This window comes from Tatumella sp. UBA2305 (assembly GCF_002345795.1).
In the GTDB taxonomy this organism is placed as follows: Bacteria; Pseudomonadota; Gammaproteobacteria; order Enterobacterales; family Enterobacteriaceae; genus Tatumella; species Tatumella morbirosei.
On sequence record NZ_DDVT01000020.1, the window covers coordinates 237,005 to 294,675 of the forward strand.

General features: G+C 49.3%; 54 protein-coding genes, 1 other RNA gene and 1 other annotated feature (1 of these 56 cut by a window edge). Of the genes, 27 read left to right on the forward strand and 28 right to left on the reverse strand.

Annotated features, from left to right (window positions below; genetic code table 11):
- Positions 1–41: 41 nt before the first annotated feature.
- The 8 genes from B3Z23_RS13590 to B3Z23_RS13625 all read right to left on the reverse strand — a co-directional run bounded on the left by B3Z23_RS13590 (position 42) and on the right by B3Z23_RS13625 (position 8,797).
- On the reverse strand, positions 42–1,418 hold the full coding sequence (locus tag B3Z23_RS13590) for an MFS transporter (RefSeq protein WP_294910982.1): 1,377 nt from the start codon (positions 1,416–1,418) through the stop codon (positions 42–44).
- 130 nt (positions 1,419–1,548) lie between these two features.
- Positions 1,549–2,439 carry a heme o synthase gene (gene cyoE / locus B3Z23_RS13595; protein WP_038018652.1) on the reverse strand — a complete coding sequence of 297 codons (891 nt, stop codon included), beginning with the start codon at positions 2,437–2,439 and terminating at the stop codon, positions 1,549–1,551.
- A gap of 14 nt (positions 2,440–2,453) precedes the next feature.
- A complete protein-coding gene (locus tag B3Z23_RS13600; protein WP_294910985.1) occupies positions 2,454–2,783 on the reverse strand; it encodes a cytochrome o ubiquinol oxidase subunit IV in 330 nt (109 codons plus the stop codon).
- On the reverse strand, positions 2,783–3,397 hold the full coding sequence (locus tag B3Z23_RS13605) for a cytochrome o ubiquinol oxidase subunit III (protein ID WP_038018657.1): 615 nt from the start codon (positions 3,395–3,397) through the stop codon (positions 2,783–2,785). Before B3Z23_RS13605 ends, B3Z23_RS13600 begins: the two co-directional genes overlap by 1 nt.
- Entirely contained in the window at positions 3,397–5,379 is a 1,983-nt protein-coding gene (gene cyoB / locus B3Z23_RS13610; protein WP_294910988.1) for a cytochrome o ubiquinol oxidase subunit I, read from the reverse strand. The genes B3Z23_RS13605 and cyoB overlap by 1 nt, the downstream gene beginning before the upstream one ends.
- Before the next feature lie 4 nt (positions 5,380–5,383).
- A complete protein-coding gene (cyoA, locus tag B3Z23_RS13615) occupies positions 5,384–6,310 on the reverse strand; it encodes a cytochrome o ubiquinol oxidase subunit II (RefSeq protein WP_294910990.1) in 927 nt (308 codons plus the stop codon).
- Between the two features lie 393 nt (positions 6,311–6,703).
- Positions 6,704–8,173, reverse strand: a complete 1,470-nt coding sequence (gene ampG / locus B3Z23_RS13620) for a muropeptide MFS transporter AmpG (protein ID WP_294910992.1) — start codon at positions 8,171–8,173, stop codon at positions 6,704–6,706.
- Between the two features lie 45 nt (positions 8,174–8,218).
- Complete coding sequence (locus B3Z23_RS13625; protein WP_294910994.1) at positions 8,219–8,797, reverse strand: lipoprotein; 579 nt, start codon at positions 8,795–8,797, stop codon at positions 8,219–8,221.
- 274 nt (positions 8,798–9,071) lie between these two features.
- On the opposite strand from B3Z23_RS13625, the gene bolA reads away from it, so the two are divergent.
- From bolA to B3Z23_RS13670, 9 genes are all read left to right on the forward strand, one after another.
- Entirely contained in the window at positions 9,072–9,386 is a 315-nt protein-coding gene (bolA, locus tag B3Z23_RS13630) for a transcriptional regulator BolA (protein WP_294910997.1), read from the forward strand.
- A gap of 302 nt (positions 9,387–9,688) precedes the next feature.
- Positions 9,689–10,993: a trigger factor gene (tig, locus tag B3Z23_RS13635; protein ID WP_294911000.1), complete on the forward strand. Its 1,305-nt coding sequence runs from the start codon at positions 9,689–9,691 to the stop codon at positions 10,991–10,993.
- 342 nt (positions 10,994–11,335) lie between these two features.
- Positions 11,336–11,971: an ATP-dependent Clp endopeptidase proteolytic subunit ClpP gene (gene clpP, locus B3Z23_RS13640; protein WP_038018682.1), complete on the forward strand. Its 636-nt coding sequence runs from the start codon at positions 11,336–11,338 to the stop codon at positions 11,969–11,971.
- Positions 11,972–12,098: 127 nt separating this feature from the next.
- Positions 12,099–13,370 carry an ATP-dependent protease ATP-binding subunit ClpX gene (gene clpX, locus B3Z23_RS13645; protein ID WP_038018684.1) on the forward strand — a complete coding sequence of 424 codons (1,272 nt, stop codon included), beginning with the start codon at positions 12,099–12,101 and terminating at the stop codon, positions 13,368–13,370.
- A 194-nt stretch (positions 13,371–13,564) separates the two neighbouring features.
- Entirely contained in the window at positions 13,565–15,919 is a 2,355-nt protein-coding gene (gene lon / locus B3Z23_RS13650; RefSeq protein ID WP_294911007.1) for an endopeptidase La, read from the forward strand.
- 189 nt (positions 15,920–16,108) lie between these two features.
- Complete coding sequence (hupB, locus tag B3Z23_RS13655; protein WP_087487643.1) at positions 16,109–16,381, forward strand: nucleoid-associated protein HU-beta; 273 nt, start codon at positions 16,109–16,111, stop codon at positions 16,379–16,381.
- A gap of 239 nt (positions 16,382–16,620) precedes the next feature.
- Entirely contained in the window at positions 16,621–18,492 is a 1,872-nt protein-coding gene (ppiD, locus tag B3Z23_RS13660; RefSeq protein WP_294911011.1) for a peptidylprolyl isomerase, read from the forward strand.
- Positions 18,493–18,629: 137 nt separating this feature from the next.
- On the forward strand, positions 18,630–18,962 hold the full coding sequence (locus B3Z23_RS13665) for a ComEA family DNA-binding protein (RefSeq protein ID WP_294911014.1): 333 nt from the start codon (positions 18,630–18,632) through the stop codon (positions 18,960–18,962).
- Between the two features lie 97 nt (positions 18,963–19,059).
- Positions 19,060–19,464 carry an acyl-CoA thioesterase gene (locus B3Z23_RS13670; RefSeq protein WP_294911015.1) on the forward strand — a complete coding sequence of 135 codons (405 nt, stop codon included), beginning with the start codon at positions 19,060–19,062 and terminating at the stop codon, positions 19,462–19,464.
- A 46-nt stretch (positions 19,465–19,510) separates the two neighbouring features.
- Here B3Z23_RS13670 and queC read toward each other — a convergent pair whose 3' ends face one another.
- On the reverse strand, positions 19,511–20,206 hold the full coding sequence (queC, locus tag B3Z23_RS13675) for a 7-cyano-7-deazaguanine synthase QueC (RefSeq protein ID WP_294911018.1): 696 nt from the start codon (positions 20,204–20,206) through the stop codon (positions 19,511–19,513).
- Positions 20,207–20,304: 98 nt separating this feature from the next.
- Positions 20,305–21,342, reverse strand: a complete 1,038-nt coding sequence (locus tag B3Z23_RS13680; protein WP_294911022.1) for a PLP-dependent cysteine synthase family protein — start codon at positions 21,340–21,342, stop codon at positions 20,305–20,307.
- Between the two features lie 118 nt (positions 21,343–21,460).
- On the opposite strand from B3Z23_RS13680, the gene B3Z23_RS13685 reads away from it, so the two are divergent.
- From B3Z23_RS13685 to amtB, 5 genes are all read left to right on the forward strand, one after another.
- Positions 21,461–21,922 carry an Lrp/AsnC family transcriptional regulator gene (locus tag B3Z23_RS13685; protein WP_294911025.1) on the forward strand — a complete coding sequence of 154 codons (462 nt, stop codon included), beginning with the start codon at positions 21,461–21,463 and terminating at the stop codon, positions 21,920–21,922.
- Positions 21,923–21,945: 23 nt separating this feature from the next.
- Positions 21,946–23,721, forward strand: coding sequence for a SmdA family multidrug ABC transporter permease/ATP-binding protein (locus tag B3Z23_RS13690; protein WP_294911027.1), 1,776 nt, complete (start codon positions 21,946–21,948; stop codon positions 23,719–23,721).
- On the forward strand, positions 23,722–25,512 hold the full coding sequence (locus tag B3Z23_RS13695) for a SmdB family multidrug efflux ABC transporter permease/ATP-binding protein (protein ID WP_294911030.1): 1,791 nt from the start codon (positions 23,722–23,724) through the stop codon (positions 25,510–25,512). It abuts the gene before it with no gap.
- A gap of 237 nt (positions 25,513–25,749) precedes the next feature.
- Positions 25,750–26,088, forward strand: coding sequence for a P-II family nitrogen regulator (gene glnK / locus B3Z23_RS13700; RefSeq protein WP_038018716.1), 339 nt, complete (start codon positions 25,750–25,752; stop codon positions 26,086–26,088).
- A gap of 32 nt (positions 26,089–26,120) precedes the next feature.
- Complete coding sequence (gene amtB, locus B3Z23_RS13705; protein ID WP_038018720.1) at positions 26,121–27,407, forward strand: ammonium transporter AmtB; 1,287 nt, start codon at positions 26,121–26,123, stop codon at positions 27,405–27,407.
- 281 nt (positions 27,408–27,688) lie between these two features.
- Here amtB and tesB read toward each other — a convergent pair whose 3' ends face one another.
- Complete coding sequence (gene tesB, locus B3Z23_RS13710) at positions 27,689–28,552, reverse strand: acyl-CoA thioesterase II (RefSeq protein ID WP_294911035.1); 864 nt, start codon at positions 28,550–28,552, stop codon at positions 27,689–27,691.
- Positions 28,553–28,743: 191 nt separating this feature from the next.
- Between tesB and B3Z23_RS13715 the strand changes: the two genes are divergently transcribed.
- The gene (locus B3Z23_RS13715) at positions 28,744–29,238 is read left to right on the forward strand and encodes a YbaY family lipoprotein (RefSeq protein WP_294911037.1); all 495 of its coding nucleotides are present in this window, start codon (positions 28,744–28,746) and stop codon (positions 29,236–29,238) included.
- 23 nt (positions 29,239–29,261) lie between these two features.
- Here B3Z23_RS13715 and B3Z23_RS13720 read toward each other — a convergent pair whose 3' ends face one another.
- Complete coding sequence (locus B3Z23_RS13720) at positions 29,262–29,579, reverse strand: MGMT family protein (RefSeq protein ID WP_294911039.1); 318 nt, start codon at positions 29,577–29,579, stop codon at positions 29,262–29,264.
- Positions 29,580–29,734: 155 nt separating this feature from the next.
- On the opposite strand from B3Z23_RS13720, the gene ffs reads away from it, so the two are divergent.
- Positions 29,735–29,831, forward strand: an RNA gene (gene ffs / locus B3Z23_RS13725) — signal recognition particle sRNA small type.
- Between the two features lie 362 nt (positions 29,832–30,193).
- On the opposite strand, the gene B3Z23_RS13730 is transcribed toward ffs, so the two are convergent.
- The 6 genes from B3Z23_RS13730 to B3Z23_RS13755 form a co-directional block, all read right to left on the reverse strand.
- The gene (locus B3Z23_RS13730) at positions 30,194–30,412 is read right to left on the reverse strand and encodes an HHA domain-containing protein (protein ID WP_038018732.1); all 219 of its coding nucleotides are present in this window, start codon (positions 30,410–30,412) and stop codon (positions 30,194–30,196) included.
- Between the two features lie 17 nt (positions 30,413–30,429).
- The gene (gene tomB / locus B3Z23_RS13735; RefSeq protein ID WP_294911043.1) at positions 30,430–30,810 is read right to left on the reverse strand and encodes an Hha toxicity modulator TomB; all 381 of its coding nucleotides are present in this window, start codon (positions 30,808–30,810) and stop codon (positions 30,430–30,432) included.
- 1,010 nt (positions 30,811–31,820) lie between these two features.
- Positions 31,821–31,961, reverse strand: coding sequence for a type B 50S ribosomal protein L36 (gene ykgO / locus B3Z23_RS13740; RefSeq protein WP_087487659.1), 141 nt, complete (start codon positions 31,959–31,961; stop codon positions 31,821–31,823).
- A 2-nt stretch (positions 31,962–31,963) separates the two neighbouring features.
- A complete protein-coding gene (locus B3Z23_RS13745) occupies positions 31,964–32,227 on the reverse strand; it encodes a type B 50S ribosomal protein L31 (RefSeq protein ID WP_294911046.1) in 264 nt (87 codons plus the stop codon).
- Positions 32,228–32,394: 167 nt separating this feature from the next.
- Positions 32,395–35,541 carry an efflux RND transporter permease subunit gene (locus B3Z23_RS13750; RefSeq protein ID WP_294911048.1) on the reverse strand — a complete coding sequence of 1,049 codons (3,147 nt, stop codon included), beginning with the start codon at positions 35,539–35,541 and terminating at the stop codon, positions 32,395–32,397.
- 40 nt (positions 35,542–35,581) lie between these two features.
- Positions 35,582–36,760 carry an efflux RND transporter periplasmic adaptor subunit gene (locus B3Z23_RS13755; protein ID WP_294911050.1) on the reverse strand — a complete coding sequence of 393 codons (1,179 nt, stop codon included), beginning with the start codon at positions 36,758–36,760 and terminating at the stop codon, positions 35,582–35,584.
- A gap of 172 nt (positions 36,761–36,932) precedes the next feature.
- Between B3Z23_RS13755 and acrR the strand changes: the two genes are divergently transcribed.
- Positions 36,933–37,565 (forward strand): multidrug efflux transporter transcriptional repressor AcrR, encoded by a 633-nt coding sequence (gene acrR / locus B3Z23_RS13760; RefSeq protein ID WP_294911053.1) that lies wholly within the window; start codon positions 36,933–36,935, stop codon positions 37,563–37,565.
- A 19-nt stretch (positions 37,566–37,584) separates the two neighbouring features.
- Here the strand turns inward: acrR and rsmS are convergent, their stop codons facing one another.
- Entirely contained in the window at positions 37,585–37,755 is a 171-nt protein-coding gene (gene rsmS / locus B3Z23_RS13765) for a pleiotropic regulatory protein RsmS (protein WP_072055949.1), read from the reverse strand.
- Between the two features lie 168 nt (positions 37,756–37,923).
- Entirely contained in the window at positions 37,924–38,454 is a 531-nt protein-coding gene (priC, locus tag B3Z23_RS13770) for a primosomal replication protein PriC (RefSeq protein ID WP_294911057.1), read from the reverse strand.
- Between the two features lie 311 nt (positions 38,455–38,765).
- Here priC and apt point away from each other — a divergent pair, with 311 nt between their 5' ends.
- The 8 genes from apt (at position 38,766) to B3Z23_RS13810 (ending at position 47,778) form a co-directional block, all read left to right on the forward strand.
- Positions 38,766–39,317 carry an adenine phosphoribosyltransferase gene (apt, locus tag B3Z23_RS13775; RefSeq protein ID WP_087487664.1) on the forward strand — a complete coding sequence of 184 codons (552 nt, stop codon included), beginning with the start codon at positions 38,766–38,768 and terminating at the stop codon, positions 39,315–39,317.
- A gap of 187 nt (positions 39,318–39,504) precedes the next feature.
- Positions 39,505–41,445 (forward strand): DNA polymerase III subunit gamma/tau, encoded by a 1,941-nt coding sequence (gene dnaX / locus B3Z23_RS13780; RefSeq protein ID WP_294911060.1) that lies wholly within the window; start codon positions 39,505–39,507, stop codon positions 41,443–41,445.
- Positions 40,781–40,842, forward strand: a sequence feature (DnaX frameshifting element). It overlaps the preceding gene by 62 nt.
- 54 nt (positions 41,446–41,499) lie before the next feature.
- Entirely contained in the window at positions 41,500–41,829 is a 330-nt protein-coding gene (locus B3Z23_RS13785; protein ID WP_038018760.1) for a YbaB/EbfC family nucleoid-associated protein, read from the forward strand.
- A complete protein-coding gene (gene recR, locus B3Z23_RS13790) occupies positions 41,829–42,434 on the forward strand; it encodes a recombination mediator RecR (RefSeq protein ID WP_294911064.1) in 606 nt (201 codons plus the stop codon). Before B3Z23_RS13785 ends, recR begins: the two co-directional genes overlap by 1 nt.
- 105 nt (positions 42,435–42,539) lie before the next feature.
- Positions 42,540–44,408, forward strand: a complete 1,869-nt coding sequence (gene htpG, locus B3Z23_RS13795) for a molecular chaperone HtpG (protein WP_211259072.1) — start codon at positions 42,540–42,542, stop codon at positions 44,406–44,408.
- Between the two features lie 277 nt (positions 44,409–44,685).
- Positions 44,686–45,330 carry an adenylate kinase gene (adk, locus tag B3Z23_RS13800; RefSeq protein WP_294911069.1) on the forward strand — a complete coding sequence of 215 codons (645 nt, stop codon included), beginning with the start codon at positions 44,686–44,688 and terminating at the stop codon, positions 45,328–45,330.
- A 122-nt stretch (positions 45,331–45,452) separates the two neighbouring features.
- The gene (gene hemH / locus B3Z23_RS13805) at positions 45,453–46,412 is read left to right on the forward strand and encodes a ferrochelatase (RefSeq protein WP_294911071.1); all 960 of its coding nucleotides are present in this window, start codon (positions 45,453–45,455) and stop codon (positions 46,410–46,412) included.
- A gap of 64 nt (positions 46,413–46,476) precedes the next feature.
- Entirely contained in the window at positions 46,477–47,778 is a 1,302-nt protein-coding gene (locus B3Z23_RS13810; protein ID WP_294911074.1) for an inosine/guanosine kinase, read from the forward strand.
- Between the two features lie 37 nt (positions 47,779–47,815).
- On the opposite strand, the gene ybaL is transcribed toward B3Z23_RS13810, so the two are convergent.
- Together ybaL and B3Z23_RS13820 are read right to left on the reverse strand one after the other, a co-directional pair.
- On the reverse strand, positions 47,816–49,504 hold the full coding sequence (gene ybaL / locus B3Z23_RS13815) for a YbaL family putative K(+) efflux transporter (RefSeq protein ID WP_294911077.1): 1,689 nt from the start codon (positions 49,502–49,504) through the stop codon (positions 47,816–47,818).
- A 438-nt stretch (positions 49,505–49,942) separates the two neighbouring features.
- Positions 49,943–50,419: a PACE efflux transporter gene (locus tag B3Z23_RS13820; protein ID WP_349677222.1), complete on the reverse strand. Its 477-nt coding sequence runs from the start codon at positions 50,417–50,419 to the stop codon at positions 49,943–49,945.
- Between the two features lie 55 nt (positions 50,420–50,474).
- Here B3Z23_RS13820 and B3Z23_RS13825 point away from each other — a divergent pair, with 55 nt between their 5' ends.
- Positions 50,475–51,341 carry a LysR family transcriptional regulator gene (locus tag B3Z23_RS13825; RefSeq protein ID WP_294911080.1) on the forward strand — a complete coding sequence of 289 codons (867 nt, stop codon included), beginning with the start codon at positions 50,475–50,477 and terminating at the stop codon, positions 51,339–51,341.
- Here B3Z23_RS13825 and ybaK read toward each other — a convergent pair.
- The 3 genes from ybaK to B3Z23_RS13840 are packed head-to-tail and all read right to left on the reverse strand — an operon-like array spanning position 51,338 to position 55,267.
- Positions 51,338–51,817: a Cys-tRNA(Pro)/Cys-tRNA(Cys) deacylase YbaK gene (ybaK, locus tag B3Z23_RS13830; protein ID WP_294911082.1), complete on the reverse strand. Its 480-nt coding sequence runs from the start codon at positions 51,815–51,817 to the stop codon at positions 51,338–51,340. The genes B3Z23_RS13825 and ybaK overlap by 4 nt on opposite strands.
- Positions 51,818–51,874: 57 nt before the next feature.
- The gene (locus tag B3Z23_RS13835; protein ID WP_294911085.1) at positions 51,875–52,681 is read right to left on the reverse strand and encodes a TraB/GumN family protein; all 807 of its coding nucleotides are present in this window, start codon (positions 52,679–52,681) and stop codon (positions 51,875–51,877) included.
- Positions 52,682–52,717: 36 nt separating this feature from the next.
- Entirely contained in the window at positions 52,718–55,267 is a 2,550-nt protein-coding gene (locus B3Z23_RS13840; RefSeq protein ID WP_294911087.1) for a copper-translocating P-type ATPase, read from the reverse strand.
- 151 nt (positions 55,268–55,418) lie between these two features.
- Between B3Z23_RS13840 and cueR the strand changes: the two genes are divergently transcribed.
- A complete protein-coding gene (gene cueR / locus B3Z23_RS13845) occupies positions 55,419–55,820 on the forward strand; it encodes a Cu(I)-responsive transcriptional regulator (protein WP_294911089.1) in 402 nt (133 codons plus the stop codon).
- A 233-nt stretch (positions 55,821–56,053) separates the two neighbouring features.
- Here cueR and B3Z23_RS13850 read toward each other — a convergent pair whose 3' ends face one another.
- The 3 genes from B3Z23_RS13850 to B3Z23_RS13860 all read right to left on the reverse strand — a co-directional run.
- Positions 56,054–56,614, reverse strand: coding sequence for a hypothetical protein (locus B3Z23_RS13850; RefSeq protein WP_294911092.1), 561 nt, complete (start codon positions 56,612–56,614; stop codon positions 56,054–56,056).
- 134 nt (positions 56,615–56,748) lie between these two features.
- The gene (locus B3Z23_RS13855; protein ID WP_294911094.1) at positions 56,749–57,066 is read right to left on the reverse strand and encodes a hypothetical protein; all 318 of its coding nucleotides are present in this window, start codon (positions 57,064–57,066) and stop codon (positions 56,749–56,751) included.
- Positions 57,067–57,338: 272 nt separating this feature from the next.
- Positions 57,339–57,671, reverse strand: partial view of a co-chaperone YbbN gene (locus tag B3Z23_RS13860; RefSeq protein WP_294911097.1) — the 3' end only. Its footprint extends 525 nt past the window's final position; only the last 333 of its 858 coding nucleotides appear in the window; the start codon falls outside the window, past its right edge; its stop codon occupies positions 57,339–57,341.

Consider the following 57,671-nt stretch of genomic DNA (forward strand, 5'->3'; position numbering starts at 1 on the left):
TCTATGAAGGCGGATTTTTACTTAGTCGGCAGGGCAGGGGATTAACTGTGTGAAGGCTGATATTCTGCCACGATAGTTTCCAGGGCTTCCCGGTTGGTCACCTTACTGTCAATTTTAACATAAATGCTTTTTTCCGCCGGGACCATCATGACTGAAGATACACCCGCCAGCGTTGCCAGCCGTTGTTCCAGCCCGTCGGCGTGTTGCAAATCACCCGAGACTAACCGCAGGCTGCTGACATAAGGGGGTTCTTTCATCGTCAGACTCACCAGCAGCCACACGACGGCTAACAGGGTTCCTGCCAGAAATACGGTCTGAGCATCAATATGGCCGAAAATCCAGCCGCCCAGGCTGCCACCAATCGCGACACCGATAAACTGGCTGGTAGAATACACACCCATGGCGGTGCCTTTATAACCGGCCGGGGATTCTTTACTGATCAGTGATGGCAGGATAGCTTCCATCAGGTTAAAGGCGAAAAAGAATATCTGAACACCCACCACCAGTGTCCAGAAATGAGTTCCGGCACCCCACAGGATAATTTCGGCAATTACCAGCAATGCCACACAACTGACGAATACCAGCTTCATCTTGCGCTTCACTTCGGCAATGATGATAAACGGCATCACTGCGGCAAAGGCAATTAACATAGTCGCCAGATACACTTTCCAGTGTTGCGATGCGGGAAAACCGGCATTTTCGAACTGGCCAGGCAAGGCAACGAAACTGGACATCAACAAGATATGCAGACACAGGATGCCGAAATTCAGCTTAAGTAGCCGTGAGTTCCCCAGCACCTTGCGAAAACTGCCCTTGACCATTCCGGACTCGCGATTTAGTACATGGTCAGTGGCTGAAGGAACGATCAGCAGGGTAATCACTATTCCCACTCCGGCGAGGATAGCAATCATCCAGAACAAGGCATGCAGCCCCAGGACATGAGTAACGATCGGGCCCAGTACCATGGCAATCGCAAAGGTCACCCCGAAGCTGATGCCGATGAAGGCCATGGCCTTAGTGCGGTTCTGTTCACGGGTTAAATCAGAAAGCAGGGCCATAACCGCTGCGGCAATCGCCCCGGAACCCTGTAAGGCACGGCCAAGAATAATGCCCCAGATTGAAGTGGTGGTGGCAGCAATGACACTGCCTAAGACAAACAGCAGCAGTCCACCGACAATCAGTGGCTTTCGCCCAATACGATCAGAAAGTAAACCGAAAGGAATTTGAAAAATTGCCTGGGCTAAACCGTAAATACCTATGGCCAAACCTATTAAAGTTTCTGAAGCTCCCTGAAGCGCCATACCGTAGGTTGTCAGCACCGGGAGAACCATAAACATGCCCAACATGCGCAGGGAAAACACTGTCCCAAGGCCCCAGGTTGCTCTCAACTCCAGGGGCGTCATTTTATTGTCGTTCATTAAGACCTCTTTTCATTTTCTGACGCTATAGTACGGGGCAGAGCAGGGCGGGTAAAATAATTGTTTTTAACCAGTGGTAACAAAAAAAGAAAAGGCGCGAAATCGCGCCTTTTTTAGCTAAACAGCAGAGTTACCAAACGTAGGTCAGGAGGTCTTTGGACGCCGGAGTCATAAAATCGACCGACATCATGACACTCAGTGCCGTGATGGCGACGATTGAAAAGACAAACAGCTTACGTGCCCAGACACGGTCGTCATTCGAGCTTTTATATCCTGAAAGCGCCATGCCCAGCCACCAGACACTCACAGCAGCAGCAACCACCAGATATTTATAGCCTGCGTAACCACCAAGTGACAGCATCAGGGTGGCTACCATAAACGCCACGATATACACGGTGATATGATTTTTAGCCACCGAAATGCCTTTCACTACCGGTAGTACCGGGATATTCGCTGCCTGATAATCCTTGAAACGGTAGATAGCAATCGCATACGAGTGCGGCATCTGCCACAGGCTAAAGATGGCTAACAGAATCAGTGCACCAGCATCAAATTCGTTGCTGACAGCACAGTAACCGATCACCGGAGGTGCAGCACCCGACAGGCTACCGATTAAGGTACCGTACACTGAATTACGCTTCATATAGAGGCTATAGATGCCGACGTATACGATGAAGCCAATCACTGACAACCACATAGCCAGTGGGTTGGCTCCAAAGTACAGCAACGCAAAGCCAGCAATACCCAATAATGTTGCATAAACCAGGCTAGTTTTCGCGGAAATGAGCCCTTTCACAAGGACCCGGTTCTTCGTTCTCTCCATTTTCCGGTCAATATCGCGGTCGATCACGTTGTTAAACACACAACCTGATGCAACCACCAGTGATACACCGACCAGTGAGGCGAGAAATAGGGTGAAATTAATGCTGCCTTTGGAGGCCAGCAGAAAACCACCTATCACAGAAATTAAATTCCCGAAAATAATTCCTGGTTTTGTGACTTGCAGGTATCGCTTAATCATTACGTATAACTCTGTTAGTGGGGCATCATGTTGTAGTTAAGGTTCCACATGATCCACAGTGAGCCAACGACAACAATCAGAATGATGACTGCTGAGAATACGATGGCCACCAGGTTCCAGCCCCCCTCTGACTTACGGTCCAGGTGCAGGAAGTAGACCAGGTGAACAATCACCTGAACCACTGCACAGATAACGACCACCGCCAGGATTGTGCTTTTTGCAGCGCTTCCTTCCATCACCATCCAGAAAGGAATACCTGTCAGGATAATGGAAAGAATAAAGCCGATAACATACGACTTCACACTACCGTGAGATGCACCATGTTCGGTTGCAGAATGACTCATTACATGGCCCCCATCAGATAAACAATGGTAAATACACAAATCCATACGACATCAAGGAAGTGCCAGAACAGGCTCAGACACATGATACGGGTACGGTTTGTCGCCGTCAGACCACGGGTTCCGACCTGGAACATCAGGACCAGCATCCAAATCAGCCCGCAGGTCACGTGCAGACCGTGGGTTCCGACTAAGGTAAAGAATGCTGACAGGAAGCCACTACGCTGTGGCCCCCAGCCTTCACTGATCAGGTGATGGAACTCATTGATTTCCATGCCGATGAAGCCGAGACCAAACAGGAAGGTTAACAGCAGCCAGCCAATAACAGCGCCTTTGTTGTTTCTGTTCATGCAGATCACGGAGAAACCATAAGTAATCGAGCTCAGCAGCAGTAACGCTGTTTCACCCAATACATAAGGCAGTTCAAAAAAGTCTTTACCTGAAGGGCCACCCGCAGTGCTGTGAACCATGACTGCATAGGTCGCAAACAGCGTTGCAAAGATAATGCAGTCACTCATCAGGTAGATCCAGAAGCCAAAGACCTTATTGGCTCCTGCATCGTGATGCCCATGCTCTGCATGGGCGCCGTGCTGTTTAGTCAGAGTTTCAGAAGACATTATTTCACACCTGCTTTGCTAAGTTCTTCAAAGTGCTTGTTTTCGATTCGCTCAATTTCTTCAACAGAGACATAGTAGTCCACGTCTTCGTCAAAGCTTTTGGCAATCCACAACACAATCATACCCAGGAAGGACAGGCCAGCCAGCCACCAGATCCACCAGATCATAGCGAAACCGAATATCGTCGCAAACAATGCAATTATCACCGGAATACCACTGTTTTTCGGCATATGAATTTCTTCATAATGCGTTGGTCTCTGGTATGCCTCACCACGTTCTTTCATTTCCCAGAAGGAATCACGTTCGTGAACGTCAGGGATAACTGCAAAGTTATAGAACGGAGGAGGGGAAGAACATGCCCAGTCCAGTGTACGCCCACCCCAAACATCGCCTGTCAGGTCACGGTTCTGATCACGGTCACGGACTGATACCCAGAACATGGTTAACTGACAGATAATCCCGATAGCAATCAGGCCAGCACCACAGGCAGCAACGACCAGCAGTGGATGGAACTGAGGATCGATATTCTGGCTCAGACGACGGGTCATCCCCATGAAGCCCAGCGCATACAGTGGCATAAAGGCAACGAAGAAACCGATAATCCAAAACCAGAAGGCACGTTTGCCCCATTTTTCGTTCAGGGTGAAACCAAAGGCTTTCGGGAACCAGTAACTGACACCCGCCATACAACCGAACACTACACCACCGATGATAACGTTATGGAAGTGAGCAATCAGGAACAGGCTGTTATGCAGTACAAAGTCAGCACCAGGAACGGCTAACAGTACCCCGGTCATACCACCTACAGAGAAGGTGACGATAAAGCCGACGGTCCACAACATAGGCGAGGTCATTTGAATACGACCCTGATACATGGTGAACAGCCAGTTAAAGATTTTAACCCCGGTCGGTATCGCGATGATCATTGTCATGATACCGAAGAAGGCGTTAACGTTGGCACCGGCACCCATCGTGAAGAAGTGGTGTAACCAAACAATAAACGACAGTACGGTAATCGCTACCGTTGCCCACACCATAGAGGTGTAACCAAACATACGTTTTTTGGCGAAGGTCGCGGTAACTTCAGAGAACACCCCAAACACCGGCAGAACCAGAATGTAAACTTCCGGATGTCCCCAGACCCATATCAGGTTGACGTACATCATCATGTTGCCGCCCATTTCGTTAGTAAAGAAATGGAAGCCCAGATAACGGTCGAGAGTCAGCAGTGCCAGGGTCACGGTTAATACCGGGAACGCAGCGATAATCAGTACGTTAGTACATAACGATGCCCAGGTGAAAATAGGCATTTTGAACATTGTCATACCCGGGGCACGCATCTTCAGAATAGTGACGAAGAAGTTGATCCCGGTGAGCGTAGTACCAATCCCGGAAAGCTGCAGACTCCATATCCAGTAGTCTACCCCGACCCCCGGACTATATTCCGCGCCTGAGAGTGGCGGGTAGGCCAGCCAGCCGGTCTGGGCAAATTCACCCACACCCAGTGACAGGTTAACCAGCACCACACCGATAGCGGTGAACCAGAAGCTCAGGTTGTTCAGGAACGGGAAGGCGACGTCACGTGCACCAATCTGTAACGGAACGGCGATGTTCATCAGACCGACCACGAACGGCATCGCTACGAAGAAAATCATAATCACGCCATGCGCGGTAAAGATTTGATCGTAGTGATGAGGTGGCAGGAAGCCGGCTTCTCCGGCAGATGCAAGCACCTGCTGGCTACGCATCATGATGGCATCGGCAAAACCACGCAACAGCATGACGAAAGCCAGAATGATATACATGATACCGAGTTTTTTATGGTCTACAGAGGTAATCCACTCCGACCACAGATACTTCCACTTACCGAAATAAGTAATGGCGGCGAGAATGGCGACGCCACCGAGTATGATCGCAGCACAGGTCACCATGACGATTGGTACGTCTAGTGGTACCGCTGCTAAGCTCAATTTTCCTAACATGGTATTATTCCCCTGCTCCGGCGGAAGCGGCATGGTCCATGTTCATGCCGTCATGCGCAGACATGTCCATTTTCCCGTCGTGTGACATAAACTTATCAACAACCTGGTTAAACAGATCAGGATTCGCAGTAGAGAAGTATTCTACCGGGTTGTCCTGGCTTGGTGCTGCCAGTTTGTTGAAGTCATCCATAGTCGTCAGCGTATTTGGTGAAGCTTTCACCTTCGCTACCCACTGCTGGAAGTCCGCATCGTCTTTAGTGGCGATGGCTTTAAATTTCATGCCAGAAAAACCAGGGCCGCTGAAGTTTGAAGAAATACCGTCAAAGGTTCCTGGTTCATTCGCAATCAGATGCAGTTTTGTCTGCATACCGGCCATGGCATAGATCTGGCTGCCAAGGGTAGGAATAAAGAAGGAGTTCATGACTGAATTTGAGGTGATTTTAAAGCTGACCGGTGTATTTGCCGGGAATGCAATCTGGTTTACAGTCGCAATTCCTTGCTCAGGATAGATAAACAGCCATTTCCAGTCCAGGGCAATAACATCAATCTCTACAGGTTTAACGTTTGAAGCGATTGGCTTACTTGGCTCGAGAGCGTGAGTCGATTTCCATGTCAGCACACCCAGGAAGATGATGATGAGAATTGGAATCGTCCAAACCACAGCTTCAATCTTATTAGAGTGCGACCAGTTAGGTGAGTATTTAGCGTTCGTATTGGATGCCCGATACTTCCAGGCGAATACGATAGCCATTAAGACTGCCGGGATAACTACCACTAACATCAAGCCGAAGGCTGTCAAAATCAGTGAACGTTGCTCCAGTGCAATCTGACCTTTAGGATTTAACAAGGCACTATCACAGCCACTTAACAGAACAGCGCCGGTGATGAGTGACAAAATCCCCAAACTTTTATTGTATTTCCTGAGTCTCATTTAACGACCTCAATGACAAAAGGCTCTATTGTCGTTTAAGTGTGGCGGCATTTTACGGGAAGGTTTATGTACTGTAAACCAACTTGAAGTTCTGTCAGTGGACTGTGTCCACATTTTTCATGGGATTTAACAAAAATTGTTGCCGATCCGAAATTATCATTCACATCAACCATTTGGCTTTATATAACTAAACGGAGATAACCCTATGAGTAATGTTCCTTATTGCTATAACTACCCTATGTCATTATCAAAAAATTAACATTTAGTTATCTTCTGCTCATCATATTAACCCGGGTTAAACATTCCGGCGGCAGTGGTTCAGAGAAATTGTTAAGAACAATCATTAAATGCTAAATGAAAAAAAATCCTCATCAGTTAAAAAAATGTTGAAAATTATCTTTCCTGTCTCAGGCTCAGGCAGTCGAGAAAGACACCCAAAAGCACTGCACAAATCAGAACCACCATTCCAGCTTCAAACAGCGGTACATCCCGGAAACCTTCTGTTAGCCAATGCATTGCACTCAGGGTAAGTGTAGCCAGCCAGGCGAAAAGTACCAGGCAACCGGCGAGGAAAATACGAAATGCCCAGCGATAAGCCAGAGCAAAATGGTGGCGTTGGATGAACTGTCCTGTCACGGCAGGTACCAGATTGTGGCGACTGATAAACAGCAGCAACAGACCAGGTATTCCGGCAAAAACGCTGAAAGCATAAAAACCCGGCCATCCCCACAACTCAACCAGCCATCCGGCAGCAGGACCTACATAGACCCGACCTACGGCAGAGAGTGCAGACAGCAGAGCAAACTGCGTTGCTGAAAATGAAGAGTTACACAGCGCCATCAGTAGTGCGACAAAGGCTGCAGTGCCCATACCACCACACAGGTTTTCGATAAACACCGCACTGGCCATACTCCACAAATGTACACTGGTGACAGTCAGCAGCCAGTACGCAAGATTCGAAAGCGTTTGTAAAATACCGAACCACAGCAGTGCGCGGAATAAACTCAGCCTCTGCATCAGGACACCGCCGTACAGTGCACCAATAATAGTGGCCAGCAGACCGAGCGATTTATTCACCAGCCCGACATCGCCCGGGTTAAATCCCAGTCCGCGAATTAAAAAGGTGGTGGTCAGGGCTCCGGCGAATGCATCACCCAGCTTATAAAGGATAATCAGGGTAATCATCAGCCAGGCATTGTTGCGACCGAAAAAGTCTAACAGAGGAGAAACTACCGCCTGGCGCAAGGTGAGAGGAGGAGTGACTGGTCCGGCAGGATTCTTTGCCAGCAACGTCCCAACAATGCCAGGCAGCATCAGAATTGCCATCAGGGCGTAGGTGGCATTCCATCCCAGATAGCGGTCTGCCAGCCACAAGGCCAGGCCGCCCGAAACCATCATTGCCAGCCGGTAACCCAATACGGTGATGGCCGCACCGCTGCCTCGTTGTTCAGCAGGTAACACATCGGTTTTCCATGCATCAAAAACAATATCCTGTGAGGCAGAGCAAAAGGCAACCAGAACCGCCAACAGTGCCAGCAAAGTAAGATGCCCGGCAGGCTGGACAAGACTCATTCCGACAATTGCGAGGATTAAAGCGCATTGCGTCAACAGCAGCCATCCACGACGGCGGCCCAACAGAGGCGGGGAATAACGGTCCATAAACGGCGACCAGAGGAACTTGAAAACATAGGCCTGTCCGACCAGAGAGAAAATCCCGATAGTTTTTAAATCGATATTTTCAACGGTCATCCAGGCCTGAAGTGTCCCGGAGGTCAGAGCCAGTGGCAGGCCTGAAGAGAACCCCAGCAACAACAGAACGGCAAAATTACGCTGGGTGAAAATCTTTAAATAGTCTGAACGCATGGCATCCTGGCTGCACGAAGAAAATTCATGCAGCCATCATAGCATTCAGTGGGAGTTTTGTTTAATGAAGTCGTTAATGCTGGTATCCGCAGCCATATCAGAAATAACATCACCCAGGGTAGAGTTAACCGCTTTGGTAATTTTATCGTTGTTGGCTGTGAATGGGCCTTCAACGCTGTAGGTCTGACGGTAGGTCTTCATCTGTTTGTTACCATTTTTTGCGGTAGCAGTGATAGAGACATCAGCATTCGTGGTGATGCTGTAACGCAGGTTACCCTGGGTCACGTCGGCATACAGTTTATTGACCACTATCTGCAGGTCTACCGCGCCGTTAGGGCCAATCATATAACCCCGGGCCGCCATCTGCTTCTCGAGTACTTCCTGCAACAGAAAACGCAGATCGCGGGATGGCGTCAGGGTGACCAACTGGTTATCGCGGGTGACCTGGGCCAATGCCTGACTGCTTCGCTGGTCGGCACCGTTAATGCTGACAGTCACACCCATCAGACTTGGGTCCTGCTGAGGTAATGTTATCTTTGGCGTCACATCGAGGGTATTACTGCTGGTTGCACAACCAGCCAGGGCAAACGCAGCCAGCAGAGGAAAGATTGCTCTTTTTAACATACACATTTTCTCATCACATGATAAAAACAGTGGGGCCGCAATGGCCGCAATCAGGGACTTTTTTGCGGCGGTCTGGGCGGGTTAGTGGCTAAATCTAAAAAAGTCTCTGGATTTCAGCAGCTAACTCATCCATAGTCCGGACATCGCGCGAAGCTATCATGCGCAATTGGTTATAAAATAGCACGTTTTTTTTTGTGCTTTCACACTGTAATAATGAAAAACAAACTAGTATTGATTAAAAGGGCAGCGCGCTCGCCAGTCAGGAGTGTCAAAAATGATTCGTGAACAGATAGAAGATAAGTTGCGTGACGAATTTCATCCGCTGCATCTGGAGGTGCAGGATGAAAGCTACCGTCACAACGTACCTGCCGGTTCTGAGAGTCACTTCAAGGTGGTGATTGTGACTGACCGGTTCCATGGGCAACGTTTTCTGGCCCGCCACCGTGCGATTTATAGTGTTCTGACCGAAGAACTGGCCGGGCCGGTGCATGCCCTGGCTCTGCATACCTATACCGCCACTGAATGGCAGGGATTGCAGGATACTGTGCCTGCGTCACCTGATTGCCGCGGGGCAGGATTACAGGTATAAACCTGAAATTCTCAATATAAAAAATGAATAATGACGGCCGGCAGGCCGTTTTTTTTGAAAAAAAACCAGCAACAGGTCAAAAAGCCGTAATATCGTAGGTTTCGTCTGCATGTGGCTTCTCGACTCATTCAACCGATGCCGCTATAATGCTGCGTCTATTTTTCCGGAATGTCTTCGGGACGCTTCTGGTAACAGGGATCGGAGTTTTCTTCACGGAAGCCGTCCCGGTTGTTAGATGGCGCGTATTGTTTAATGCGTGATGTCTGAAGTTGACCGAGCACGTGATTTTTTGAGGTAACAAGATGCAAGTTTCAGTTGAAACCACACAGGGCCTTGGCCGTCGCATTACCATCACTGTCGCTGCTGACAGCATTGAGACTGCGGTGAAGAAAGAGCTGGTAGAGGTAGCTAAGAAAGTCCGTATCGATGGTTTCCGTAAAGGCAAAGTGCCTAAGAACATCATTGAACAGCGCTATGGTGCATCTGTACGTCAGGATGTACTGGGTGAACTGATGTCCCGCAACTTCATTGATGCGATCATCAAAGAAAAAATTAATCCGGCGGGCGCACCTAAATATATTCCTGGTGAGTACAAGCTGGGTGAAGACTTCACTTACTCTGTTGAGTTTGAAGTGTATCCGGAAATTGAACTGAAAGGTCTGGAAACTATCGAGGTTGAAAAACCTGTCGCTGAAGTGAAAGACGAAGACGTTGATGCCATGCTGGATACCCTGCGCAAGCAGCAGGCTGACTGGAAAGAAACCGATGCCGCAGTGACTGCAGAAGATCGTGTCACTATCGATTTCTCAGGCTCTGTGGACGGCGAAGAGTTTGAGGGCGGTAAATCTTCTGACTTCGTACTGGCAATGGGTCAGGGCCGTATGATCCCTGGCTTCGAAGAAGGTCTGGTAGGCCACAAAGCCGGTGAAGAGTTCACCATCGATGTCAAATTCCCTGAAGAGTACCATGCCGAAACTCTGAAAGGTAAAGAGGCTAAGTTCGACATTGTTCTGAAAAAAGTAGAACAGCGTGAACTGCCAGAATTCACTGAAGAGTTCGTGAAGCGTTTTGGTGTGGCTGATGGTTCTGTTGCAGGTCTGCGTACTGAAGTACGTAAGAACATGGAACGTGAACTGAAAGGTGCGGTACGTAACAGCATTAAAACTCAGACTATCGATGGTCTGATCAATGCTAACGATATCGATGTTCCTGCTGCACTGATCGACAGCGAAATCGATGTTCTGCGCCGTCAGGCGGCACAGCGTTTTGGTGGTAACGAAAAACAGGCACTGGAACTGCCACGTGAACTGTTTGAAGAACAAGCGAAACGTCGTGTCGTGGTGGGTCTGCTGCTGGGCGAAGTTATCCGTACCAGTGAGCTGAAAGCTGACGAAGACCGCGTGAAAGGTCTGATCGAAGAAATGGCTTCTGCGTATGAAGATCCTCAGGAAGTGATCGAGTTCTACAGCAAAAATAACGAGCTGATGAACAACATGCGTAATGTTGCACTGGAAGAGCAGGCTGTTGACTTGCTGCTGGAAAAAGCCAAAGTGACTGAAAAAGCGGCTAACTTCCAGGATCTGATGAATCAGGGTCAGATGGCTTAAGTCATTTTTGATCCGTTCTGATGTAAAGCCCGTGATCAAAATGATCACGGGCTTTTTTTCTTTAGATGCAAAAAAACGGTAGCGCTCTGTGCTTTTTGTCGGATTATCATGGATTAACCGGTCGGTTATCAGGTAATCTCTGGTGTAATATTCGCGAAATATCAAAAGATTGTTATGCTTGAAATACCGGTAGTTATCCCTCATATAGGGGAATGTGATAAGAGACTGACTGATTAACCGTCCTGACGTTGTCGGAAGGAGGCAGGCTTCGTGGATTCGTAGCTTTCCTAACGTAAAAATCGGTACAGAGTGTTACCAATGTAATTAATTCAGGAGACGGTTATGTCATACAGTAGCGAACGTGAAATGCTGGCCTCACAAATGGCATCACAGATGGCGTTAGTGCCTATGGTGGTGGAGCAGACTTCTCGTGGAGAGCGTTCTTACGACATTTTTTCCCGCTTACTTAAAGAGCGTGTGATTTTTCTGACCGGACAGGTTGAAGACCAGATGGCCAACCTGATTGTCGCACAAATGCTGTTTTTAGAAGCTGAAAATCCTGAGAAAGATATTTATCTGTACATCAACTCACCTGGTGGGGTCATCACTGCGGGGATGTCAATTTATGACACTATGCAGTTTATTAAACCCGATGTCAGCACCATTTGTATGGGTCAGGCGTGTTCAATGGGGTCTTTCCTGTTAACTGCCGGTACTGAGGGCAAACGTTTCTGCCTGCCAAACTCCCGGGTGATGATCCATCAGCCATTAGGCGGCTTCCAGGGACAGGCGACCGATATTGAAATTCATGCCCGCGAAATTCTGAAAGTGAAGCAGCGGATGAACGAATTAATGGCTAAACATACCGGCAAACCGCTGGAACAGATTGAGCAGGACACTGAACGTGATCGTTTCCTCTCGGCAGCAGAAGCGGTAGAGTATGGTTTAGTTGACTCTATTCTGACGCAGCGTAAATAAGACTATTTGCTACACTGCACAAATGTAAGGATGTGCAGTCAGAAGAAGTGAATAGTACATTGACGATGTCAACCTGTAGTACAATGACTGGCGCTGCAGGTTGCCGAAACTATTAAAGAGGTTACTGATGACAGAGAAGCGCAAAGACGGTTCAGGTAAGTTGCTGTACTGCTCTTTTTGCGGCAAGAGCCAGCATGAAGTGCGTAAACTGATTGCCGGTCCGTCAGTGTATATCTGTGATGAATGTGTTGATTTATGCAATGACATCATCCGCGAAGAGATTAAAGAAGTCGCGCCTCATCGTGAACGTAGTGCATTGCCTACACCACATGAAATCCGCGTTCATCTCGACGATTACGTGATTGGCCAGGAAAAAGCCAAAAAAGTACTGTCGGTAGCGGTGTATAACCACTACAAACGCTTACGTAATGGTGATACCAGCAACGGTGTTGAACTGGGTAAAAGTAATATCCTGCTGATCGGTCCGACCGGTAGCGGGAAAACATTACTGGCCGAAACTCTGGCCCGGTTGCTGGATGTTCCATTTACTATGGCAGACGCGACCACACTGACTGAAGCCGGTTATGTGGGCGAAGATGTTGAAAATATTATCCAGAAGCTGTTGCAGAAATGTGACTATGATGTCCAGAAAGCCCAGCGTGGAATTGTCTATATTGACGAAATTGATAAAATTTCACGCAAGTCTGACAACCCGTCGATTACCCGTGATGTTTCCGGTGAAGGTGTACAGCAGGCTTTACTGAAACTGATCGAAGGTACAGTAGCTGCTGTCCCCCCTCAGGGCGGGCGTAAACATCCGCAACAGGAATTTTTACAGGTTGATACCTCGAAAATTCTGTTTATCTGCGGGGGCGCATTTGCCGGTCTGGATAAAGTGATTGCTCAGCGTGTTGAAACCGGCTCTGGTATTGGCTTTGGCGCCACCGTGAAAGATAAATCTCAGAAAGCAACCGAAGGGCAGTTACTGTCTCAGGTTGAGCCTGAAGATCTGATCAAATTTGGGTTAATTCCTGAATTTATCGGTCGTTTGCCGGTGGTCGCCACGCTGAATGAATTAAGTGAAGAAGCATTAATTCAGATACTGCGGGAACCTAAAAACGCACTGACTAAACAATATCAGGCATTGTTCCACCTGGAAGGGGCTGAACTGGAGTTCCGTGAGGAAGCCTTGACTGCAATCGCTAAAAAAGCGATGGCCCGTAAAACCGGTGCCCGTGGATTGCGTTCAATCGTGGAAGCCGCGTTGCTGGATACCATGTACGACCTGCCTTCAATGGAGGGGATTGAGAAAGTCGTCATTGATGATTCCGTCATTGATGGTCAGTCTGAACCCCTGTTGATTTATGGAAAACAGGAAGCTCAGGCTTCTGGCGAATAAATCGACAAAATCTGCAGGTTATTAGCAAATAAAGGGGAAATTGTTTCCCCTTTTATTTTTTCTCGCATTTATGACATTGAATGTCGTGTCATCATCCCCATATACTCAATAACCTTTGGGCCTGAAGTACCCTGGCTGTGAAAAAGGGTGGCTGAGCCCATCACCTGGCGGAAATTAAACTAAGAGAGAGCTCTATGAATTCTGAGCGTTCCGAACGCATTGAAATCCCCGTATTGCCGTTACGCGATGTGGTGGTTTATCCGCACATGGTTATTCCGTTGTTTGTCGGACGCGAGAAGTCGATTCGCTGTCTGGAAGCAGCAATGGACAACGATAAGAAGATCCTGCTGGTCGCTCAAAAAGAAGCATCTACCGATGAGCCTGGTGTGAATGATCTTTTTTCTGTCGGTACAGTTGCTTCCGTGCTGCAAATGCTGAAACTTCCTGACGGTACTGTCAAAGTACTGGTGGAAGGCTTGCAGCGTGCGCGCATCGACACCCTTGCGGATAACGGTGAACATTTTGTCGCCCGCGCTGAGTATCTCTCCTCTGCTGAAATTGAAGAGCGTGAGCAGGAAGTGCTGGTGCGTACAGCGGTTAACCAGTTTGAAGGCTACATCAAGCTAAATAAAAAGATTCCTCCAGAGGTGCTGACATCACTGAATAATATTGATGATGCCGCACGTCTGGCCGACACCATCGCTGCGCATATGCCACTGAAGCTGGCTGATAAGCAGTCTGTGCTGGAAATGACAGACATCAATGAGCGTCTTGAATATCTGATGGCCATGATGGAATCTGAAATCGACTTATTGCAGGTTGAAAAGCGGATTCGTAATCGTGTCAAAAAGCAGATGGAGAAGAGTCAGCGTGAGTATTATCTGAATGAGCAGATGAAGGCCATTCAGAAAGAACTCGGCGAAATGGATGATGCTCCTGACGAATTTGAAGCGCTAAAGCAGAAAATTGAAGCGGCTAAAATGCCAAAAGAGGCGAAAGAAAAAACCGAAGCCGAACTGCAAAAGCTGAAAATGATGTCGCCAATGTCGGCGGAAGCCACCGTAGTCCGTGGCTATATCGACTGGATGGTGCAGGTGCCATGGAACAGTCGTAGTAAGGTAAAAAAAGACCTGACTAAAGCCCAGGAAACGCTGGATACCGACCATTACGGGCTGGACAGAGTTAAAGACCGTATTCTGGAATATTTAGCGGTTCAGAGTCGTGTCAACAAGATTAAAGGGCCAATCCTGTGCCTGGTAGGACCTCCGGGTGTGGGTAAAACTTCTCTGGGGCAGTCAATCGCCAAAGCGACCGGGCGCCAGTATGTTCGTATGGCGTTAGGCGGCGTGCGTGATGAGGCAGAAATCAGAGGTCACCGCCGGACTTATATAGGTTCTATGCCTGGTAAACTTATCCAGAAGATGGCTAAAGTTGGCGTGAAGAACCCTCTTTTCCTGTTGGACGAAATTGACAAGATGTCTTCGGATATGCGTGGTGACCCGGCTTCTGCATTGCTGGAAGTGCTGGATCCTGAGCAGAATATCGCGTTTAACGATCACTATCTGGAAGTCGATTATGATCTCTCCGATGTGATGTTTGTCGCCACATCTAACTCGATGAATATTCCTGCTCCGTTACTGGATCGTATGGAAGTGATTCGTTTGTCGGGTTATACCGAAGATGAAAAACTGAATATTGCTAAGCAACATTTACTTCCGAAACAAATCGAACGCAATGCACTGAAGCCAAAAGAGATTACGGTTGATGACAGTGCGCTGATGGGGATCATTCGTTACTATACCCGGGAAGCCGGGGTACGTAGCCTGGAACGTGAACTGTCGAAGCTGTGTCGTAAAGCAGTGAAAGCACTGTTGTTGGATAAAAAGAAAAAGCATATTGCTATCACCGGTGACAATCTGAAAGATTACCTCGGGGTACAACGGTTTGATTATGGCCGTGCTGATGACCAGAACCGGATTGGTGAAGTTACCGGACTGGCCTGGACCGAAGTCGGGGGTGATCTGCTGACCATCGAGACGGCCAGCGTTCCCGGAAAAGGGAAACTGACCTATACCGGTTCACTGGGTGAAGTGATGCAGGAATCTATTCAGGCGGCGATGACCGTGGTTCGTGCCAGAGCAGATAAGCTGGGTATTAACAGCGACTTCTACGAAAAACGTGATATTCACGTGCATGTGCCAGAAGGTGCAACGCCAAAAGATGGGCCGAGTGCGGGTATAGCGATGTGTACCGCACTGGTATCAGCCTTAACCGGTAATCCTGTCAGGGCAGATGTGGCGATGACCGGAGAAATTACTCTGCGTGGTCAGGTACTACCGATTGGTGGTCTGAAAGAGAAATTACTGGCAGCCCATCGTGGCGGTATCAAAACGGTACTGATCCCGGATGAAAATAAACGTGATCTGGAAGAAATTCCGGATAACGTGATTGCTGACCTGAAGATTTATCCGGTAAAACGTATTGAAGAAGTCCTGAAGCTGGCGTTGGAACACGCACCGGAAGGCTTTGAAGTGGTAGCAGCAAAATAAGCTTATCGTACAGGGAAGGTCATTGCTGTCGGGAAATCGCGCAATGACTCCTTTGTTTCTTCTGATATAGCATCGGCAGAAATTCAGAGTAATACCGTTGTGTATACCCGGGATGCTTGCTATAACAGGCTGTTCTTTGTCTGCAGAGCGTTCTGTCGATAAAGTGAAAAAATAAAAGGGGATGATAGAGTGAATAAATCACAGTTGATCGACAAAATTGCTGCGAGCGCGGATATTTCGAAAGCAGCAGCCGGACGTGTTTTAGATGCATTTATGGGTGCGGTGACGGATTCACTGAAAGAGGGTGATGATGTTGCTTTAGTTGGTTTTGGTACCTTCTCAGTGCGTGAACGTGCTGAGCGTACCGGCCGCAACCCACAGACCGGAAAAGAAATCACTATCCCGGCAGGTAAAGTCCCTGGTTTTCGTGCCGGTAAAGCACTGAAAGACTCTGTTAATTAATAGTATTTAACCATCTGAAAGGATTTTCTTTGATGGATTGAGGACTGTACACTCGTTCTCATGTAACATACAGGCACATCATGGTGATGTGCCTTTTTTTATGCCGTCCGGCGGCAAATTTAAGACATTACATCACCAGACACGAACGGAAATCATCAGCATTGTAGTCTGACTGGTTTTTGAGTTGAACGGCGACGGTAAAGCGTCATATTTATACTACAGCGGAGTGTTGCCATACCATGATGGACAATTTACGCACGGCCTCTAGCCACATCGTGCTGAAGATTATACTGGGACTGATCATTGTTTCATTCGTGCTGACCGGCGTGGGTAACTATTTGATTGGTGGTAATAATGATTATGCTGCCAAAGTCAACGGTGTCACTATCAGCAGTGCAGATCTGCAAAATGCATTCAGTAATGAACGTGCCCGTCAGCAACAACAGTTAGGTGCGCAGTATTCACAACTGGCAGGGACTGACAGCTTTATTCAACAGATGCGTCAGCAGGCGATGTCCGATCTGATCGATCAGGAGTTACTGCGACAGTATGTTAAATCGTTGGGGCTGGATGTCACTAACGACCAGATTAAAGAAGATATTTTTTCTCAGCAACCTTTCCAGACTAATGGTCATTTTGATAATGCCCGTTTTACCAGCCTGTTGAGTAACATGGGTTTCACCCCGGATCAATATGCTGCGGCGTTGCGTAAAAGCCTGAGTACCGGTCAACTGGTCAATGGCGTCAGCAATACTGATTTCATGCTACCTTATGAAACTCAGCAACTGGTCAGCCTGTTAGCCCAGAACCGCGATATCCGGGAAGCTGTGATCAATACTGATGCTCTGGCTGCGAAGCAGACCGTGACTGATGATGAAATCAACAGCTATTACCAGCAGCATAAAGACAGCTTCCTGGCGCCAGAACAATTTCGTGTCAGCTATATTAAGCTGGACGCTGCCAGCCTGCAGAAAACCCCGACGCAGCAACAGGTACAGGCCTGGTATGACAGCCATAAAAGCGACTATACCACCCCACAACGTACCCGTTACAGCGTGATTCAGGTGAAAACTGAGGCCGATGCCAATGCGATACTGGCACAGCTGAAACAAGGGGCTGATTTTGCTACCCTGGCAAAAACAAAATCTATCGACCCAATTTCAGCCCGTAAGGGGGGAGATATGGGCTGGCTGGAACCTGAAACACTTCCTGACGAACTGAAAAATGCCGGACTGACCACTAAAGGCCAACTGTCTGGTGTGATCAAGAGCTCTGTAGGTTTTCTGATTGCACGTCTGGATGATATTCAGCCTCAACAGGTTAAACCACTGTCTGATGTTTACGCGACCGTTGCACAAAGCGCTGAACAGGATGCTGCGGTCAGCGATTTCTATAAACTGCAACAGAAAGTCAGTGATGCTGCCAGCAACAATAACGCTTCCCTGGCGGGAGCTGAAAGCGCAGCCGGAGTCAAAGCGGTTGAAACGCCTTGGTTTACCCGGGATTCATTACCAGCAGATCTGAATTTTGACCAGGTCAAACAGGTGATACTGGGCGGGACCTTGTTGGGAAGTAATGGTGCGCCGGGCAATAACTCCGACATTATCACCGTAGATGGTGACAGAGCATTTGTACTGCGTATCAGCGATCATAAGCCGGAGTCCACCAAGCCGCTGGCGGAGGTTAAAGATCAGATTACCGCTGCCATTAAGCATGATAAAGCGTTGCAACAGGCTCGTAATCAGGCAAACACCCTAGTGGCTCAACTGAAGCAGGGTAAAACCACTGATTTTGATGCAGCAGGCCTGAAATTTGGTGTAACAGAAACTCTGCAACGTAACAGCCCGAATGCTGTCACTGAAACTGTCTATGAGTTACCTCAACCGCAGGCAGGCAAGCCTTCCTACGGTATCGGAGAAGACGGTCAGGGCAATATTGTTATTCTGTCACTGGATAAGGTCACCGAAGGAACCCTGCCGCAAGCTCAGGTGAGTTCGATGAAAACCGGCGTGGCACAGAACAATGCCCAGCTGGCATTTGCAGCCTTACTGCAGAACCTGCGACAGAACGCCAAAATCAAATATGGCGCGGCTGCGCAACAGGTTCAGTGACGTACCTCAGATAAAACTGTAATGTTGTAATCAGAAAGGCTGCCTTGTGCAGCCTTTCTGCTTTTTAATCACTGCCTCAATCCTCCCCGACAAATCTCTGTCATGCTGCTCCTGAATTCAAACAGGGAGAATTAACTATGCAATCGGGAATCTCACACACTTTACGTCTGACACTTTTATTACTAATCACCGGCGGTCTGTTGCCACTTGAAGCCTCAGGAAATGAGGCTCCACCGACAGAGCTCAACCAGCCCGCTGCTGTAACCCGGGTGTCAGAGAAGGTGAGTATCAATCAGGGCACAGCAGAAATGCTGGCCGGGGCCATGAACGGTGTAGGTCTGAAGAAAGCTCGTTCAATCGTTGAATATCGGGAACAATATGGTCCGTTCACCTCGTTGGAACAGCTGGCTGAAGTCCCGGGGTTTGGCAGAGCGCTGGTTGAAAGGAATCTTTCCCGGCTGAAATTGTGAATTGAATATCATATTTGTGTTTTGTTCAGGTGGTGGTGAGTGGAATTTGCCAGAATGTAGTGGTCATACCAGTTACTGCTACCGGAGAGTGTCGCTCATGACCACATTGATTAAAGTTCGCGGTTATCATCTGGATGTTTATCAGCATGTGAATAATGCCCGTTACCTGGAGTTTCTGGAAGAAGCGCGCTGGGAATGGCTGGACAGAAGTGGTGTTGCAGACTGGTTAACCCAACAACATCTGGGATTTATCGCGGTGAATATCAATATTAATTACCGGCGGGCCGCAAAACTGGGGGATTGTCTGGAAGTGACCTGTCGGATGGCGGAAATTTCAGAAAGGAGCGCAGTGATGGAACAAAAGGTGACCCATAGCGGCGAAGGAACTCTGGTGGCTGATGCTCGTATTACCTTTGTCTGTCTGGATTTAAAACAGCAGAAAAGTGTGCCGGTGAGCGGAGAAATAAAAACTTTTCTGGAGATGATCAATCAACAAGCCTAAGGTCAGAACATCCAGAGCAACTCTATTGTGTTGCTCTGGACCACTGTTAACTCAGACCGGTTTTACTTTTCATAGCATCCATGACTGCCTTTGGGGCTTGCTGATATTCTGCCAGCCCTTTGGCCCGCAGGTGGCATGCTGCACACTCGCCGCATCCGTCGCCCTGTACCCCGTTATAGCAGGTCAGCGTTGAGTTTCGAATCAAAGGCAGTTGTTGCCAGTAGTCGGCCAATGCCCAGGTTTCGGCCTTGTTCAGCCACATTAATGGCGTTTCAAAACGGACTTCCCGCGCCATACCCAGCTGAACGGCTGAATTAAGTGCTTTAACGAAATCGTCCCGGCAATCCGGATAACCGGAGAAATCTGTTTCACACACCCCGGTGATCACAGCTTCAGCATTCACCTGATATGCATAAATTGAAGCCAGTGTCAGGAACAGAATATTTCTGCCCGGGACAAAGGTGCTAGGCAAACCATTACCGTCAGGGTCATAGGCTGGTACCGGAATGTTATCACGGGTCAGGCTACTGATTGCCAGTTCATTCAGCAGTGTGACATCCAGTACTTTATGCGCACGTGCGCCCAATTGCTGGCTTAATTTACGGGCAACCTCGATTTCCTGACGATGGCGCTGGCCATAATCAAAAGTGACGCAGTGCACTTCATCATACTGGTTAAGGGCCTGTATCAGGCAGGTGGTTGAGTCCTGGCCACCACTAAAAACAACTACTGCACTTTTCATTATCTTTATTCCTGTCAACATTCAGCGGTATGTTAACGCCTGGCAGCTAAAAGGACAAAATTACGTGGCACAGGATCCCTGTGAAATTGATCAATTTGTCAGAAATCCAGTTCTGCCTGCCACGGGGTAATATCGCCAATATTTTCAGACACCCATTGCGAATTATAGTAAGTATCAGGATAGCGTTCACCACTGTCACAGATCAGTGAAACCAGCGCACCTTGTTGTCCGCGCGCTTTCATCTTTCTGGCTGTATGAATCATTCCGTAAAAATTAGTTCCTGTCGAAGCTCCAACCCGACGGCCAAGTATTTTTTCCAGCGAATACATTGCCGCGAGTGAAGCACCATCAGGGACTTTTAACATTCTGTCAACGACATCGGGTAAAAAAGAGGGTTCCACACGCGGGCGGCCAATGCCTTCAATCCGGCTACCTGTCTGACAGGTAAGGGTTTTATCGCCCTGCTGCCAGTAATCATAAAAGACGGAATTGTCAGGGTCGGTGACCATTAACTCAGTCTCATATCCGCGATAGCGGATATAGCGACCCAGGGTCGCGGTGGTGCCGCCGGTACCGGCACTCATGATTATGCTGGCGGGAACGGGGCAGGGCTCATCCTGCATTTGTCGGAAGATGCTGTCAGCAATATTGTTATTACCCCGCCAGTCAGTCGCTCTTTCGGCATAGGTAAACTGATCCATATAATGCCCGCCTGATTCTTTTGCCAGCAGGGCTGACTCCTGGTAAATCATTGCAGACGTTTCAGTAAAATGGCATTGACCACCATAGAAGTTGATCTGTTCTATTTTTCTTCGGGTGGTTGCCGCCGGCATTACCGCAATGAAAGGCAGACCGAGCAAACGGGCAAAATAAGCTTCCGAGACTGCGGTACTACCGGAAGAAGATTCTATCACCGTAGTGTGGCGGGTTATCCAACCGTTGCTCAGTCCATAGAGGAAAAGTGAGCGTGCCAGACGATGCTTCAGGCTACCGCTTGGATGAGTACTTTCGTCTTTGAGATAAAAACAGATGCCGGGAAATTCGCGCAGGGTAAAACGAATCAAATGGGTATCCGCTGAACGGCGAAAATCTGCATTAATTTCGTTGATTGCGTCGCGAACCCATTGGTCGGCCATAACAAAAATCTCCTGTGAGTGGCAAAAAAACAGCATAAAGCACCCTGCGGAAAATAAACTGATTAAATATCCGTTATTATGGCATCCTAAGAGAAAAATATTCTCCTGAGAGGTCAGCATGATAGATAAAACAGACCGTAAACTCCTGTCGCTATTGCAGGAGGACAGTACTTTGTCACTGCAGGCACTGGCGGATTCAGTCAATCTGACATCGACCCCTTGCTGGAAACGTCTGAAAAAGCTTGAAGATAACGGGATTATCCGTGGACGGGTGACGTTACTGGATGCAGAAAAACTGGGGTTAACCCTGACAGCTTTTATGTTTATTAAAACACATCAGCACAGCAAACAGTGGTATCAGAGTTTTGCAGCACTGATTGATGACCTGCCCCAGGTCATGGGATGCTTCAGGATGTCAGGAGAATATGATTACCTGCTGCGCATTCAGGTGGCTGATATGAAGGCCTATGATGCACTCTATAAAAAGCTGGTAGAAGGTATTTCCGGATTAACGGAAATCACTTCCAGTTTTGCGATGGAAGAAATAAAAAATACTACTGCCATTCCACTGAACGTATAACCCCATAATAATGAGATTTCTCTGTGCTGTTATTTAGTCAGTTGCGCGAATATTTTGCTACAGAATGGCGAAGGTATAGTGGAGCTGTCAGTCTGCTAATCGTTGTTGCTTTACTGCAATTACTACCACCGAAACTGGTTGGGATTATTGTTGACGGGGTCATTCACCATGACTTGTCTCACCGTCAGTTGGTGGGATGGATTGCAGCGATACTGGCGATTGCTTTGGTCACCTATTTGCTTCGTTATGTCTGGCGGGTATTACTGTTCGGTGCCGCCTACCGGCTGGCCGTTGTTTTACGCGAAAAATACTACCGCCAGTTGAGTCAACAGAGCCCGGAGTTTTACCTGAAGCACCGGACCGGTGACCTGCTGGCCAGAGCCACCAATGATGTTGACCGCGTGGTATTTGCTGCCGGTGAAGGTGTTCTGACACTGATTGATTCGCTGGTGATGGGACTGGCGGTACTGATGGTCATGAGTACACAAATTAGCTGGCAGCTCACCCTGACGGCCTTACTTCCCATGCCTCTGATGGCGTGGATTATTAACCGCTGTGGAAAGCAACTTCATCAGCGATTCCGTGATGCCCAGGCTGCCTTTTCGTCACTTAATGATCAGGCGCAGGAAAGTTTAACCAGTATCAGAATGATTAAATCTTTTGGTCTGGAAGACTTTCGCTCAGCTCAGTTTCTTAATACCTCTGAACAGACCAGCGTTGATAACTTGCGTGTCGCAAGAGTGGATTCATTATTTGAACCGGTCATTTACCTGGCGGTTGCCTGTTCTAATTTTTTGGCAATTGCAGGAGGAGGCTGGATGGTCTGGCACCAACAACTCTCCCTGGGCCAGTTGACCAGCTTTGTGATGTATCTGGGATTAATGATTTGGCCAATGCTGGCTCTGGCATGGATGTTTAATATTGTTGAGCGGGGCAGTGCTGCCTGGATAAGGATTGAGGCACTACTCTCCCGGGCCCCGACTATTGTTGACGGGCAACATCGGTTGCCAGAAGGACAAAGTGATATACAGATAGATATTCGACGCTTCTGTTACCCACAGACTGATATTCCGGCCCTGCAACAGGTCAGTATTCAGCTGGCCTGTGGAGATGTTCTCGGTATTTGTGGTCCGACCGGCAGTGGGAAATCGACCCTGCTGGCGCTGATTCAACGTCATTTTGATATTACTGACGGTGAAGTGATTTATCAGTCAAAGCCTCTCCCTTACTGGACACTGGATGACTGGCGGCAACGACTGGCGGTCGTCAGCCAGGAACCGTTTCTGTTTTCTGATACCATTGCGAATAATATCGCTTTGGGAAATCCTGATGCCAGCCCGCAGCAAATTGAACAGGCGGCTCAGATAGCCTGTGTGGATCAGGATATCCGGCGGTTGCCTGACGGATACCATACCCAGGTTGGAGAACGTGGAGTAATGTTGTCTGGCGGGCAAAAACAGCGTATTTCTCTGGCCAGGGCACTGTTAATGGATGCGGAAATACTCATCCTGGACGATGCATTATCGGCAGTAGATGGCGGCACTGAACACCAGATATTGTCTAATCTTCGTCAATGGCTCGGACAGCGTACAGTAATCATAACCGCCCACCGACTTTCTGCGCTGGCGATGGCGGATGAAATTGTCGTTTTACATGACGGAAAAATTGTCCAGCGTGGACAGCATCTACAGTTAGAAAAAGATCCGGGTTGGTATCGGGAGATGTCTCAGTATCAGAAAATTGAAGCATCCCTCACCACCCCCGCGGCTCCGGTCTGCGAACCACTTCAGGAGGTTTGAGTGTCTCAACAGGCTTCTTTTGTGAAAACCCTGAAGCGGTTGCTGGTTTACGGTATGCCGTGGAAGAAACAGTTGATTACAGCGGTGTTGCTGTTGGTACTGGCGGCGGCGGCACAGGTAGCGGGGCCTGCGTTAATCAGTTATTTTATCGACCATTTTATCAGTGCTGAACAATGGCAGTGGGGCCCGGTGTTAGCTGTCGGAGCCGGGTTTCTGTTACTCCAGATTTTGGCTGCCTTATTTAATTACCGGCAGTCATTGTTATTCAACGAGGCCGCCATTGGGGTAGTCCAGAAACTGCGTTGTGATGTCATGGATGCAGCATTACGTCAGCCACTGAAAGCGTTTGATACGCAGCCGGTAGGACAACTGGTCTCCAGGGTCACCAATGACAGCGAGGTGGTGAGGGACCTGTACATCACTGTTGTCGCCAGCGTGATGCGTAGTGCAACACTGATTATCGCCATGCTGGTGGCTATGTTTGCACTGAACTGGCAGATGGCGCTGATTGCCGTCTGTATTTTTCCGCTGGTTCTGGGAGTGATGATTGTCTACCAAAAGCGCAGCACCGGAATTGCCAGGCAGGTCAGAACTTATCTGGCAGATATTAATAACAGTCTGAATGAGGTGATCATTGGAATGACGGTAGTGCAGCAATTCCGTCGCCAGAAACATTTTGCTCAGCAGCTTAAACAACATAACGAAAAACATTATCAGGCCAGAATGAAAATTCTTCGGCTGGATGCATTTTTGCTGCGACCTCTGTTAAATCTGTTTTCAGCGGTGATCCTGGCGATGCTGGTACTGGTATTTTGCCTGGCAGCGCCGGGACATTTTGAAGTTGGGGTGCTGTATGCCTTTATTGCTTATCTGGGGAGAATTGAAGAACCCCTGATAGAGCTGACTACCCGCCAGTCGTTGCTGCAACAGGCAGTTGTTTCCGCTGAACGTATTTTTGAATTGATGGATGCTCCGGCACAGCATTACGGTCATGATAATCAACCGCTCCGCTCCGGCAGGCTGACGGTCAGTCATCTGTCGTTTGCCTATCAGCCTGGTCGTGATGTTTTGAAAAACATTCACTGTCAGGCAGAAGAAGGGGGCTTTCTGGCGTTAGTGGGTCATACGGGGAGTGGTAAAAGTACCCTGGCCAGCTTGCTGATGGGGTATTACCCGACAGAGCGAGGGCAGATAACCATTGACGGGCGGCCGGTGGGCGGGATGAGCCATCAGGTGTTACGTAAAGGCGTCGGTATGGTTCAGCAAGACCCGACCGTACTGGCAGACACTCTGCTACAGAACATCCGGCTGGGCAGAGATATTAGTGAAGAAAACGTGCTGGCTGCACTACATCAGGTAAGGCTGTCAGGCTGGGTAGAAAGTTTACCACAAGGCATTCACACCTTTTTGGGCGAACAAGGCAGCAGTTTATCGGCCGGGCAAAAACAATTACTGGCTCTGGCTCGTATCCTGGTCGATGTGCCTGTGTTGCTAATTCTTGATGAAGCTACGGCGAGTATCGATTCCGGTACCGAACTGGCATTGCAACAGGTATTGGCAGAGTTACGTCACAAAACGACGCTGGTGGTTATTGCACACCGGTTATCAACTATTACTGCCGCTGATAATATACTGGTCCTTGATCGAGGAGAGATTACAGAAAGCGGTACTCACGAGCAGCTGCTTTCAATAAACGGCCGTTACCGGCAAATGTATGAGTTGCAGCGGGCAGGCCATGAACTATCACACAGCACTGTACCTTCCCTACAGGCCGGTGATGCACTCTATTAGTACATTTTAATCAGATGACTCCTATGGATGCACTATGTTGATGCCTGAGGCACTAATATGGTGCATTTTCGCGACTGTTTTTTATTTCTCTCCTGACTCTCCTGTTGTGACTGGCGAACCAGCCGCGAATTTCGCGCTTTCGATTAACTTCAGATTAAGAAAATAAATGGCATGGTGTTTGCTTCTGATAGTGCAGGTTCAGTGTAACTTATAATTTCAATACCCGGAGGGAGTGATATGAAACTGGTGACCGTGGTTATCAAGCCATTTAAGTTAGAAGACGTGCGTGAAGCATTATCTTCAGTAGGTATTCAGGGATTGACCGTTACTGAAGTCAAAGGTTTTGGTCGTCAGAAAGGTCACGCAGAACTTTATCGCGGAGCTGAATACAGTGTTAACTTTTTACCGAAAGTAAAAATTGATATTGCGATAGCAGATGATCAGCTCGATGAGGTTGTTGATATTATTAGTAAAGCCGCGTATACCGGCAAAATTGGTGATGGGAAAATTTTCGTTTCAGAACTGCAACGGGTCATTCGTATCCGTACCGGTGAAACTGACGAAGCTGCGCTTTAATTTAGCCTTTGATTGTTGAGGGAAGGGAAAAAATGAATAAACTTCTGACGAAACTAGCTCTGGCGGGTGCGGCTCTTTCGCCATCACTCGCATTTGCTGCTCCTGCGGTAGCAGATCAGGCCGATAATGGATTTATGATGATTTGTACTGCTCTGGTACTGTTTATGTCTGTACCAGGCATCGCTCTGTTTTACGGCGGTCTTATCCGTGGTAAGAACGTCCTGTCAATGCTGACTCAGGTTGCGGTGACTTTCTCACTGGTTGCGGTGATATGGGTAATTTATGGTTACTCTCTGACTTTCAGTGACGGTAACAATTATTTTGGTGGCTTTGGCTGGGTGATGCTGAAAGGTATCGAACTGAAAGCAGTCATGGGCACCATCTATCAGTACATCCACGTAGCATTCCAGGCTTCGTTTGCCTGTATCACTGTCGGACTGGTACTGGGTGGCCTGGCTGAGCGTGTACGTTTCTCTGCGGTACTGATTTTCACTATTATCTGGGTAACGCTCTCTTACTTCCCAATAGCGCACATGGTGTGGGGCAATGGCCTGTTGGCTAAAGATGGCGCTCTGGATTTCGCCGGTGGTACTGTGGTGCACATTAATGCTGCGGTTGCCGCGCTGGTTGGTGCCTACATGCTGGGCAAACGTGCTGGTTTTGGTAAAGAAGCCTTTAAACCACATAACCTGCCGATGGTATTTATTGGTACTGCTATTCTGTATATAGGTTGGTTTGGTTTTAATGCCGGTTCTGCTGCATCTGCAAATGAAATCGCAGCTCTGGCCTTCCTGAATACTGTGGTAGCGACTGCGGGAGCGGTATTGTCCTGGGTATTTGGTGAGTGGGTATTACGTGGTAAACCTTCTCTGCTGGGTGCATGTTCAGGCTTCATTGCTGGTCTGGTAGCAATTACTCCGGCCTGTGGCTACGTGGGAGTCGGCGGTGCGCTGATCATTGGTCTGGTTGCGGGTCTGGCCGGCATGTGGGGTGTTACTTCACTGAAACGCTTCCTGCGGGTTGATGATCCTTGTGATGTATTCGGTGTTCACGGCGTGTGTGGGATTGTGGGTTGCATCCTGACGGGTGTATTCGCATCCTCTTCTCTGGGCGGTGTAGGCTATGCAGAAGGTGTCACTATGGGCCATCAGGTGTGGGTGCAGATTCTGAGCTGCATCGTAACTATCGTCTGGTCCGGTGTAGTTGCTTTCATTAGCTTTAAAGTGGCTGATATGGCCGTCGGACTACGTGCTCCTGAAGATCAGGAACGTGAAGGTCTGGATGTTAACAGCCATGGTGAGAATGCTTACAACCAGTAAGTTAAACAGATTAACGGCCTGAGGCTGGTAAGTAAAAAGGGGCGATCGTCGCCCTTTTTTTTCGTCTCCGGTTCGGCTGGATTTTTCCCCACGGGCCCGGTGTGATTCTTCAGAAGTTGCGGCATGAATCACAACTTATTGTTGTGTGAGATTAAGCACCTCAATGAGCTTGTTATTCCGCAGCATTCCTGTCCTTTTTTGGATTGATCAGCAGAGGAGATAAAAAAGCCCGGTCATATCGCCAGGCCTTCGGGTTCAGCCACCTTTCCGGGAGGACAGGTTCACTTATTTCGTACCCGGATGACACCTTCCTGAACAGCAGAAGCCAGCAACTGTCCCTCCTGACTGTAAAATTCCCCTCGTACAAAACCGCGGCTTCCGGAGGCGGAAGGGCTGTTCACACTGTAGAGCAGCCATTCATTAAGGTTAACTGGACGATGAAACCACATTGAATGATCGATAGTGGCGACCTGCATCTCTGGTTCAAGAAAACCTTTGCCATGAGGTTGCAAGGCAACAGGCAGGAAATTGAAATCAGAAGCATAACCCAGCAGATATTGATGCAGAGTTTGATTATCGGGGAGTTTGCCGTTTGCCCTGATCCAGACCTGGCGGACAGGTTCACTGATATGACCCTGCAACGGGTTATGAAGTTGTACCGGTCGGAATTCAAGAGGACGTTCAGCGCTCATTAGAGGACGTAATTTTTCCGGGATTTTATCAAACAATTGAGCCGCCAACTGTTGTTCATTCGGCAGTCCTTCCGGACCACGAATATCTGGCATTGGGGTCTGATGTTCAAAGCCTTCTGCGGCAGCCTGGAATGAAGCTGTCATAAAGAAGATCGGAACTCCGTTCTGTATGGCTTTAACACGACGGGCACTGAGGCTTCTGCCGTCGCGCAGAATTTCAACGTCATAAATAATCGACTGACGGCTGTCACCCGGTCTCAGAAAATAGCTGTGAAATGAGTGGACGTGACGATCACTGTCTGTGGTTTGCTGTGCTGCACACATCGCCTGACCAACAACCTGTCCCCCAAATACCTGAGGTAATCCCAGTTCTTCACAATCAGCGCGAAAAAGCCGGCTATCCAGTTGTTCTGGTTGCAATAAATCGAGTAATTTCTTTAATGCCTGACTCATAGTTACCTCAGAGTGATCAATGGATTATTAACCAGGATTTTTCTTATATTTTGTCAGTTCAGCCGGTTTGGCATTAATAAACAGGAAGAACCCCGACATTCTGCCAGAATTATCACATGGCGGTGGATAAAAACACTATTGAGTAACTATAGATCACCGTTGTTCATTCTGTTCATAAGGAGACGACATCAATGAAATCTATGCATATTATCAGTGGATTAGTTATAGCATTATCGGTTACCGCATGTGCCGATAAAACTGATGTACCCGTGGGTGCCCTTAAAGCACCTGGTATCAGTGCTAATGTAGCGCAACCCGTAATATCCGGAGCCGTGTTTGTTCGTCAGCGTATCGCATTACCTGAAAATGCAGTACTGACGGTCACTTTGTCAGATGCTTCAAACGGTACGGGGCCAACCCGGGTTATTGCGCAGAAAGTTCAGAAAATCTCCGGACAACAGGCGCCTCTTCACTACAAACTTCCATTTAACGGCAGAGACGTGAACCCTCAGGGACAGGTACTGTTAAGTGCGGCCATTACACTGGATGGGCGGGTAATTTTTGCTTCAGAATCATTGCAGCCTGTGACTGCAGGTATCACACAGCGTAAAGATCTGATGTTGGTGGCTGTTCCGCAGGTGGCGGTTCCGGTCGCGGCGCCAGCAAGTGCACCTGTTGCACCTTAATCCAGGGAAAACTGGTCAGGCGCTCATTCTGCGCCTGACCAGTGATATTTAGCCAGAGAAATAGTGTGCTGAGGGCCAATTTCTATATTCTCAGCCAACAGAGCATTGCGCTGACGTAAAAGACTTTCTCCCCGCAGCGAAATTCTCCCCATTCTGTTAACCACCCGATACCAGGGCAGTGCAGACCCCTCGGGTAGTTTACTCAGTATACCACCGACCTGTCTGGCGGCTTTGGAATTGCCTGCCAGCCGCGCGACATCACCGTAGGTGGTGACCTGACCGAAAGGGATTGCTGCGACAATCATCCATACACGTTCCCGAAAATTTAATTCTTCTCTCATCTTCAACCCTGACGTTGCTTACCAGACTTTCAGATAATTATAGAGGGCAGTAGTGTTCAAGAAAACAACGGTTAACTGTCACAGGCTTGCAATTAACCTCACCATCACTGATAATGCCTCCGCTTTGAGAGATCAGAGCTTTTCAATGGGGACTCTGCTGGTTCTCCCGCAATGCTAACTTGTGAACCCGGTCAGATCCGGAAGGAAGCAGCCGCAGCAGGTAACGCATGTGCCGGGATGTCGCTGGCAGAGGCCCCACCCAATTGATTCTTTAGAGTCTTGTCCCGGATATCTGTTATTCTCAGCACTTCATCCTACACCCTAATGCTGCACCCGATCTCCGGACCGGAGAACCACAGATCCGGCAGTTATATATTCCCTGTTTTCAACGGTATTTTTCTGGAAACAGTTTTCCTTCCACACCAGTAGTCAGCTTTGACAGGCAGAATTAATAACCACGCCGGAGGGGATAAGCAGGACCCGGTCAGGCAATATCTCTCTGCGGGATATAGTAAAACCCCGCAGGTATCATTCATTCAGATTTCAATTTTCCGGAGTGATGAAAGTTTCAGGAAGATAATCTGATTAATCACAAAAATATAAATGCAGTATTGTTACCTTACATACTTCCACACGGTTGCCGGAACTTTGTCATACAATTTATTCATTGTCAGTTCAGCCAGACGGTGATCGGCGGCTGAATAAAAAACCACCAAATCCTCGTCAGATAATTCATATTTATTCTTCTCAATTACCCGTTCGAGGGTATCAATCGACCGGCAGCGTCTGAGGCGCATCAGATAATCTGTTTTAGTTAATGTAGGGTTGCTCATATTAAAACCACTCCTGGCTAATGTATGAAGCTGTGTCCATTTTTCTCACAGGGACTGGCTTCAAAAAATAATCTAAATAGCTGGTTTGACGAAGTTTTCCAGAAACTGAACTCTTGTTTATTTACAGTATAACCGCTAAATAATGTAAATGTGTCGTCAAGATATTTATCAACCTGTTTAATCAGTTGTTCGTCTTCACTATGTTTTAATTTATAGAGAATACTGAAAGCTGCAATGTGTTCGATCAACTCGTGTAGTTGCAGGTTTTCTGCTGAAGCAGGATCATTTATCCAGCAGGTTTGCTGCACGTTGAGGGTAGCAATACTTTCATCAAACAGATTTTCACACAGAAACTTCAACTGCGCCACATCATACCTTTTAGGTGAGTATTCATCCATCTTTTCCACCTCTCATAAACCCGGCTGAAGATAAATTCAGCGAAAATAGAAAGCTACGGAAGATTCTCAATGACTAATGTTGGTTAACTGTCGGGTCTGGCATTTCATCGCAGGGGATTTTGAAAATTAACCATTCCACAACACAAATGATCAGGTATGTAAATTCTGACCCCGGGTGAACAAAATAGTTTAACTGGTCAGCTGAATTTTTATTCCCGATAGTTTGTCGCAGCGGATAATTTTAATACCCGTGATTAAATAGGTATAACACCGGGCTAAACAATCATCAATAACCGTGCAGGTATGATTAAATGAACTGGTTAGAGTATGAACCTGATTGGAACATACAGGCAAATTATCATTTATAGATTGAATCTATCAATAAAGAATTTTCTTAAAAAACTTCTTTTGATAATCATAAAATTTTGATTAAAAGGGGGATTTATTGCGCCTGCTTCTATTGCAGGATAGCACAAAATAACGGCAGTCAGAGTTTAATCTGTACCTGTAATAGCCAAAGGACAGATATCCGGAAACATTTAGTTGCTTTCGTTTACCCCTCTGTGTCTTAATTTGTGATGTTATAACATTTCCTGGTTATCAGTCCATGACTCCGTTTTCCTTTCCTGTCTATGATTTTGGCTGAAAGGCAGGTCCTGCTGCTGGGAGAGATTTATATCCCCACGTACCGGTATTAATGACCCGCATTTTTGTATCTACAGGGGGCATTTTGTCGTATTAATGATGTTGCCAAAGGATAACGCACATTTCCGGTGCCACTGGCAGGATCATACTTTTAAGAATGGATATCTTAATGACGTTACAGGCTGCCCGGATAGGCTTATTACTGCATGGAGTTTTACCTTACCCGGGAGGCCGGTCGTTATTTTAAGAGTGTTTTATTGTTGCCACTGTGGGGGACTGGCAGAGGGGGGAGCTGCTGTCACGAGGGAAGGTAATGTTTTAATCGTGATAAAAGCGGTCCTGAAGGCAGGGCCGCTTTATTGGCTTTATCTTTTCTTTTTTCTGCCCTGAACCGCTTTAAAACGGGGATTAGATTTACAGATAACGTATACCCTTCCGTGGCGGCGAACCAGTTTACAGTCAGGATGACGTTGTTTTGCAGATTTAAGGGAGCTAAGTACCTGCATGGCTATTCCCCTGTTTTATTACCCAGAAAACGACCATAACGTTGCTGGAACCTGGCCGCACTACTGTCCTTAGAGATGGTTTTCTGTTTACCAGTATAAAAACTGTGAGACACAGAAGAAACATCTAACGTGACATACGGGAAGGTTTCTCCCTCGTAATCGATAGTCCGGTCGGTTTTGATCGTTGAACCCACTTTGAAAAATTCATTTGCCGTCGTATCGTGAAATACTACAGGACGGTAGTAAGGATGGATATCCGGTTTCATAATGCCCCTGAATTGTTATGTTATAACATACCCACAGTATGGCGTTATAAGCCGTTTTAGGCAAGGGGGTAAAGAGGTTGTTTTTCGTGTGATGAATGAACTGATTGAAATTTAGATAAAAAAAGAGGCTGCCGGGGCAGCCTCTGCGTTGATGATGTTGTTACAGACTATTTGTGCTCCACGTAAGCAGTATTTTCATCGGTTGTTTTAATCTTTCCAAACCGGCGACGTACTACCACAAAGAATACCGGCACCAGGAATATAGCCAGGCAAGTTGCCGTTACCATGCCACCGATAACCCCGGTACCTACAGCATTTTGAGAGCCGGAACCTGCACCGGTACTGATAGCCAGAGGCAGTACCCCAAGGATAAAGGCCAGTGAGGTCATCAGAATCGGTCGCAGACGCATACGGACAGCTTCCAGCGTAGATTCCACCAATCCTTTGCCTTCTTTGTCCATCAGGTCTTTGGCAAACTCGACAATCAATATGGCGTTTTTCGCAGAGAGTCCGATGGTGGTTAACAAACCAACGACGAAGTAAACGTCATTACTCAGGCCTCGCAGGGTGGTAAACAGTAACGCACCGATAATACCCAGTGGAACCACCAGCATTACCGAGAACGGAATTGACCAACTTTCATACAGTGCCGCCAGACACAGGAATACTACAATCAGTGAAATGGCATATAACGCAGGTGCCTGGTTTCCTGACATTCGTTCCTGGTAAGACATGCCAGTCCATTCATAGCCGATACCCGCCGGAAGTTTAGACGCCAGTTGTTCCATCAGCGCCATCGCTTCCCCGGAGCTTTTGCCTGGTGCTGGTTGCCCCAGAATCTCCATTGACGGTAAACCGTTATAACGTTCAAGACGTGGTGAGCCGTATTGCCATTTTGCCGACGAGAATGCCGAGAAAGGCACCATCGTTCCGCTGCTGTTGCGGACATACCACTTGTTAATATCGCTTGGCAACATACGATCCACAGCTTTGCCCATCACGTAAACTTTCTTCACACGACCACGGTCGATGAAATCGTTAACGTAACTACCGCCCCAGCTGGCGCCGATGGTGGTATTGATGTCTGAAATAGACACGCCCAGCGCGTTAGCTTTCTCCTGATCGATGATCAGTTTGTACTGAGGTGTATCTTCCATGCCGTTAGGGCGAACGCCAACCAGTACGTCAGGATGCTGTGCAGCCATTCCGAGCAACTGGTTACGGGCTGCAAGCAATTTCTCATGGCCCAGGTTACCCTGGTCAATCAGCTCGAAGTCAAAACCAGTGGCATTACCTAACTCAATAATTGCCGGCAGGTTAAACGGAATAACAAAGGCATCTTTAATCTGACTTAACGCGGCCATGGCCCTCCCGGCAATTGCCGGAACTTTGTTATTACTGCCTGAACGTTCATCCCAGGGTTTCAGACTGACGAATGCAATACCGGTGTTCTGTCCACGCCCCGAGAAGCCAAAGCCGTTCACCGTAAACACAGACTGAACATTGTCTTTTTCTTTGGTCAGGAAGTAATCAGTAATCTGATCCATTACCTTTTGGGTGCGCTGTTGGGTAGCGCCGGCAGGCAACTGTGCCTGTGCCAGTAACAGACCCTGATCTTCATCCGGTAAGAATGAGGTAGGTAGCTTGGCAAACAGCCATACCATGCCCACCACGATAACCAGGTAAATCACCAGATAGCGTCCGGTACGACGGATAATGTGACTGACACTGTTGACGTAGTGGTTAGTACTCTTATCGAAAATCCGGTTAAACCAGCCAAAGAAACCTTTATCTTTAGCGTGATCACCCGGTTTAATCGGTTTCAGAATGGTTGAACACAGTGCCGGTGTCAGAATTAATGCCACCAGAACCGACAGCCCCATCGCCGAAACAATAGTAATAGAGAACTGACGATAAATAACCCCGGTAGAACCGCCGAAGAAGGCCATGGGGATAAATACTGCGGACAATACCAAGGCTATCCCAACCAGTGCGCCCTGAATCTGTTCCATGGATCGTTTAGTGGCTTCTTTTGGCGGTAGATTTTCCTCCACCATGACACGTTCGACGTTTTCTACCACCACGATGGCATCATCGACCAACAGACCGATAGCCAGTATCAGCCCGAACATCGTCAGGGTGTTTATCGAATAACCAAAAGCATCCAGTATGGCAAAAGTTCCCAGCAATACCACCGGCACCGCAATTGTCGGAATCAGTGTGGCACGGAAATTCTGCAGGAACAGATACATGACCAGGAATACCAGCACAATCGCTTCAAACAGCGTTTTTACCACTTCGAAAATAGAGATTTTTACAAACGGAGTGGTGTCATACGGATAAACAACTTTCAACCCGTGCGGGAAGAAAGGTTGCAGTTTGGCCAGTTCTGCCTTCACTGCAGCGGCGGTATCCAGGGCATTTGCCCCAGTGGCCAGTTTGATCCCCAGACCTGCGGCAGGTTTTCCATTATAACGGGCAATCACTTCATAGTTTTCGCCGCCCAGTGCTACATTAGCGACATCCCCCAGAGTGACCTGAGAACCATCCGGATTAACTTTCAGCAGGATTTTCTTAAATTCATCCGGCGAGGTCAGGCGGGTCTGAGCAATGATGGATGCATTTAACTGCTGGCCTGGCGCCGGAGGTGACCCCCCTAACTGGCCGGCAGCCACCTGGGCGTTCTGGGCTTTAATTGCAGCAATCACATCCACCGGGGTGAGCTGGTAATTATTCAGTTTGGCAGGGTCCATCCAGATGCGCATAGCGTACTGGGCACCGAACAACTGAGTATCACCTACGCCAAGGGTACGGCTGATAGGATCTTTAATATTCGAAGCGACATAGTCGGCGATATCATTCTGGTCCATGCTGCCGTCATCACTGACGAAACCCGCTACCATCAGGAAGCTGCTGGAGGATTTTTTAACACTGATCCCTTGTTGCTGAACTTCCTGGGGTAACAATGGTGTTGCCAGTTGCAGTTTGTTTTGCACCTGAACCTGAGCGATATCGGCGTTAGTTCCGGCCGCAAAGGTCAGTGTTAACTGCAGTGTCCCGGAAGAGTCACTACTGGAAGACATATACAGCAGACCATCAATCCCGTTCATATTTTGTTCTATGACCTGGGTGACGGAATCCTGAAGCGTTTTTGCATCTGCGCCCGGATAGGTTGCCTGAATCTGAACCGCCGGAGGAGCAACCGCAGGGTATTGCTCAATCGGAAGGTTCAGAATCGACAACGCCCCTGCCAGCATTACAATGATGGCGAGTACCCATGCAAAAATCGGGCGATCGATAAAGAACTTAGCCATGGATCAGTGGCTCCTGTTATTACGAAGGTTTTTCTGATAATTACTGTGCATTACTGTCTGCCTGACTCTCGGCATCAGGTTTCACTTCTTCAGGGGTCACCTGAGCGCCTGGTTTCGCGCGTTGCAGCCCGACAGTAATGACTTTGTCGCCGTCACTCAGCCCTTTAGTCACGAGCCATTTATCACCAATGGCCTGTTCAGCTGTTACCGTCCGTACTTCAACTTTATTATCTGCACCGACAACCATAGCGGTGGCCTGCCCGGTAGGGGTGCGGGTAATGGCTTGTTGTGGCACCAGTAAGGCATTAGGGTTAGTCCCCTCGTCCAGTCGGGCACGCACGAACATTCCGGGGAGCAGCGTATTGTCAGGGTTCGGGACAATCGCCCGCAGAGTGATGGAGCCGGTGGTCTCATCTACCGTTACGTCAGAGAACTCCAGGGTTCCGGTATGGCTGAAGGTAGAGCCGTTATCCAGCACCACAGTAACCTGTGCTTTACCATTGACCTGCTGTAGTTTCCCTGAGGCCATTTCAGACTTCAGACGCAGGAAATCATCGCTGGACTGAGTCACATCGACATACAGCGGATTTAACTGCTGAACGGTGGCTAAAGCAGTAGTCTGTGCATTTTGTACCAGTGCACCTTCAGTGACGGATGATTTGCCAATACGCCCGGAGATAGGTGAACTCACCTTGGTATAGGCCAGATTAATTCTTGCGGTTTCTACACTGGCTTTGGCCGACTGAACGGCTGCGTTATCCTGCGCGGCGGTCGCTACGGCGGTATCATAATCCTGCTGACTGATATATTTGGTACCCATCAGCGGTTTATAACGACGCACCGTTAATTCCGCGATGCGTGCATTAGCTTGTGCCCTGGCTAAATCGCCCAGTGCACTATCATAAGCGGCCTGATAGGTAGCAGGATCAATCTGATACAAGGACTCACCAGCTTTAATGTCACTCCCTTCAACAAAGTTTCGCTTGAGAATGATTCCGGAGACCTGTGGTCGGACTTCTGCCACCCGGTAGGCTGATGTACGTCCGGGTAATTCGGTGGTGATTTTTAGCGGGGCGGTGTGTAGCGTCACCACACCAACCTGCGGAGCCTGCTGCTGTCCGGATGCCTGTGTCTTATTATTATCACACCCGGTAAGAGCCACGCTCCCGGATAACATCAGGATGGCCGCCAGAGGTGATAATCCTCTGTTTTTTTTCATAAATAAACCTCTAATATCCGGAATTTAACTCGCTACTGTCCCAAAGGTCGTGACCTGTAGCTGTGTAAAAATACAATCCATGCTATCGTACATATATACATGAATGTATGTAAATCGGTATATGCCGGATGACAGGGCATATACACTCCAACCCCATAAAGACAGACTTTATATGGCACGAAAAACTAAAGAGCAGGCACTGGAAACGCGAAATCAGATTATGGAAGCCGCGATCCACTGCTTTTCCACCGACGGGGTGTCTTCCACCTCGTTGTCAGATATTGCAACCCGGGCTGGCGTTACACGTGGAGCGATTTACTGGCACTTCAAAAATAAAATCGACATTCTTAATGAGATCTGGCTGCAATGCGATGCACACCTGGATGAACTGGAACATAAATATCAGATTCAGTTTCCGGACGACCCGCTGGCTCAGATGAAAGCACTGCTTGTTACATTGTTGCAATCGACTGTGACAGACCGCTCACGTCGGGCATTGATGGAAATTATATTCCATAAATGTGAGTTTGTCGGAGAAATGGAAACATTTCAAAAAATCCAGCAAAGCCTTTTACTTGAATGTTATCCCAAAATTGAAGCTTCTTTACATAACTGTATATGCCAAGGGCAGCTTCCCCCTAATCTCAACACCCGCCAGGCTGCCATAATAATGCGCAGTTATATCAGCGGTTTGATGGAAAACTGGTTATTTACTCCTGCAAGTTTCAACTTAGAAAAAGAAGCACCTGATTTAGTTGAAGCTTTTATTGATATGCTTCGTCTGAGTCCGGCACTGCAAAAATAGCCTGCAGACACCAGTAATGTCAGGTTCCTGGTGTCATTCCTTGTTCTTCGCTATCTCGCTTGGCGAGGTAATCCTGTCGGACAATTTCCAGCGCTTTTAGTACCAGCCGGGCTGGTAGCTGGTTCTCTTCTAAAAGCATAATTAAATCAACAGCAAGTTTAACCTCTTCAGGTGCAGATTCCAGCGACATAAAGTTAACCTGTTCTGTAAAAAAGTGATTTACCTGTATGTGCGGTAACTTCCGGGACTTCCCATACCGCATCAGTGGCAAATTATCGTCGGGAGGACAGACCTTATCTTCCCGTTATCTTTCAGCGTCTGACGTGGTATGCCGCAGGCAGGCATGGCAGGGCCAGAGCTACTCTGGTGCAGGTGAACGAACCGAGGACTCCCAGTAACTCTCCTGTAACGCGGCCCGGCAGCGGGCCAGTCGCTGTTCCAGTATGTTCAGCTTACCGGCGATCAGTTGCTGTTCCTGTAAAGTCTCTGCGTGGTTCAGTCGTTGTTCATGCGAAGAGATCATCTCACACAATCTGGACTCATAACCCCGTTGTTCCCGATACTTATTCAGCCAGAAGTCAGCCATAGTGGGTGATACTGCGTTTCTGCTCTCCAGAGTATCCAGTTCTCGCTGCATGGCCTGGCATTGATCCAGTAGTCGTTGTGACAGCCAAAGAAATTTTGGGGATTGACCTGAACTCATCCTGGACAGCTTACTCAGACTGCTATTGATTTGCTCAAGATAATCCTGAAGCCGGTTACCATTATCCGCAAATAACTGCGGGTCAAAGCGTTTTTCTCTGCATAGCGGGTTGCCTGCCTGCTCAACCTGACGGCATAAATGGGCGAAAAATGCCGTAAACTGACGAATCACTTTTTCTTTATTCATATATACTCGCCCGTCACGAAGGATTCTTATCTGTCAGAAAAAAGGTTACCTGCTCTGCCTGCCGTCTCCTTTATAAACAGACTGATTGCATACAGAGAGAGGACTGATTTATGGTAAGAACATTGATCCCGGATTGTACAACAGTATAAATAAGCACAAGTCACGGCTCTGAGGTTGCAATTGTTTTGCAGTTTGCTTAGATTTGTCCGTTTTCGTGCGCGGTCCCTCTGATAATGACTTAGCCGGCCAGGGTGATGTCACCGTGAGCGGTCGGGGCTGCGTGTTACTGAGACTTCACCAGGCGTACCATTATGAGCGTAACTGAGCAACAGCTTGAATCCATTAAAAATAGCATTAAAAGTGTTCCGGACTATCCAAAACCCGGAATCCTTTTCCGTGATGTTACCGGACTGCTGGAAGATGTAAAAGCGTATTCAGCGACCATTGAAGTGCTGGTTGAACGTTATCGTGGCAAGGGCATTACCAAAGTGGTTGGGACCGAAGCACGTGGTTTTTTATTTGGTGCGCCGGTGGCGCTCGGGCTGGGTGTCGGTTTTGTTCCCGTGCGTAAACCGGGTAAGCTGCCACGTGAAACTTATCGTGAAGAGTTTTCTCTTGAATATGGTACCGATGTGCTGGAAATGCATACCGATGCTGTAAAACCTGGCGATGTGGTGCTGGTGGTGGATGATCTGCTGGCTACCGGCGGGACCATTGAAGCGACTGTTAAGCTGATTCGTCGTGCTGGCGCCGAAGTTCATGATGCTGCCTTTGTGATCAACCTGTTTGATCTGGAAGGTGAGTCCCGTCTGCGGGCGTTAGGTATCGACTGCTTTAGCGTGGTTAATTTCCCGGGTCACTAATCAGCACAATGGGTGACGACCTTGCCCTGACCTAAATTTATAGGCAATGAGCCAGGTGGCTGATACACTAGAGCGTGCAGAGACAAGCCGGGTCAGGCTTCGTCTGCTGCCGCTATCGATTCGAGATGCAGTGTCACCTCACGGGGCGCTGCATGATGTGTTAACCCTATCCAGTGACTAAAATTCCATGAGTTATCAGGTTCTTGCGCGAAAGTGGCGACCTCAGGTTTTTGCTGATGTAGTCGGCCAACAGCATGTTTTGACCGCGCTGGCCAATGGTTTGTCATTGGGCAGACTTCATCATGCTTATCTCTTCTCCGGCACCCGGGGGGTGGGTAAAACCACCATTGCCCGGCTGCTGGCAAAAGGGCTGAACTGTGAACAAGGGATCACTGCGACCCCCTGCGGACAGTGTGAGAACTGCCGGGAAATCGAGCAGGGCCGGTTTGTCGATCTGATTGAAATCGATGCGGCTTCCCGTACTAAAGTCGAAGATACCCGGGACCTGCTGGATAACGTTCAATACGCACCGGCCCGCGGTCGTTTTAAAGTGTATCTGATCGATGAAGTTCACATGTTATCGCGCCATAGTTTCAACGCATTGTTGAAAACACTGGAAGAGCCTCCTGAACATGTGAAATTTTTGCTGGCGACTACCGACCCGCAAAAATTACCAGTGACCATTCTTTCCCGTTGCCTGCAGTTTCATCTTAAAGCTCTGGATGTAGAACAGATCAGCCAGCAGTTAACACGGATTCTTAACAGCGAAAATATCAGTGCCGAACCGCGGGCCCTGCAGTTGTTGGCCCGTGCGGCGAATGGTAGCCTGCGTGATGGTTTAAGCCTGACGGACCAGGCGATTGCCATGGGACAAGGGGCGGTGACCACAGACACGGTAGCAGGAATGCTGGGTACTCTGGACAGCAGTCAGCCACTGGCATTGATTGAGGCGTTGGCTGCTGGTCAGGGAGAGTCGGTGATGACTCTGCTGCAACAAGTTGCCGCCCGGGGAGTGGAATGGGAATCGCTGCTGGTGGAGATGCTGCGTCTGTTGCACTGTGTCGCCATGCTGCAGTTATTACCCGGTTCGCTGAATGAAGAGTTCATCACCAGTGAACAACAATTAAGGGAACTGGCGAGAAAACTCCCTCCGGAGGAAGTTCAGCTCTACTATCAGACGCTGCTGATGGGCAGAAAAGAGTTGCCACTGGCGCCTGACCCTCGCATGGGGGTTGAGATGACCTTGTTGCGTGCCCTGGCTTTTCATCCACTGGCCGTGACTGAAACGGCTCCGGCAGCAGTGCCTGCCGGCGTCCCGACTGCGATGGTTCAGCCAGCGGCGGTTGCTCCCGCGTCAGCACCTGCGGCAATCAGTACCGCTTCGTCAGAAGCCCCGGCTGATCCACCTCCGGCTATCTCCGGGACCACCAGCCAGTTACTACAGGCGCGGACAGAGCTGTTACGCCGGGGAGCCAGTAGCACAAAAAAGACTGAGCCGGCGGTGCAAACCGCGCAGCCGGCACAGAATGCCCTGCAGCGACTGGCTGCGGTGACAGAGCGGGGGAGCAAAGCCCGCTCCGCACAGAGTGATGCGAAAAGTCAGCCGGAAAAGAAGGAACGTTATCGCTGGAAAACGCAACAACCTGAAGCGGAAATTGCCCAGCCGGTGACCACACCGAAGGCGCTACGTACTGCTCTGGAGCATGAAAAAACGCCGGAGCTGGCGGCCAGACTGGCAGAGGAGGCCCGACAACGCGATCCCTGGGCTGCAGAAATTGCCCGGCTAAATTTGCCAAAACTGGTGCAGCAACTGGCGCTTAACGCCTGGAAGCAACAACAAGGGCACAGCGTTTGTCTGCACCTTCGCCCGGCGCAGGGACACCTGAATTCACCTTCGGCTCGTAAAGTGCTGGAGGAAGTTTTGTCGGCTCAGGCAGGCGAAACGGTTGAACTGACCATCGAGGCAGATGATAATCCGGCTGTACTGACACCACTCGAATGGCGTCAGGCAATTTATGAAGAGAAACTGAACCAGGCGCGTCAGTCGATGGTGAATGATCCTTATATCCGGACATTGCAGAAATTATTTGATGCGGATCTGGATGAAGAAAGCATCCGGCCCGTGTAATCATGCTGCAGGTCATCATCAGGATGACTGTGGCCTAAGCAGAGAGAGAGTATTATGTTTGGTAAAGGTGGTCTGGGTAACTTAATGAAGCAAGCCCAGCAAATGCAGGACAAAATGGCTCAGGTTCAGGAAGAGATCGCCGCACTGGAAGTGACTGGCGAATCCGGTGCCGGTCTGGTTAAAGTCACCATTAATGGTGCTCATAACTGCCGTCGCGTGGAAATCGACCCAAGCCTGCTGGAAGACGACAAAGAGATGCTGGAAGATCTGGTTGCTGCCGCATTTAACGATGCTGCACGCCGCATTGAAGAGACTCAGAAAGAAAAAATGGCCTCGGTTTCTGCAGGAATGCAGCTGCCTCCTGGCTTTAAGATGCCATTCTGATGCAGACAAGCCCGCTGCTGGAATCTCTGATGGAATCACTGCGTTGCCTGCCCGGCGTCGGGCCTAAGTCAGCGCAGCGGATGGCGTTTCATTTGCTGCAACGGGATCGTAGTGGCGGGATGCGTCTGGCACAGGCGCTGACCCGTGCGATGTCTGAAATTGGCCACTGTTCTCATTGCCGTACCTTCACAGAACAGGAAATCTGTACCATCTGCGCGAATCCAAGGCGTCAGCAGAATGGTATTATTTGCGTCGTGGAAAGCCCCGCAGATATCCACGCAGTGGAGCAGACCGGCCAGTTCTCCGGTCGTTACTTTGTACTGATGGGGCATCTGTCCCCGTTAGACGGTATCGGTCCGGGGGATATCGGTCTGGATATTCTGGAACAGCGCTTACAGAACGAAACCATCTCAGAGGTGATTCTGGCGACTAACCCGACCATTGAAGGCGAAGCAACCGCGAATTATATTGCTGATCTTTGCCGGCAGTACTCTGTGGATGCCAGCCGCATTGCGCATGGTGTTCCGGTGGGCGGAGAGCTGGAAATGGTGGACGGTACGACACTGTCACACTCGCTTGCGGGTCGTCAAAAGTTTAAATATTAATCGCTTGCTGATGTTCTTCAGGAACATCAGCTTGAAATCCCCGGTTTCATCCCCATCTCATATCCCGACGTTCGTTAATCCTGATTTTTTGAGGTATCAATGACAATGAAAGGACAAGAGACTCGTGGTTTCCAGTCGGAAGTAAAACAACTTCTGCAACTGATGATCCATTCGCTCTACTCAAATAAAGAGATCTTTTTGCGCGAGCTTATCTCTAACGCATCTGATGCAGCAGATAAACTTCGTTTCCGCGCCCTGTCAAATGCTGACCTGTATGAAGGCGATGGTGAGTTACGCGTTCGCTTATCAGTCGATAAGGAACAGCGCACCCTGACTCTGAGTGATAACGGCATTGGTATGAGCCGTGAGGAAGTTATTGACAACCTGGGCACCATTGCAAAGTCAGGAACCAAAGCTTTCCTTGAGTCAATGGGATCTGACCAGGTAAAAGACAGCCAGCTGATTGGTCAGTTTGGTGTCGGTTTTTATTCAGCTTTTATCGTGGCCGATAAAGTCACGGTCCGCACACGTGCTGCCGGTGCGCCTGCCGATCAGGGAGTATTCTGGGAATCGGCCGGGGAAGGGGAATATACACTGGCCGATATCGAAAAAGCCGATCGTGGAACAGAAATTACTCTGCACCTGCGCGAAGGTGAGGATGAGTTCCTCGACAGTTGGCGGGTACGTAATATCGTCAGTAAGTATTCTGACCATATTGCACTGCCGGTAGAGATTGAAACTAAAGATGAAGAAAACGAGACCACGACCTGGGAGAAAGTGAATAAAGCCCAGGCCCTGTGGACCCGAAGTAAGTCAGATATCACTGACGAAGAATACAACGATTTTTATAAGCACATCGCTCATGACTTTACCGATCCGCTGATCTGGAGTCATAACCGCGTTGAAGGTAAACAGGAATATACCAGCCTGCTGTATATCCCGGCTCAGGCCCCCTGGGATATGTGGAACCGCGATCATAAGCACGGTTTGAAACTGTATGTACAGCGCGTATTTATTATGGATGACGCCGAACAGTTTATGCCGAACTACCTGCGGTTTGTCCGTGGTCTGATAGATTCTAATGACCTGCCGTTGAATGTTTCCCGTGAAATTCTGCAGGACAGCCGGGTGACCCAGAGTCTGCGCAGTGCGTTAACTAAACGTACTTTGCAAATGCTGGAGAAACTGGCAAAAGATGATGAAACCAAATATCTGCAATTCTGGAAGGCTTTTGGTCTGGCACTGAAAGAGGGGCCAGCCGAAGACCCGACCAATCTGCCAGCCATTGCGAAGTTGCTGCGTTTTGCTTCAACGCATACTGACAGTTCAGAACAGACGGTGACACTGGAACAGTACATCAGCCGTATGTCTGAAGGTCAGGAAAAAATCTATTACATCACTGCTGACAGCTATGCTGCAGCGAAAAACAGTCCGCACCTGGAACTGTTCCGTAAGAAAGGGATAGAAGTCTTACTGCTGTCTGAACGTATCGATGAATGGATGATGAGCTATCTGACTGAGTTTGATGGCAAGGCCTTCCAGTCAGTCAGTAAAGCCGATGATGCCCTGGATAAACTGGCTGACGAAGAAACAGAAGAGCAGAAAGAGAGCGAGAAAGCCCTTGAGCCGTTTGTTGAGCGGGTAAAAACCTTGCTCGGTGAGCGGGTGAAAGATGTGCGCCTGACGCATCGTCTGACGGATACTCCGGCCATTGTGGTGACCGATGCCGATGAAATGAGTACTCAGATGGCGAAACTGTTCGCGGCGGCAGGTCAGGAAGCGCCGGAAGTTAAATACATTTTTGAAATAAATCCTGAGCATCCATTGGTGAAGCAGGCTGCAGCAACGACAGATGACAGTCGTTTTGCCGACTGGACCGAGTTATTGCTCGACCAGGCACTGTTTGCTGAACGCGGAACACTGGAAGATCCTAACCAGTTTATCCGTCGCATGAACCAGTTGCTGCTGGGATAATCAGCTAATTTTCAGCATAAAATGCCCCGGCTTGCCGGGGTATTTTTTTGGTTAACGCGGCGGAAGCTAAAATTCGCATCAGTCGCACGATGGGTGATGATTTTAGGGTTATTTTGCTGCCAGATGTTGATGTTACCGATAACAAGCCGTCTTTCTGTACAGTTCCCCCATTTACCTGACTCCCGGCCGCTCCTTTCCTTGTGGATAGCGGGACATAATGTTATGTTTTTGCCCTTCAGAAAGTTTATTAAACGCGATTCGCAAGAGGTATTACGCAATGCGTATTATTTTGCTCGGTGCTCCGGGTGCAGGTAAAGGAACTCAGGCTCAGTTCATCATGGAGAAATACGGTATTCCGCAGATCTCTACCGGTGATATGTTACGTGCAGCAGTGAAAGCTGGCACAGAGCTGGGTATGCAGGCCAAAGCCATTATGGATGCGGGTAAACTGGTGACAGATGAGCTGGTCATTGCCCTGGTTAAAGAGCGCATTGCGCAGGATGACTGCAAAGCTGGTTTTCTGCTGGATGGTTTCCCGCGGACGATCCCTCAGGCTGATGCCATGAAAGACGCCGGCATTACCGTGGATTATGTCCTGGAATTTGCGGTTCCGGATGACATTATTGTCGACCGTATCGTTGGTCGCCGTGTGCATGCGCCTTCCGGGCGTGTCTACCACGTCACCTATAACCCGCCGAAGCAGGAAGGTGTGGATGATGTGACCGGTGAAGAACTGACCATCCGTAAAGATGATCAGGAAGAAACGGTACGTAAACGTCTGGTAGAATATCATCAGATGACCGCTCCATTGATTGCTTACTACAGCAAAGAAGCCGCTGAAGGCCATACCCGTTATCAGAAAATCGACGGTACCCGCCCTGTGGCGGAAGTCAGCAAAGAGCTGGCCACCATCCTGGGTTAATCCCTGCGCGGACCGGAATTTGCCGGTTCGCACTGCCATCAATCACAGTAATTGCTTTTCCCTTCGCCTGGATACGCTACAATAAGCCTTTCTTTGTACAAGCTTATTATCAGGGAATTACTATGAGGCAAGATAAGCCGGGTGTCCTGCTGGTGAATTTAGGCACGCCTGATGCGCCAACCTCTTCTGCGGTCAAACGCTATCTGAAGCAATTTCTTAGTGACAAACGGGTGGTGGATGTCCCGCGTCTGATTTGGTGGCCGGTACTCAACGGCGCGATTTTGCCATTACGCTCTCCGCGGGTCGCCAAACTCTATGCTTCGGTATGGATGGAGGAGGGGTCACCACTGCTGGTGTTCAGTAAACGTCAACGGGATGCGCTGGCAGCGAAGACAGATATGCCGGTCGCTCTCGGGATGAGCTACGGTAATCCATCGCTGGACAGTGCTGTGAACCAGCTTCTGGAACAAGGTGTGACCCGTCTGATTGTCTTGCCACTCTACCCGCAATTCTCTTCCACCACCGTATCGGCTGTCTGGGATGCGCTGCATCAGATATTTCTTCCGGTCCGGACATTACCGGATATCCATTTTATTCGTGATTATGCGACTCATCCGGGTTACATCGCTGCCCTGAAAGCCTCAGCAGAACGTGCCTTTGCCGAACATGGTAAGCCGGATGTGTTATTGCTGTCGTTCCACGGTATACCTCAGCGTTTTGCTAATGAGGGGGATGATTATCCGCAGCGTTGTGCTGAAACCACCCACTTACTGCGTGAAGCGTTGGGAATGTCGGAACAACAACTGCTCATGACCTATCAGTCACGCTTCGGGCGTGAACCCTGGCTGACACCTTATACCGACGAAACCGTCAAATCACTGCCAGGCAAAGGTATTCGTCATATTCAGGTGATGAGCCCCGGTTTTTCCGCCGACTGTCTCGAGACTCTGGAAGAGATTAATGGCCAGAACCGCGAGTTTTTCATGCATGCAGGCGGTGAGAAGTTTGAATATATCCCGGCACTCAATGACGATGAACTGCATATTGATATGATGTTACAGCTCGTCAGCCAGTACCGATGACATAGCCGTTAATCGCGGGAATTATGCTAGAATTTGCGTTTATTCCTGCGATTAACTAAAAAAGATGAAATTCCCCGGTCAGCGTAAATCTAAACATTATTTTCCGGTCAGTGCCCGTGACCCGTTACTTCAGGCCGTCCCGGCCGATTCAGAGACCACGCCTCCGGTGGTCGGTATCGATCAAATCATGGTTGATATCGAAGCTAAAGTGGATGACTCCTTTCTTGAACGCTACGGCCTGAGCCGCGGGCATTCGCTGGTGATCGATAATGATATCGCCGAGGCACTTTACCGCGAGCTGGTGGCCGGGCAACTGATTACGCACCAGTTTGCCGGAGGCACTATCGGTAACACCCTGCATAATTACTCAGTACTGGCAGACGACCGCTCGGTATTACTGGGGGTGATGTGCAGCAATATCAAAATCGGTGATTATGCTTACCGATACCTGTGTAATACCTCCAGCAAAGTTGACCTGAACTGTATGCAAGGAGTCCTGGGGGCGATAGGCCGCTGTTACACCCTGATCAGTGAGCAGGGTGAACGGACGTTTGCGATAAGCCCCGGCGATATGAATCAGCTGCTTCCGGAAAGTATTCCCGAACAGCAAATTGCCGAAGCGGCTGTGCTGGTACTCACTTCTTACCTGGTGCGGGCGAAAGCGGGCGAACCCATGCCACAGGCCACCATGAAAGCGATAGAATACGCTAAAAAACATCAGGTGCCGGTGGTGCTGACTCTGGGGACGAGACATGTGATTGCAGAAAACCCGCAATTCTGGCGTGATTTTTTGAGTGAACATGTTTCGATTGTGGCAATGAATGAAGATGAAGCCTGTGAGCTGACAGGAGAATCAGATCCGTTACTGGCGACAGATAAAGCACTACAATGGGTTGACCTGGTACTCTGTACCGCCGGACCGGCTGGCCTGTATATGGCCGGATTTACCGAAGACGCCAGCAAGCGGAAAACTAATCTGCCATTACTGCCAGGAGCTATTCCCGAGTTTAACCAGTACGAATTCAGTCGTGGAATGCGCCGTCAGGATTGCCGGCAACCGGTAAAGATCTATTCACATATCGCACCTTATATGGGTGGGCCGGAAAAAATTATGAATACCAATGGCGCCGGCGACGGGGCACTGGCTGCGGTGCTGCACGATATTACGGCCAACAATTACCACCGGCAGAAAGTGCCTAATTCCGCCAAACATGCGCACCATTATCTGACGTATTCCTCGCTGGCACAGGTATGTAAATATGCTAACCGGGTCAGTTATCAGGTCCTGAATCAGCACTCGCCACGGCTAAGCCGGGGTTTACCGGAGCGGGAAGACAGTCTGGAAGAAGCCTACTGGGATCGTTGAATGCCGGCTGCCCGGAAATGGGCAGCCTGGAGTCCGGTCAGACCGGACACTGTTGGCTGAGCGGCTGCTCTTCTATCTCTGTTTCCAGGATATCCAGCATGCTGTTAGCAATTTCCCGCTCACCCATAATTACCCGGTTAGCTCCCCGTTCCATAATATAGGTGACTTCGTCATCGTAATGAGCCCTGGCAATAATCGCGATATCCGGGCGTTTCTCTCTGGCTGCAGCAATGATCTCACCGGATTCATAGCCGTTAGGGATAGTCAGTAATAACCAGCGGGCACAATCCAGTCGGGCGACGTCCATAATTTCGTGGCGTGCTGCATTTCCGGATACTGCATGAATACCCTGTTCACGGACCACCTCCACCCGGGCCCTGGTGGTTTCAATCACTACCACCGGTATCCGCAGGTTAGTCAGCTTCTGACATAACAGGCTGCCCACCCGACCATAACCGACGATCACGGCATGGTTACAGATCTCCAGCGGGACCAGAATCTCCTCTTCCTGCTGAGCTGGCTGACTGTTATCGCTCTGCTGTTCGGTTTTCATCAGATAGCGCTCTGCCAGAGTGAACATTACCGGATTTATCATGATCGACAGGATAGCGGCAGCCAGTACCAGATTGCGTCCGTCTTCATTCAGCAGCCCCAGAGACACCCCCAGCCCTGCCAGGATAAATGCAAATTCACCTATCTGCGCCAGGCTGACCGAAATGGTCATTGCGGTGCGGCGGGTATGACCCAGCCAGCTCACCAGCAACCAGGCTGCGACGGATTTGCCGAACAGTATGATGGCCAGAGCACCGAGTACCGCCAGTGGCCGCTCAATCAGAATATGTGGGTCAAACAGCATGCCGACCGAGACAAAAAACAGCACCGCAAAAGCATCACGCAGCGGCAAGGTATCGTGTGCTGCGCGATGGCTCAGTTCTGATTCGTTCAGCACCATCCCCGCGAAGAAAGCCCCGAGCGCGAAGGAAACATCAAAGAATTCAACGGCCCCGAAGGCAATACCCAGCGCCAGTGCCAGAACGGCCAGGGTAAATAACTCACGTGAGCCGGTGGCGGCGCTTTTCGCCAGAATCCACGGCACTGCTCGCCGGCCAAAAACCACCATAATCACCATAAAAGCAACTACTTTGCCAATGGTAATCAGCAGGTCCCATAACAACAGACTCAGACTGGCATTTCCCTGTTCCATCATCCCGGCGATAGCCGGCAGTAAGACCAGGGTCAGCACCATCACCAGGTCTTCGACAATCAGCCAGCCAATAGCAATCCGGCCGCGTTGACTGTCCACCAGTTGTCGCTCTTCAAGAGCCCTGAGTAACACCACCGTACTGGCGGTGGACAGACAGAGACCAAATACCAGACCGGTCATCAGATTCCAGCCGAGGGCCGAAGCAAGCCCCAGGCCAAGGAGTGTCGCGACAAAGATCTGCGCAATCGCACCGGGAATGGCAATTCCTTTTACCGACATTAAATCTTTCAGCGAGAAATGTAATCCCACGCCGAACATTAGCAGGATGACTCCCAGTTCAGCCAGTTCCGGCGCGAGATTGGTATCAGCGACAAATCCCGGGGTAAAAGGGCCCGCCAACACACCGGCCAGCAGATAACCCACCAGCGGAGAAATTCGCAGTTTATTCGCCAGCATACCGAGCAGAAAAGCCAGCACTAACGCGCCGACAATGGTGGTGATCAGGGGAGTAGTATGGTGCATGATCTCTCCTTAACGGCATGGCAATCCTTGCTGGCCGTGAATGATGGGGCACATCAGATGCTAATCCGAAACACAGTTATTTATCCAAAATAGCAAAAATTGAACGAAAGCTGGTGAAAAATTACGCTTCTTTATAAAACGTGGGTAAATTTTCAGGGTTAACAATAAATAACAGCATAAAACTGTGCCGTCGTACTCAGCGATAGCTTGTCAGATGACGGAACTACAGGATCGTAAGCTGATAAATTGAGGGGGTTTGTACATTTTTATGACCAGGACGATGAAATTATGCAATCATTAATCTGGCTGACCAGTGAGAAATTGCGGTAAAACAATTTACCCTGAATCCGGAAAAGATTGCAGAGCTATTACTCTCACAGTCCCGTCCGCTTGTGTTGAATGTATTCCGGTCGCTGTCAGACGGCCGGAATAGAGTGGTTAGCGGATACAGGGCCGGGACCGTCGTAATCTGTTTATTGCCGCCGGAAGCTTGTCCCAACACCAGTTAAACAGATAAGTATAAGGCAGATAAAACATCAGAAAACCGATATCCAGCATCAGTGCGCTGGCCGGGCTGATGTCCAACATAACTGCCGTCAGGGGCACGGCGATGATGACAAACCCTCCCTCGAAACCCACAGCCTGCAAGGTACGGACCACCGGACCTCGTGGAGCATGCGGCGGAAAAAGACGGTCAAAGAAGATATTAAACACCAGGTTCCATACCATCGCTGAAATCGATAGTACGATAGCGGTGATACCCATACCGCCGATCGGTTTGTCCATGAGCCATGCGGCGCCCGGGATGGTGATTAGCAACGCAAAAAATTCATAACTGACGGTGTGTAATAAACGTCCTGTGGCTGAACGGCTACGCATGATATCGGCTCCAAAAAAAGTTATGGCTATTTTCACCGCAGTCATCCTTAGAGTAAAATGAGGACGTATCGTAAAAACCGATAGGTCAGAGATGCGTTACTCACCGGAATCACTTGAAGCTTTTGTACAGACTGTGGCCAGCGGTTCTTTCTCCGCCGCCGCCAGGGCATTAGGAAAAAGCCAGTCCACCATCAGTGCAGCGGTTGCGCGGCTGGAAGATGATATGGGGTTTCTGTTGTTTGAGCGCAGCGGCAGGCAACCGGTGCTCACGGAAGAGGGATTACGTGCTTTGGCGCGGGTCAATGATATTCTGGCGGCCAGCCGGCGGCTGGATGATTTGGCCATCCGCATGTCGCGGGGCATTGAACCTCGTCTGACGCTGGCGATTTCCGATATCTGGCCGGCAGATCACCATGAAATATTATTGCACCGGTTCGCAGAACGTTACCCGGATATTGAGTTTGAATGTCTGGTGGCGGAAGATGATGATGTACTGGAATTATTACAGACCGGACGAGCGCATTTAGGCGTGGTTCGTGAACAGCCGGCATTATCACCGGAGCTTGAAGCCAGACGCTTAAAGGTGCTGGTGAGGATGGGAGTCTATATCCATCACCAGCATCCAGTGGCCTCTGAGTCTCAGTTGACAACGTCTGTGCTGAAACAGATACGCCAGTTGCGGCTAAACACCTGGATCCGTCCGCCGGAAAATAAAACGTCAGGTCAGTCCTGGTCAGCGTCGTCTTATCTGTTATTGATGGATATGGCAGAGCAAGGGTTTGGATGGAGTGAATTGCCCTGCTGGATGGTGCGGCAATTTGGCCGGGGAGTACTGCACGAGTTGGCGCTGCCTGGCTGGCAGCAACAAAGCCGGATGGATGTTATCTGGTCAACCCGCCATCCCCCCGGGCCCGCCGGTTACTGGATGATTGACCAGTTATGTCAGCAGAGTGATTAATCGTGCCGTGCGATGTCTGCAAATGGCGCAGCAAGCAGGGCAGCAAGATCCGCAGGAGCGAGTGAAATATCCAGTCCGCGTTTCCCCCCGGAAATGTACATCGTCGGATACTCAGTCGCCCCCTGGTCAATCACCGTAGGTAAACGTTTTTTCTGCCCCAGCGGGCTGATTCCCCCCACCAGGTAACCGGTAACGCGTTGTGCAACCTGAGGATCTGCCATGTCTGCTTTTTTGGCACCTAACGCCTTCGCTACTTTCTTCAAATCCAACTGTGTCGCCACCGGAGTCACCGCAACGGCCAGATTTTTCCCATCTCCGTTCAGTGCCACCAGCAGTGTTTTGAACACCTGTAATGGATTAAGCTGCAGTTTCCGAACCACTTCATCGCCAAAATTGGTTTCATGGCTGTCATGTTCATACTGATGAACCTGAAATTGTATTTTCTGTTTTTCCAGTAGCAGGATTGCAGGTGTCATAAATTATCCTTGTTGTCTGTTATCCGGTACTCCCGGCAGGCGATAGCGACCGGCAGATTATTTCCGGCCAAACATGGCGGGTAAATTATCCTCGCCATACAGATGCAGTGCCCCGACCGCGACCAGGTACCGGCCTGCTGACAGGCGGCTGAGTTGTTGTTTCCATTCCAGATTACGTTGCCGGATCAGCGTATCATTCAGTGAGCTACTGAAGGTTGAGGGTAATATCCCGACCGGTAACTCGCCGCGTGGCGGGCCTTCCACCCACCAGCTAATCATGGTCTGTAACAGCCTGGCATTGGTATGCCAGTGTTGTAAAGAGTCGCTGAGCAGTGCCAGCCCGTCATCAGGAAGTTGTGTCAGCAATGCCAGTTGAGTGCTGGCACCTTCGAGTTCTATCACCGGTTTACCCATCGATTTTGCCGCCTGTAGCAACTGATAATCGATGCCATACTCCGGGCGCAGACCGAGTCTCTGAGCCTGGCGGCTTTGAAGGATCAGCGCGATTTGCCAGGCAGGCAGATGTTCGATAGTGGCCTGAAAGACCTCATTTTCTGAACAGCGTTTTAGTAGTTCTGTCGTCAGCTCAGGCTCAAAACGCTCAGCCAGCGGTGGGCGTTCATCATCATGGCTTAACGGGGAAGGGTCAGAAAGAATATCTGCTTCAACGATCAGTGCATCAGCGGCCCGCAGTTGCCTGAGCAAGGGGTCTGACAGCGGGTACATATTGCGGGTACCCATATGAATACTGCCGACCAGATGAATCCGGCTGTTGTTCACCCGCAAATCGACAGCCGGCCAGTGGTAGCTGACCGGCAGTATTACCTGCCATAATTTTTGTAGCGATTGCCACACTGATGCCATTACCGGATATCCTGTATCAATACCTGTAGCTCTATGCTAGTCATTTCCGGCGGGCAGGGATAGCTTATTCTGCTCAGGTAAACGGAATCTTAACAAGCGGTTAGCATTAGACACCACAGTGATAGAGGATAGGGCCATCGCGGCCCCCGCGATCACCGGATTGAGTAACGTTCCAGTCAGCGGATAGAGCACTCCTGCCGCCAGAGGGATACCCAGACAGTTATAGACAAACGCCCCAAACAGATTCTGCTTCATATTACGCAGCGTTGCCACTGAGATCATTAGCGCATCAGTGACGGCCCGTAAATCCTGACGCATCAGAGCCATGGTGGCGGTTTCGATGGCGATATCGCTGCCACCGCTGATAGCAATCCCGGTGTCTGCCTGAGCCAGCGCGGGCGCATCATTGATCCCATCGCCAACCATGGCCACACTGTGCCCCTGTTGCTGAAGCCGTTTTACTGCACTGGCTTTATCTGCCGGCAGCACTTCGGCAATCACCTGGTGTATTCCGGCATTGGCCGCCACCACTTCGGCAGTTTGTTTTCTGTCGCCGGTCAGCATCACTACCTGATAACCTTGTTGTTGTAACCGTGCCACAACCTGTGGGGTTTCCGGACGCAGCGGGTCGCTGACCGCCAGCAGTGCAGCCAGTTGGCCATCTATCGCCAGTAAAACCGGTGTGGCGCCTTGCCGGCTCGTGGTTTGCAGACTCTCGTTGGCCGCGACTATGTCAACACCGGCATCAGACAGTAGCAACTGATTGCCGAGCAGCAACCGGTGGCCATCGCATTCGGCAGAAAGTCCTTTACCTGCCACCGTTTGCAGATGGCTGACCTTAGGCAGAGCGCTTGCATCGACCCGTGCCAGTATTGCCGTCGCCAGCGGGTGTGATGAATGTTGTTCGACTGCCGCCGCCAGAGTCAGAATTTGCTGTTCGGAAGAGTGATTAAACAGTGTCACGCCGGTCACCGCAGGTCGTCCGGTGGTCAGGGTGCCGGTTTTATCAAACACTATGGTATCCACATTGCTGGCTTGTTGCAGTGCGTCAGCATCTTTCACCAGGATCCCTGCTTCAGCCGCGCGTCCGACCCCCGCAATGATCGACATCGGGGTTGCCAGACCTAAAGCGCAAGGGCAGGCAATGATCAACACGCTGGTGATCACCACCATGCTGTAAGCAAACTGAGGAGCAGGGCCTGCCAGATACCAGATCAGTCCGCTCAGCAGTGCAATAATAATCACCGCAGGGACAAAGATAGCCGAAATCCGGTCGGCGAGCTGTCCGATGCGCGGTTTGCTGCTCTGGGCATTTCTGACCAGCGAGATGATGCGTGCCAGTGCAGTATTTTTACCGGTGGCTGTTGCCCGAAAACTCAGGGTACCGTCAACCACCAGTGTTCCCGCATGCACAGGGTCTGTGGCCGTTTTTTGCTGTGGCCAGGCTTCACCGGTCAGCATGGACTCATCAATGGTTCCTTCTCCTGAATCAATAATACCGTCCACCGGAACTCTGTGACCGGCACGCAGCCGCAGGCGCATTCCGGGTTCAATCTGGCTGACAGGCAGAGAGATATCCCCTTCGTCACGGATCACCGTCGCTTCCTGAGGCGTCAGATCCAGCAGTTTCTCCAGGGCCTGAGAAGAGTGCTGTCTGGCTCGTTGTTCCAGAGCATGTCCCAGATTAATCAGCCCGATAATCATGGCGCTGGCTTCAAAATAGAGATGCCGTGCTGGCAACGGGAAGCTTTCCGGGAACAGTACCACGCTGGCGGAGTAAGCCCAGGCCACTGTGGTGCCCAGGGCAACCAGTGTATCCATGGTTGCTGTGCGGTTGCGTAAACTTTTCCAGGCACTGCGATAAAAATGCCCACCGGCGACAATCATCACCAGCAGAGTGATCACGCCAATGATTTGCCAGATTAGTTGGTTGTAGGAGGTCAGCATCATATTATGGCTGGTCATTCCCCAGATCATCACCGGGATTCCGACCAGTAGTGCGACCGCCGCCTGCCAGCTGAAACGAATAAAGTTTTGCCGGGCAGATTTCTGTTGCTGTTCCCGGCGTTCGGTTTCGTCAGCCACCAGCATGGCGCCATACCCGGCAGCGGTGACGGCAGCAATCAGTGACTGAGGATCGGCATTGCCGCTAATTAAGGCACTGCGATCCGCCAGATTAACCCGGGCCTGGCGGACCTTATCGACCTGGTTTAATGCTTTTTCAACCCGGCTAACGCAACTGGCACAGCTCATACCGTCAATCAGTAATTGCACCGACTGGCTATTATCCTCTGCCGGGTTGGCCGGAGTCAGGGGATCCGCTGCCAGCCCGTCCGGCACGGGTGAAGTTGCTGTCAGCGGTTCAGGCTTTGGGTGAGCGTTTGCCTGTGGCTGGCTGGCATGATACCCGGCCTGCTCAATGACCGGAATCAGATCCTCTGCCGAGGCGGTACCGGTAACGACAGCCTGTTCCAGGGTGACATCGGCGGTCGCGACATCGTCACGCTGTTCCAGAACGTCTTTGACACGTTTAATACAGTGACCACAGGATAGGCCGTCAAGTTGTAAAATCAGGGGGTCAGACATGATTACTATCTCCTTCTGTCGCACAGTGATTATTTACTGTACCCAAAGTGTAAACCTTCCTGTAAGGTAAAGGTCAACCTAAAAGCAGCAACCCGCAGAGAACTCTGCCGGCTGCCCCTCAGCACGATCTATTCAGTGACGGAGAAGCTTAATGAACATCAGCGATGTAGCCCGCAAGACCGGTTTATCCAGCAAAGCGATTCGTTTTTATGAAGAGAAGGGCATTATGACCCCGCCGCAACGCAGTGCTAATGGCTATCGGAGTTACGCCGGGCACCATATTGAAGAGCTGACGCTGTTACGCCAGGCGCGTCAGGTCGGATTCAGCCTGGAAGAGTGCCGGGAACTGGTAGGTATGTTTAATGACCCTCATCGTCACAGCGCGGATATCAAAGCCCGCACGTTACGTAAAGTCAGTGATATCGACCGGCAGATGCAGGAACTTCAGGAAATGCGTCAGCGCCTGATAACACTGGCCGACAGTTGCCCGGGGGATGACGGGGCAGAATGCCCGATTATTGATAGCCTGTCAGGAAGCTGCCACCGCAAGTGATGCGGAGACAGCCATCTTTTTTCAGCCGATAATTTCCCTTTATGGACAGTACTTCTGAAAAAGGGCCAACGGCCTTCTGAGCCACAGGTGACAGGTTCGGGTTTTGGATGTAATTCACCCCGGGCCAATATTATCCGGCTATTCCCGACCCCTAAATTCGTCTGAGTATAAAATTATACTGATGAACAGAACGGTCATCCGGGGAATTACCCGGCAGAGGGCGGGTCAGTGATTTATGGAAAAAATTCATGCAGAATAGTTTCTTCATCCGAATTAAATACTAAAAAGTCATTCTCGTTGAGTTGGTTTTTGTTGATGAGCTGTTGTTTAACAGTGCTAAATTTTTTGGTGTCGGTAAAGAACAGCGCAGTGATATAATCCGAATCAATCAAATGCTGTTGTTCGGAAAGGCGTACCACCTCTTCGTAGCAACCAATCTCTTTATCCCCTAATCTTTGTGTCAACATACATCGTGTCAGTAAACAGGTGCGGTTTGGTTTTTTTTTACAGAGAGTTTTAAGAAATTCAATACCTTCTTTATAGTGTTTTTCGCCTATAAGGCTATTGGTGTACATTAACAGAATGTCGGTGTTTTCAGGGTATTGTTTACGAATTGAATTAATTTTTGAAAGGATCTCGTTACTTTGCGCAGAGTCCGCCATCACTAATTTTTCGACCAGAACGGCGACTTCGGCGACAGGACTGCGTTCTGTTGAAAGAGACCCGGAACAGGCATTTTTATAGCTGAAAAGAAGAAAAAGAATGGCTATTGCTCTGCAAGGTAATGATGTCATTTTGATATTACACCTGCCTGAATTTATTCAGTGAGATATAATGCGTTGCTTTCCCGGGGAATGGCGCCAGTGAGCCCGCATACTCTGTATTTAAAACGTAACCGCTGACTATTTTCAAAACTGGCTGAATTTTTTCACTCACTTGTAAAGTAAATCGGGCTCCCCCCAATAAGAATTTCATCCGGAGTGAGAGCAAAAGAGCTTCCCCGGGGATCTAAAATATATTTTTTACTATCAATATTATTTTCGACGGTACACCAGGGTTTAATCACGCCGGAACCATAAGCTCTGGCTGCATTACATAACATCGATGCGGAAAGAAATAATCTCTTCCCTTCTTTTACATCGTGTTCAGTGATATTCAGAAGCAGAGTGTAAGAGGCATGTAAAGCACCTACCCCTTCAAGGGCCAGGTAACCTAACGTCGAAAACCTGAACGATTTTGTTAGCATTTTTATCTTCCCTGATAAAATCAATATCACTCCGTTTTCCGCAACGATATCCTATGGAAAATGCTCAATCCTGGATTTTTGAAACTATATTAAGGCGCTAATCGTGTAAATGGGAATTTTTCAGTGATGTGAATTATTTTAATATCTTAAAATGTCTTATCTCTGAGGGGGGATAGAATATCTGACCTGGTGCGGACTCCGGAATTTGGTGATTTTCGACAGTCTGTCAGGAAGCTGCCACCGCGAATAGCAATGCGGTGGCAGCGCGGAGATTAATAGAGCAGGGAATACAACTGACGGCGATATTTTCCGGCCAGCGCATCACCGGTTCCCAGTGCTGCCAGAATTTCCTGGAAGGTTTTGCGCAGTTCGCCACCCCCGGCAGCCAGATCGGTTTTCAGAAAACCGAACAGCAGTTCCAGTGCTTCTTCGTTACGCCCCACCTGATGGAACTGAACCGCCAGTTTAGCGGCAATTCCGGTATTGGTTGGATCCGCATCAAGTTCCGTCTGCAGTTGCTGGATTTCCGGGGTATCCGCCGCCTGACGCAGCAGATCGATCTGCGCCAGTAAGCTTTGATAGCGGGTATCCCTATCCTGCAATGG

Bases quoted from the DNA above. Each gene is read 5' to 3' on its own strand.
- B3Z23_RS13590 (WP_294910982.1), bottom strand. From the start codon at position 1,418: ATGAACGACAATAAAATGACGCCCCTGGAGTTGAGAGCAACCTGGGGC.
- B3Z23_RS13665 (WP_294911014.1), top strand. From the start codon at position 18,630: ATGCAATCGGGAATCTCACACACTTTACGTCTGACACTTTTATTACTA.
- ybaK (WP_294911082.1), bottom strand. From the start codon at position 51,817: ATGACACCTGCAATCCTGCTACTGGAAAAACAGAAAATACAATTTCAG.
- B3Z23_RS13670 (WP_294911015.1), top strand. From the start codon at position 19,060: ATGACCACATTGATTAAAGTTCGCGGTTATCATCTGGATGTTTATCAG.
- rsmS (WP_072055949.1), bottom strand. From the start codon at position 37,755: ATGTCGCTGGAATCTGCACCTGAAGAGGTTAAACTTGCTGTTGATTTA.
- ampG (WP_294910992.1), bottom strand. From the start codon at position 8,173: ATGCGTTCAGACTATTTAAAGATTTTCACCCAGCGTAATTTTGCCGTT.
- B3Z23_RS13745 (WP_294911046.1), bottom strand. From the start codon at position 32,227: ATGAAACCGGATATCCATCCTTACTACCGTCCTGTAGTATTTCACGAT.
- htpG (WP_211259072.1), top strand. From the start codon at position 42,540: ATGAAAGGACAAGAGACTCGTGGTTTCCAGTCGGAAGTAAAACAACTT.
- cyoA (WP_294910990.1), bottom strand. From the start codon at position 6,310: ATGAGACTCAGGAAATACAATAAAAGTTTGGGGATTTTGTCACTCATC.
- B3Z23_RS13810 (WP_294911074.1), top strand. From the start codon at position 46,477: ATGAAATTCCCCGGTCAGCGTAAATCTAAACATTATTTTCCGGTCAGT.
- B3Z23_RS13715 (WP_294911037.1), top strand. From the start codon at position 28,744: ATGAAATCTATGCATATTATCAGTGGATTAGTTATAGCATTATCGGTT.
- apt (WP_087487664.1), top strand. From the start codon at position 38,766: ATGAGCGTAACTGAGCAACAGCTTGAATCCATTAAAAATAGCATTAAA.
- B3Z23_RS13730 (WP_038018732.1), bottom strand. From the start codon at position 30,412: ATGAGCAACCCTACATTAACTAAAACAGATTATCTGATGCGCCTCAGA.
- glnK (WP_038018716.1), top strand. From the start codon at position 25,750: ATGAAACTGGTGACCGTGGTTATCAAGCCATTTAAGTTAGAAGACGTG.
- queC (WP_294911018.1), bottom strand. From the start codon at position 20,206: ATGAAAAGTGCAGTAGTTGTTTTTAGTGGTGGCCAGGACTCAACCACC.
- dnaX (WP_294911060.1), top strand. From the start codon at position 39,505: ATGAGTTATCAGGTTCTTGCGCGAAAGTGGCGACCTCAGGTTTTTGCT.
- ppiD (WP_294911011.1), top strand. From the start codon at position 16,621: ATGATGGACAATTTACGCACGGCCTCTAGCCACATCGTGCTGAAGATT.
- B3Z23_RS13835 (WP_294911085.1), bottom strand. From the start codon at position 52,681: ATGGCATCAGTGTGGCAATCGCTACAAAAATTATGGCAGGTAATACTG.
- ybaL (WP_294911077.1), bottom strand. From the start codon at position 49,504: ATGCACCATACTACTCCCCTGATCACCACCATTGTCGGCGCGTTAGTG.
- B3Z23_RS13785 (WP_038018760.1), top strand. From the start codon at position 41,500: ATGTTTGGTAAAGGTGGTCTGGGTAACTTAATGAAGCAAGCCCAGCAA.
- B3Z23_RS13685 (WP_294911025.1), top strand. From the start codon at position 21,461: ATGATAGATAAAACAGACCGTAAACTCCTGTCGCTATTGCAGGAGGAC.
- clpX (WP_038018684.1), top strand. From the start codon at position 12,099: ATGACAGAGAAGCGCAAAGACGGTTCAGGTAAGTTGCTGTACTGCTCT.
- hemH (WP_294911071.1), top strand. From the start codon at position 45,453: ATGAGGCAAGATAAGCCGGGTGTCCTGCTGGTGAATTTAGGCACGCCT.
- recR (WP_294911064.1), top strand. From the start codon at position 41,829: ATGCAGACAAGCCCGCTGCTGGAATCTCTGATGGAATCACTGCGTTGC.
- B3Z23_RS13605 (WP_038018657.1), bottom strand. From the start codon at position 3,397: ATGTCTTCTGAAACTCTGACTAAACAGCACGGCGCCCATGCAGAGCAT.
- B3Z23_RS13625 (WP_294910994.1), bottom strand. From the start codon at position 8,797: ATGTTAAAAAGAGCAATCTTTCCTCTGCTGGCTGCGTTTGCCCTGGCT.
- B3Z23_RS13680 (WP_294911022.1), bottom strand. From the start codon at position 21,342: ATGGCCGACCAATGGGTTCGCGACGCAATCAACGAAATTAATGCAGAT.
- clpP (WP_038018682.1), top strand. From the start codon at position 11,336: ATGTCATACAGTAGCGAACGTGAAATGCTGGCCTCACAAATGGCATCA.
- cyoB (WP_294910988.1), bottom strand. From the start codon at position 5,379: ATGTTAGGAAAATTGAGCTTAGCAGCGGTACCACTAGACGTACCAATC.
- B3Z23_RS13600 (WP_294910985.1), bottom strand. From the start codon at position 2,783: ATGAGTCATTCTGCAACCGAACATGGTGCATCTCACGGTAGTGTGAAG.
- B3Z23_RS13840 (WP_294911087.1), bottom strand. From the start codon at position 55,267: ATGTCTGACCCCCTGATTTTACAACTTGACGGCCTATCCTGTGGTCAC.
- bolA (WP_294910997.1), top strand. From the start codon at position 9,072: ATGATTCGTGAACAGATAGAAGATAAGTTGCGTGACGAATTTCATCCG.
- acrR (WP_294911053.1), top strand. From the start codon at position 36,933: ATGGCACGAAAAACTAAAGAGCAGGCACTGGAAACGCGAAATCAGATT.
- tesB (WP_294911035.1), bottom strand. From the start codon at position 28,552: ATGAGTCAGGCATTAAAGAAATTACTCGATTTATTGCAACCAGAACAA.
- B3Z23_RS13750 (WP_294911048.1), bottom strand. From the start codon at position 35,541: ATGGCTAAGTTCTTTATCGATCGCCCGATTTTTGCATGGGTACTCGCC.
- priC (WP_294911057.1), bottom strand. From the start codon at position 38,454: ATGAATAAAGAAAAAGTGATTCGTCAGTTTACGGCATTTTTCGCCCAT.
- cyoE (WP_038018652.1), bottom strand. From the start codon at position 2,439: ATGATTAAGCGATACCTGCAAGTCACAAAACCAGGAATTATTTTCGGG.
- lon (WP_294911007.1), top strand. From the start codon at position 13,565: ATGAATTCTGAGCGTTCCGAACGCATTGAAATCCCCGTATTGCCGTTA.
- B3Z23_RS13720 (WP_294911039.1), bottom strand. From the start codon at position 29,579: ATGAGAGAAGAATTAAATTTTCGGGAACGTGTATGGATGATTGTCGCA.
- B3Z23_RS13825 (WP_294911080.1), top strand. From the start codon at position 50,475: ATGCGTTACTCACCGGAATCACTTGAAGCTTTTGTACAGACTGTGGCC.
- B3Z23_RS13755 (WP_294911050.1), bottom strand. From the start codon at position 36,760: ATGAAAAAAAACAGAGGATTATCACCTCTGGCGGCCATCCTGATGTTA.
- cueR (WP_294911089.1), top strand. From the start codon at position 55,419: ATGAACATCAGCGATGTAGCCCGCAAGACCGGTTTATCCAGCAAAGCG.
- ykgO (WP_087487659.1), bottom strand. From the start codon at position 31,961: ATGCAGGTACTTAGCTCCCTTAAATCTGCAAAACAACGTCATCCTGAC.
- tig (WP_294911000.1), top strand. From the start codon at position 9,689: ATGCAAGTTTCAGTTGAAACCACACAGGGCCTTGGCCGTCGCATTACC.
- tomB (WP_294911043.1), bottom strand. From the start codon at position 30,810: ATGGATGAATACTCACCTAAAAGGTATGATGTGGCGCAGTTGAAGTTT.
- amtB (WP_038018720.1), top strand. From the start codon at position 26,121: ATGAATAAACTTCTGACGAAACTAGCTCTGGCGGGTGCGGCTCTTTCG.
- adk (WP_294911069.1), top strand. From the start codon at position 44,686: ATGCGTATTATTTTGCTCGGTGCTCCGGGTGCAGGTAAAGGAACTCAG.
- B3Z23_RS13855 (WP_294911094.1), bottom strand. From the start codon at position 57,066: ATGCTAACAAAATCGTTCAGGTTTTCGACGTTAGGTTACCTGGCCCTT.
- B3Z23_RS13850 (WP_294911092.1), bottom strand. From the start codon at position 56,614: ATGACATCATTACCTTGCAGAGCAATAGCCATTCTTTTTCTTCTTTTC.